The organism is Indolivaga macrotermitis, from assembly GCF_900128985.1.
GTDB classification, from domain to species: Bacteria; Bacteroidota; Bacteroidia; order Bacteroidales; family Dysgonomonadaceae; genus Dysgonomonas_A; species Dysgonomonas_A macrotermitis.
This window is the reverse complement of sequence record NZ_FQUC01000001.1, coordinates 57,672-115,342: the sequence shown is the minus strand read 5'-3', so window position 1 is coordinate 115,342 and position 57,671 is coordinate 57,672. Positions and strand designations below refer to the sequence as shown.

36 protein-coding genes (2 of these 36 cut by a window edge) are annotated in these 57,671 nt (G+C 41.2%); 20 read left to right on the top strand and 16 right to left on the bottom strand.

What is annotated here, in order from left to right:
* The 5 genes in view from BUC12_RS00470 to BUC12_RS00450 are tightly spaced (at most 37 nt apart) and all read left to right on the top strand, a layout consistent with a single transcriptional unit that may run on beyond the window.
* Positions 1 to 2,223 carry the 3' portion of a TonB-dependent receptor gene (locus BUC12_RS00470; protein ID WP_062175819.1) on the top strand. 123 nt of this gene lie to the left of the window's left edge, so the window shows 2,223 of its 2,346 coding nt (coding positions 124-2,346); its start codon lies off the left edge, out of view; it ends in the stop codon at positions 2,221 to 2,223.
* Between the two features lie 23 nt (positions 2,224 to 2,246).
* On the top strand, positions 2,247 to 3,056 hold the full coding sequence (locus BUC12_RS00465) for a DUF4249 domain-containing protein (RefSeq protein WP_062175221.1): 810 nt from the start codon (positions 2,247 to 2,249) through the stop codon (positions 3,054 to 3,056).
* A 37-nt stretch (positions 3,057 to 3,093) separates the two neighbouring features.
* Positions 3,094 to 4,137 (top strand): sensor histidine kinase, encoded by a 1,044-nt coding sequence (locus tag BUC12_RS00460; RefSeq protein WP_062175220.1) that lies wholly within the window; start codon positions 3,094 to 3,096, stop codon positions 4,135 to 4,137.
* Between the two features lies 1 nt (position 4,138).
* Positions 4,139 to 5,197 (top strand): sensor histidine kinase, encoded by a 1,059-nt coding sequence (locus BUC12_RS00455; protein WP_062175219.1) that lies wholly within the window; start codon positions 4,139 to 4,141, stop codon positions 5,195 to 5,197.
* Positions 5,194 to 5,907 (top strand): LytR/AlgR family response regulator transcription factor, encoded by a 714-nt coding sequence (locus tag BUC12_RS00450; protein ID WP_062175218.1) that lies wholly within the window; start codon positions 5,194 to 5,196, stop codon positions 5,905 to 5,907. Before BUC12_RS00455 ends, BUC12_RS00450 begins: the two co-directional genes overlap by 4 nt.
* 220 nt (positions 5,908 to 6,127) lie before the next feature.
* Here the strand turns inward: BUC12_RS00450 and BUC12_RS00445 are convergent, their stop codons facing one another.
* The 3 genes from BUC12_RS00445 to BUC12_RS00435 all read right to left on the bottom strand — a co-directional run bounded on the left by BUC12_RS00445 (position 6,128) and on the right by BUC12_RS00435 (position 12,903).
* Positions 6,128 to 6,925 (bottom strand): hypothetical protein, encoded by a 798-nt coding sequence (locus BUC12_RS00445; RefSeq protein WP_062175217.1) that lies wholly within the window; start codon positions 6,923 to 6,925, stop codon positions 6,128 to 6,130.
* A 65-nt stretch (positions 6,926 to 6,990) separates the two neighbouring features.
* On the bottom strand, positions 6,991 to 8,685 hold the full coding sequence (locus BUC12_RS00440) for a glycoside hydrolase family 43 protein (protein WP_062175216.1): 1,695 nt from the start codon (positions 8,683 to 8,685) through the stop codon (positions 6,991 to 6,993).
* A gap of 105 nt (positions 8,686 to 8,790) precedes the next feature.
* On the bottom strand, positions 8,791 to 12,903 hold the full coding sequence (locus BUC12_RS00435; protein WP_062175215.1) for a hybrid sensor histidine kinase/response regulator transcription factor: 4,113 nt from the start codon (positions 12,901 to 12,903) through the stop codon (positions 8,791 to 8,793).
* Between the two features lie 383 nt (positions 12,904 to 13,286).
* Between BUC12_RS00435 and BUC12_RS00430 the strand changes: the two genes are divergently transcribed.
* The 9 genes from BUC12_RS00430 to BUC12_RS00390 all read left to right on the top strand — a co-directional run bounded on the left by BUC12_RS00430 (position 13,287) and on the right by BUC12_RS00390 (position 30,976).
* Positions 13,287 to 16,379 (top strand): SusC/RagA family TonB-linked outer membrane protein, encoded by a 3,093-nt coding sequence (locus BUC12_RS00430; RefSeq protein WP_062175214.1) that lies wholly within the window; start codon positions 13,287 to 13,289, stop codon positions 16,377 to 16,379.
* A gap of 21 nt (positions 16,380 to 16,400) precedes the next feature.
* Positions 16,401 to 18,347 carry a RagB/SusD family nutrient uptake outer membrane protein gene (locus tag BUC12_RS00425; protein WP_062175213.1) on the top strand — a complete coding sequence of 649 codons (1,947 nt, stop codon included), beginning with the start codon at positions 16,401 to 16,403 and terminating at the stop codon, positions 18,345 to 18,347.
* Positions 18,348 to 18,498: 151 nt separating this feature from the next.
* Positions 18,499 to 20,127 carry a GH35 family beta-galactosidase gene (locus BUC12_RS00420; protein WP_062175817.1) on the top strand — a complete coding sequence of 543 codons (1,629 nt, stop codon included), beginning with the start codon at positions 18,499 to 18,501 and terminating at the stop codon, positions 20,125 to 20,127.
* Positions 20,128 to 20,153: 26 nt separating this feature from the next.
* The gene (locus tag BUC12_RS00415) at positions 20,154 to 22,655 is read left to right on the top strand and encodes a glycosyl hydrolase 115 family protein (protein WP_062175212.1); all 2,502 of its coding nucleotides are present in this window, start codon (positions 20,154 to 20,156) and stop codon (positions 22,653 to 22,655) included.
* 10 nt (positions 22,656 to 22,665) lie between these two features.
* A complete protein-coding gene (locus tag BUC12_RS00410) occupies positions 22,666 to 24,582 on the top strand; it encodes a sialate O-acetylesterase (RefSeq protein ID WP_062175211.1) in 1,917 nt (638 codons plus the stop codon).
* 24 nt (positions 24,583 to 24,606) lie between these two features.
* Positions 24,607 to 26,088, top strand: coding sequence for an MFS transporter (locus tag BUC12_RS00405; RefSeq protein WP_062175210.1), 1,482 nt, complete (start codon positions 24,607 to 24,609; stop codon positions 26,086 to 26,088).
* Between the two features lie 371 nt (positions 26,089 to 26,459).
* The gene (locus BUC12_RS00400) at positions 26,460 to 27,575 is read left to right on the top strand and encodes an endo-1,4-beta-xylanase (RefSeq protein WP_201780477.1); all 1,116 of its coding nucleotides are present in this window, start codon (positions 26,460 to 26,462) and stop codon (positions 27,573 to 27,575) included.
* A 57-nt stretch (positions 27,576 to 27,632) separates the two neighbouring features.
* Positions 27,633 to 28,598 carry a glycoside hydrolase family 43 protein gene (locus tag BUC12_RS00395; protein ID WP_062175208.1) on the top strand — a complete coding sequence of 322 codons (966 nt, stop codon included), beginning with the start codon at positions 27,633 to 27,635 and terminating at the stop codon, positions 28,596 to 28,598.
* A 278-nt stretch (positions 28,599 to 28,876) separates the two neighbouring features.
* The gene (locus tag BUC12_RS00390; protein ID WP_062175207.1) at positions 28,877 to 30,976 is read left to right on the top strand and encodes an alpha-glucuronidase family glycosyl hydrolase; all 2,100 of its coding nucleotides are present in this window, start codon (positions 28,877 to 28,879) and stop codon (positions 30,974 to 30,976) included.
* A 69-nt stretch (positions 30,977 to 31,045) separates the two neighbouring features.
* On the opposite strand, the gene BUC12_RS00385 is transcribed toward BUC12_RS00390, so the two are convergent.
* Genes BUC12_RS00385 through BUC12_RS00375 form a run of 3 tightly spaced genes read right to left on the bottom strand, consistent with a single transcriptional unit; the run spans position 31,046 to position 33,841 of the window.
* The gene (locus BUC12_RS00385; RefSeq protein ID WP_073357271.1) at positions 31,046 to 32,104 is read right to left on the bottom strand and encodes an NAD(P)-dependent alcohol dehydrogenase; all 1,059 of its coding nucleotides are present in this window, start codon (positions 32,102 to 32,104) and stop codon (positions 31,046 to 31,048) included.
* A 49-nt stretch (positions 32,105 to 32,153) separates the two neighbouring features.
* Positions 32,154 to 33,299: an MBL fold metallo-hydrolase gene (locus tag BUC12_RS00380; protein WP_062175206.1), complete on the bottom strand. Its 1,146-nt coding sequence runs from the start codon at positions 33,297 to 33,299 to the stop codon at positions 32,154 to 32,156.
* A complete protein-coding gene (locus tag BUC12_RS00375) occupies positions 33,299 to 33,841 on the bottom strand; it encodes a flavodoxin family protein (RefSeq protein WP_062175205.1) in 543 nt (180 codons plus the stop codon). Before BUC12_RS00375 ends, BUC12_RS00380 begins: the two co-directional genes overlap by 1 nt.
* A 190-nt stretch (positions 33,842 to 34,031) precedes the next feature.
* Between BUC12_RS00375 and BUC12_RS00370 the strand changes: the two genes are divergently transcribed.
* Both BUC12_RS00370 and BUC12_RS00365 read left to right on the top strand, forming a co-directional pair.
* Complete coding sequence (locus tag BUC12_RS00370) at positions 34,032 to 34,934, top strand: NAD(P)-dependent oxidoreductase (protein WP_062175204.1); 903 nt, start codon at positions 34,032 to 34,034, stop codon at positions 34,932 to 34,934.
* 174 nt (positions 34,935 to 35,108) lie between these two features.
* On the top strand, positions 35,109 to 37,931 hold the full coding sequence (locus BUC12_RS00365) for an FAD-binding and (Fe-S)-binding domain-containing protein (protein WP_062175203.1): 2,823 nt from the start codon (positions 35,109 to 35,111) through the stop codon (positions 37,929 to 37,931).
* Between the two features lie 94 nt (positions 37,932 to 38,025).
* Here BUC12_RS00365 and BUC12_RS00360 read toward each other — a convergent pair whose 3' ends face one another.
* The 10 genes from BUC12_RS00360 to BUC12_RS00315 all read right to left on the bottom strand — a co-directional run bounded on the left by BUC12_RS00360 (position 38,026) and on the right by BUC12_RS00315 (position 50,880).
* A complete protein-coding gene (locus tag BUC12_RS00360; RefSeq protein ID WP_062175202.1) occupies positions 38,026 to 38,742 on the bottom strand; it encodes a DUF169 domain-containing protein in 717 nt (238 codons plus the stop codon).
* 205 nt (positions 38,743 to 38,947) lie between these two features.
* Complete coding sequence (locus BUC12_RS00355; protein WP_062175201.1) at positions 38,948 to 39,763, bottom strand: SDR family oxidoreductase; 816 nt, start codon at positions 39,761 to 39,763, stop codon at positions 38,948 to 38,950.
* Positions 39,760 to 40,950, bottom strand: coding sequence for a mannonate dehydratase (gene uxuA / locus BUC12_RS00350; RefSeq protein WP_062175200.1), 1,191 nt, complete (start codon positions 40,948 to 40,950; stop codon positions 39,760 to 39,762). Before uxuA ends, BUC12_RS00355 begins: the two co-directional genes overlap by 4 nt.
* 216 nt (positions 40,951 to 41,166) lie before the next feature.
* Positions 41,167 to 42,540: a hypothetical protein gene (locus BUC12_RS00345; RefSeq protein WP_062175199.1), complete on the bottom strand. Its 1,374-nt coding sequence runs from the start codon at positions 42,538 to 42,540 to the stop codon at positions 41,167 to 41,169.
* Positions 42,541 to 42,582: 42 nt separating this feature from the next.
* Positions 42,583 to 43,521, bottom strand: a complete 939-nt coding sequence (locus tag BUC12_RS00340) for a hypothetical protein (RefSeq protein WP_062175198.1) — start codon at positions 43,519 to 43,521, stop codon at positions 42,583 to 42,585.
* A gap of 30 nt (positions 43,522 to 43,551) precedes the next feature.
* Positions 43,552 to 44,502 carry a DUF6175 family protein gene (locus BUC12_RS00335; protein ID WP_062175197.1) on the bottom strand — a complete coding sequence of 317 codons (951 nt, stop codon included), beginning with the start codon at positions 44,500 to 44,502 and terminating at the stop codon, positions 43,552 to 43,554.
* A 41-nt stretch (positions 44,503 to 44,543) separates the two neighbouring features.
* Complete coding sequence (locus BUC12_RS00330; RefSeq protein ID WP_062175196.1) at positions 44,544 to 45,032, bottom strand: hypothetical protein; 489 nt, start codon at positions 45,030 to 45,032, stop codon at positions 44,544 to 44,546.
* Positions 45,033 to 45,046: 14 nt separating this feature from the next.
* Positions 45,047 to 45,763: a hypothetical protein gene (locus tag BUC12_RS00325; RefSeq protein WP_062175195.1), complete on the bottom strand. Its 717-nt coding sequence runs from the start codon at positions 45,761 to 45,763 to the stop codon at positions 45,047 to 45,049.
* Positions 45,764 to 45,778: 15 nt separating this feature from the next.
* Positions 45,779 to 46,273 (bottom strand): hypothetical protein, encoded by a 495-nt coding sequence (locus tag BUC12_RS00320; protein ID WP_062175194.1) that lies wholly within the window; start codon positions 46,271 to 46,273, stop codon positions 45,779 to 45,781.
* Between the two features lie 347 nt (positions 46,274 to 46,620).
* Complete coding sequence (locus BUC12_RS00315) at positions 46,621 to 50,880, bottom strand: hybrid sensor histidine kinase/response regulator transcription factor (protein ID WP_062175193.1); 4,260 nt, start codon at positions 50,878 to 50,880, stop codon at positions 46,621 to 46,623.
* Positions 50,881 to 51,063: 183 nt separating this feature from the next.
* Between BUC12_RS00315 and BUC12_RS00310 the strand changes: the two genes are divergently transcribed.
* The 4 genes from BUC12_RS00310 to BUC12_RS00295 form a co-directional block, all read left to right on the top strand.
* Positions 51,064 to 52,044, top strand: coding sequence for a glycoside hydrolase family 43 protein (locus BUC12_RS00310; RefSeq protein WP_082141837.1), 981 nt, complete (start codon positions 51,064 to 51,066; stop codon positions 52,042 to 52,044).
* Between the two features lie 35 nt (positions 52,045 to 52,079).
* Positions 52,080 to 53,624, top strand: coding sequence for an alpha-N-arabinofuranosidase (locus BUC12_RS00305; protein ID WP_082141836.1), 1,545 nt, complete (start codon positions 52,080 to 52,082; stop codon positions 53,622 to 53,624).
* A gap of 112 nt (positions 53,625 to 53,736) precedes the next feature.
* Entirely contained in the window at positions 53,737 to 56,874 is a 3,138-nt protein-coding gene (locus BUC12_RS00300) for a SusC/RagA family TonB-linked outer membrane protein (RefSeq protein ID WP_073357270.1), read from the top strand.
* 15 nt (positions 56,875 to 56,889) lie between these two features.
* Positions 56,890 to 57,671: the beginning of a RagB/SusD family nutrient uptake outer membrane protein gene (locus tag BUC12_RS00295; RefSeq protein WP_062175191.1), read on the top strand. 1,057 nt of this gene lie beyond the right edge of the window; only the first 782 of its 1,839 coding nucleotides appear in the window; its start codon is at positions 56,890 to 56,892; its stop codon lies off the right edge, out of view.

The following is a 57,671-nucleotide window of genomic DNA, read 5'->3' as shown; positions in this document are numbered from 1 at the left end:
GAAACAAAAGAAACCTTAGTGGGAGTACCTGTTGTTGTAAACAACCTCGAGTCGAAAGGGGTCAGTACCGAACAAAACGGACAGTATAAATTAACTTTACCAAAAGGGAAGTATACTATATCAATCAAATATATCGGATTCGAAGAAGAGAATTTCGAAATTTCATTAACCAACAATATTACACGAAATATTGAGTTGAAACAATCTTCGATAGGATTAAAAGAAGTTGTGGTTGCCGCTCAACAACCCGATGCTAATGTAACCGCTCCTCAGACAGGAGTACAGAAGTTGGAAATCTCCGAAATAAATAAACTACCCGTATTACTTGGGGAGAGGGATATTATAAAAACAATACAGTTGATGCCCGGAGTTCAGGGAGCAGGCGAAGGAAGTTCCGGTTTCTATGTCCGCGGAGGTAGTGCCGATCAGAATCTGATTCTGCTCGATGATGTATCACTTTATAATGCATCTCACCTGATGGGATTCTTCTCGACCTTCAATTCAGAAGTTTTACGTGATGTCACATTATATAAAGGAGCCCTGCCGGCTCAGTATGGCGAGAGACTATCGTCTATACTTGATGTACAGCAGCGCATAGGAGACAACCAAAAGTATCATGTAAACGGGGGTATCGGACTTATATCTTCAAACATAAATGCCGAAGGTCCTATTCAGAAAGGCAAATCATCATTCCTGATCGGAGCCAGACGTACTTATGCAGACGCAATAGCCCGCTTGTCAGGAGTGGAGGATGCGCAAAACGCTTATCTTTACTTCTATGACCTGAATATGAAGCTGAATTTTGCCCTGTCTGATAAAGACATGGTAAGTGTATCCGGTTATTTGGGGCGTGACAAAATGGTATTGAAAGAAGCCGCCGAAATAAACTGGGGAAACTCATTCCTTACTGCAAACTGGAGCCATACATACAACCGTAAATGGATGTCTAAAACATCTCTGGCTTATAATCAATACGATTACTATTATGCAATGGATCTCGGTATGGATCTGAGTGGAGAGTCAAAAATCAAAGACTACAGCCTGAAACACGAATTTATTTACGAACATAATCCGAACAGTAAATGGCGTTTCGGACTAAGTTCTACTTATCACGACATGGCTCCCGGAGATTTCAAACTAAATGCTTCCGACCAGGACAACTCTGTTAACCTGCATCATCGTTATTCTTCCGAGAATAGTATATACGCATCTAACCAGATAAAGGTGAATGATAAACTTGAAATTGTTTACGGTTTAAGAATGTCTGCTTTTATGGCCTTGGGTAAAGGCGAATACTATACAATGGATGCTAATCATAATGTAACGGATAGTGTATGGTATAAATCGGGCGAAGTGGTAAAAACATATATCAACCTCGAACCACGTATTTCGGCTGCATACAAATTGAATTCTTTTTCTTCTATCAAAGCAGCTTATGCACGCACCGTACAAAATATGCACTTGCTTTCTTATGCTGCTCAGGGTACCCCTATCGACCGGTGGACTTCCAGTTCCAACAATATAAAACCCGAATTGGCCGATCAGGTTTCATTAGGATACTTCCGTAATTTCTCGAATAATATGTTCGAATTTAGTATTGAAGGGTATTATAAAGATATGCAAAACCAATTGGACTATAAAGATGGTGCCAACATTGAGGGTTACGATGTTGTGGAAACAGAATTATTATCGGGCAAAGGACGTTCATACGGTGTGGAACTTATGTTAAAAAAACGTACCGGTAGATTCACCGGATGGATAAGTTATACACTCTCTAAATCTGAAAAGAAAATTGACGGAATCAATGATGACCGGTGGTATAATGCTTTCCAAGACAGGACTCACGATATTTCCCTTGTCGGGATGTACGAACTCAGCCCCAAATGGTCTTTATCGGCTGCATGGGTATATTATACCGGAAATGCAATAAGTTACCCCAGTGGAAAATATCAGATCAACGGTAAAGATGTGATGTACTACGCTGAAAGAAACGGATACCGGATGCCGGCATATCACCGTCTTGATCTGGGTGCAACCTGCCTGTTGAAAAAAACTTCGAAATTCCATTCCGAACTGGTTTTCGGCTTATACAATGCATACGGACGTGAAAATGCATACATGATAGAATTCCGTACCAACACTAAAGATCCGGATAAAACATCGGCTTACCAATACGCATTATTCAAATTTGTCCCATCGATCTCATGGAATTTCAAATTTTAAACGGAAATATTACAATATAGATTATGAAAACTTATATAAAAAAATACAAACTCCTGTTTCTCTTTGTAACACTTATCGCTACCCTTTCTTCTTGTGAAAAAGAAATAGATGTAGACTTAAATTCAGTTCCACCACGTATGCAAATCGAGGGAATTGTTAAGCAGGGCGAACTGGCAACGGTAAGAGTAAGCCATACTATAGATTTCAATGATAATAGTGGTTACCCTAATCTCGAAGGTGCTATTGTAACTATATCCGATAACGCAGGAAACTCCGAGATCCTTAAACAGGATGAAACAGGATGGTATACCGCCGAGAAGCTGATAGGAGTCGAAGGACGTACTTATAAGATGTCTGTCGTCTATGAAGGAGAAGAATATACTGCCACATCCCAAATGCCACCGAAAGTATCATTAGATTCTTTGTATATGACCAAAGTACTGGTAATGGACTATGCTTTTCCGACATTCCGTTTTAAAGATCCTGCGGGGACAGTCAACCAGTATTACCTTGCATTGTTATATATAAACGGAAAGCAACATCCCGATGTTCTGGACTTGCCCATAAGTGCAGAGTTTATGGATGGAAGTACTTTTGACGAAACATATCAGGTATATAGTAACGACAGTGATAACGACCCGATAAAAAAAGGAGATGAGATAACCATCGAGTTCCGATGCATTGACAAGGGCGTATATACATTTTTTGATACTTTATTCCGGATGGATAACTTCCTGACTAATCCTGTATCGAATATAAGCAACGGTGCTCTGGGATATTTCAGTGCATGTACTACCGACCGGAAATCGATTATTGCAGACTGGAAAGATTAAGAGGCTCTTTAGAATTGTCCATATCAATTAATTCCTGATGAATCAACAACTGTTCATATATAAATTCCTGATAGATAGCAAATTTAGAATTTGGAGACATATTTTTGTGACCGTATTCTTTATTCTGATATCTTTCAACCAGTCTGTGGTTACATATCAGGATATTATGCCGGTGTTGGGAAATAAAGGATATGGACTAATAGTATTATTAACCGTTCTGGTTTTTTTAGCCACGTTTAATCTGACTCTGTATTTCTTTATACCCAAGTATTTACTGACAGGAAAGTATATTCGTTTTACGGCTGTAATTATTCTTTGTGCTATAATTTACACTTCAATTCCTAATATAGTTCTGGCTTCGGTCTATGGTAAACAGTATTTGTTTTCTATGGCTGCTTTTTTCGACTATATGTCAAACCTTTCAGTATATACACTAGCAATTCTGGGAACCATTATACCTGTGTTTATAAAAAACTGGTTGTTATCCCGGCAACGGGTTAATTTACTCGAAAAAAAGCAGCTGTCTTCTCAAATCGAACAATTGAAAGAACAAGTAAACCCAACTTCGTTTTTCACAATTCTAGACCGGATAGGTGCTTTGGTAAAGACTGATCCTACAAGAGCTTCATCTATACTTATGAAACTAAGCAAGTTACTTAGATATCAATTGTATGACTGTAACAGAAAAGAAGTACTGCTGGTAGCCGAAATAAATTTCCTGAATAATTATCTGGAGTTGGAGCGCCTGTCTTTACCTGCTTTCACTTATACGATAACCACAAAAGGTGATATCCAGAGTGTATTAATAGCACCTTCCATATTATTACCATTTATCCAATGTTGTACGAAAGATCTTGAAGATGTGGATAAAAAAGGGAATTTAGATATTGTTATAGATGTAAATAAAAACATAACCGTTTCGCTCACATTACCCGATAAGCATGACAATGATTGTCTGAAAGAAGAATTACGATGCGTAAGAGACCGTCTGAACCTTGTATATACCAACGACCAATATCATTTAGATATAAATAGAGAGGCTGACAATGCAGTGATAAAACTGACTTTAAATAAAGAATAATATGGTGGATACAAAAAATAATATTGCCATTCATTTCTTACTCAGTCCGAAATACCGGATGCTGAGGCACCTCATCTTGTTTATTCTCATTTCACTCATTACGATAGGAAATATCTGGCATATAAAGCAAGAATGGTCTGCATTAAGTTACGCTCAAGCACTTTTAATCTTTTTAGTTTACGATTTCCTTTTCCTTACAGGTATTTATATTAATACATATGTGCTTGTACCGAAGTTGCTTTTAAAAAACAGATGGCTGACTTATTTTGCTCTATTAGTCGTTGTAGTGGCTATCGTTGTGTTCTTTTGCATTCTTCTGCAACTAATTATACCCAGTAGCTCACATCAGCCTATGGAACATTGGATGATTATGCTATTTTTGATATCTAATCTTCTGGCTGTCACATCGCTGTTTGCAGGACCAGCTTCCCTTATGCTACTCAAACACTGGATCTTGAACGATAAACGTTCGGAAGAACTGGAGTCTGCCACTTTGCATTCGGAACTAAAATTACTGGAGAGCCAGATTAATCCCCATTTTCTTTTCAACATGCTCAACAATGCCAATATAATGATCGAAGAAGATCCCGATATGGCATTACATATAATAATGAAACTAAAAGATATGCTTCGTTATCAGATGAATGAAAATTCGAGTGAAACTGTACATCTTAGGGAAGACATCCTGTTTCTCACAGATTTTCTGGAACTCGAAAAGATTCGCAGGGATTGTTTTGAATATACCATTACAGAAAAAGGAGATATAGAAACTATACAGATACCTCCTCTCCTGTTCATTACTTTTGTTGAGAATGCAGTAAAACACAATCTGGATAGTCAGGCTGCTTCTTATGTGCACATTTTGTTTGAGGTGGCAGATAATAAACTAATATTTATATGCGAAAACTCTATACCCGAAAAACCTGCTGCACGTAAAACCGGAGGCTTAGGCCTGCTCAATATTAAGCGACGACTAGACTTGTTATACGATAACAACTATTCTCTGGATCAGACCCAGACAGACACTATATATACCGTAAAATTAGAATTGAAATTATGAAATGTATAATAGTTGACGACGAACCTATAGCCCGGAAGGGAATAAACCGGTTAATAGACGAAATCTCCCAGCTGCAATTACTGGGCAGTTTCAACAGTGCCGAATCGGCTTCGGATTTTATTAATAAAGAACCTGTCGATCTCGTATTTCTGGACATTAATATGCCGGGGATAAACGGCATCGAGTTTGCTCGGAATATACCCAAACATACCTTGATTATCTTTACCACTGCGTATTCTGAATATGCATTAGATAGTTATGAAGTGGATGCTATAGACTATCTGGTGAAACCGATTGATCCGGTTAAGTTCCGAAGAGCTGTAAACAAAGCCATTACTTATCACTCCCTTTTAATGGAAGAAGATAAGAAAAGCCTCGAAACGGTAGAAGACGATTATATCTTTGTAAAGTCAGACCGGAAATACTTTAAAGTTAATCTCGAAGAAGTCTTGTTTATCGAAGGGTTAAAAGACTACCTCATTATCCAGATGGAGAAACAAAGGATCATCACACGCATGACTCTGAAAACAATGTACGAAATGTTACCTGCAAATACATTTTTCCGCATCAATAAATCATACATAGTCAACAAGAAACACATCCAGTCTTTTGACAATAACGATGTGTTTATCAAGACTTACGAAATAGCAATAGGCAATTCATACAGAGACGAATTCTTTAATGATTTTATGAACAAACAGAAAGGTTGAAAACACTCTATTTTGTTAACTAAATATATCTAGGTATGGATTTAAGAAACTCTGCATCTGCACTATTCTCAAAGAACTTATACCCCTATTGAGTCTGTTAAACAAACGTCTTGGTATCAAATAAAAGAGGATAAGGAGTAGACCCTTCTAAATAATGTAAATGGAAAACTATAAGTAATTCAACTTATAGTTTTTCAACTTTTATAATGTATTGATCATCCTACTCTATATCTTCTGTATATGCAGTATCCGGTTCATTTTTCAGTCTCTTTCGTTCGTTCAACCTCCATAACCAATATAATCCTCCTATAGGTATACCTATTGTCCAAGCACAATTAAGGTAACCGGTAAGACTAAAGCCAAACCCGAAAAACAATTGAAATTGCAATAACCCGAATGAATAACCATTAACTGCAGAATACGTTATCGAAGGTATGTTAAGGCAAATAACTGCGATATATTTTAGCCATTTCCTCTTTAGATTACTGCGCCTGATTTGTATAATAACATAGATGTTAAATATAGGGATCAGTACAGCTATCAGTCCCCTTATCCAAAATGAAAACATAGAAGGAATAACCTTCTTTATATCAAGTGCATTTACAAATAATATTTTTCCCGATTTATCATCGAAAGAGAACTTGAATACACCGAAATAGTTGTCATTAGAGAATTGAATATATACATCAGTAGTACCAGCTGGTGTATTATTAGATTCTATGGTTGACCTCACTTTTTCTGTTTTCAAAAATGTATAGTCTAACTCTGTACCGAATTGTTTTGCTATATAATACCGAAAATCAGCTAATTCAAGCTTCAATGTATCCAGTTTGGCCGACCCAAGTATCTCCTTATCTACTGCCATTTCGTCAAGAGCCTTGTCGTATTCTTCTTCCATGAGGTTTTTGAGAAATGCCACGGAAACGGATCTATATGTAAACATATTAGAAACCATTTCGCAGCTAACTGTAGTAGTCACAATAAAGACTAAGAGTAAGATCCATTTTATTTTTTTCATAGTATTCGCATAATCTTAATCCAAAGATAAAAAAAGTAGTATCTTAAATCTATATCAGAACAATTTTATTTCGAACTATACACCGACGTCGCATATAAGCCGATCATAACCCCGGTGAAACCTCCGGCTACATGGGTACTCAATGTCTTAGCATCTATATCCGATGCGATTTTTGTCCAGTTATTTCCCTTATCGAAAGAAGCATAAAAAGAGTACCTGTCATTCTCCCCGGTTACTTTCATTAAAATAGCTTTTCCGGGTTCTTTCAGAATGTATTCCCCTACTCTGGTCCGGTTACCCTGATTGTGGTCTACAATAAGTTTGTCTACACCCTGCTCCCGTATTTTTCCAAATACAATATTATGTTTCTCATTCTGGAAGCATACTATTCCGGCTAATTCCTTCTCGGTGCGCGGAACAAATACAATTTCTGTTTGTGCTTCGAATATCAAATTTTGTTGCCGGTATCCTAAAAATGCGGGATTAGTTTTATCATATATACTTTTGTCAATAGCATGTAATTCCAGATTCCCATCATTCAAATTCCACCATTGATCATAAGGTGTCCGTATCATTGCCCACTTATAATCAAGCGAAGCTGTATCAAAATTGTCCCTCCACGTAAAATTACCTGTCAATGTATTTCCGGCAGGCTGTAAGCCCTCTTTTTCTACAATATAGGGAACACTCTTCCCGGCATCCAGAATTACAGGAAAATCATCTTTCCATGTAACAGGTAGCAAAAAGGTTTCGCGCCCCGTATTATAATAGTCTCCCTGATATGGGCGGCATCCTAAAAACACTGCATACCACTGTCCGTCAGGTGCATCTATCAAATCGGCATGCCCTACACTGGTCACCGGAAATTGACGGTCTGCTGGCAGATCCCTTTGCGTTAATATAGGATTACCTTCGTAAGGTACATAAGGCCCCTTTACACTATCGGACTTTAAAACCACCTCCGAATGGTAAGTTCCTGTTCCTCCTTCGGCTGCCATCAGGTAATACTTGCCGTTTATCTTATATATATGCGGACCTTCTATCCAAACAGGTTTTGTTGATCGGTCGACTCCTCCATCCAGAAGAACTTGTCTTTCGCCGAAAGTCTGATCTGTCTCCGGATCGAAGTTGTGTATCCATATTGCCCTGTGTCCATCCCATTCCGGTTTTCCTTCCGGGGCATCATTATGTACGATATAACCTTTTCCGTCATCATCGAAAAATAATGAAGGGTCTATACCCCATACTTTTGGTAATAGAATAGGATCTGACCAGACTCCACTCTGAGGGTTTTTCGTCTTCACCAGAAAATTACCGATACCATCTACACAAGTGGTGATCATATAAAAAGTATCATTGTGCTTATTGTACTCTATAGCCGGAGCATATATCCCGCCCGACAACCGTATTCCGTCAAGCTTCAACTGTGAAGGGCGATTCAGAACAAATCCCAGTTGAACCCAATTTACCAAATCTTTACTATGAAAAATAGGGACGCCCGGATAATACGAGAATGTCGAATTTACGAGATAGTAGTCATCTCCTTTCCTGCAAATGCTAGGATCGGGATAAAATCCGCTTAGTATTGGATTTCGATATTCTCTTGCAGGATCGATCGGTTCCGAAAAAACAATATCCTTCCCTGTATATTCAAAATAAGAAAATACCGCTTTATTTTGAGAAGAAACTATTTGCGCAGAAAATGCACAGATAATCAGTAGCCCTGTACTTAATAATGTATTCCTGATTTGTTTTTGCATGAAGTTAAGGTATAAGAGGTTGTAAAATCAAAGATATGATAACTCTCCCCCACCATCTAACAAGCGTGTTACAGGTGCTTGTTCTTATGTTACATCGGATTACATTTATTCTTCTTTCGGGAGGTTATCGGTCATATATTCTTTTGGAGAAAGACCATAAAACTCACGGAAAGAATTAGAAAAATGAGACAAGCTGGAAAATCCGGTGGCGTAGGCTACTTCCGAAATGGTCAGCTTTTTACCAGTTAGCAATGAGGCTGCCTGTTTCAACCGGATGCCTTTTATAAAATCCCGAGCCGGTAAACTGGTCAACTCTTTCAGTTTCCGATGGAGATGTACCCTGCTCATGCCTACTTCGGATGCCAGCATCTCGACACTCAGTTCGGAGTTCGATAGGTTTGCGTTTACAATACGGACAATTTTGTCCATCAATATCTCATCGGGAGATCTTAATTGTAAATCATCTAATTTCGATTCAGGAATCTGTAAACCTGAATATTTATTTTTAAGCCTTTCGCGGTTGCTTACCAGATTTCGTATTGTACTACGTAACAAACTTGTATTAAAGGGCTTTACTATATAAGCATCTGCTCCTATATCCAAACCTTCGACCTTATGTTCGGTATTTGATTTTGCTGTGAGTAATATTACCGGGATATGATTGATATTGATATTCTGCTTCACTTTTTTACACAATGTAATGCCATCCATCTCGGGCATCATCACATCACTGACAATGAGGTCGGGCATCTCGGATAAAATACGCTCCAATGCTTCCTTTCCATTTACACATTCGCTGATTTTATACTCGTCCGACAGTTCCTCCCTGATATATTGCCGTATCTCGTCCTCATCTTCCACAATCAGGATACGGTATCTGCTCCGGGGTTTTATTTTTTCTTTTTTATCGGTAATATCCTCATCTATTTGCTCGTATGTTGCAACCTCAAGCGATTTACCCGAAGAAACAGTTACCACTTCAGTATCGGCATAATCACTTTCCTCAAGATCAGAAGTTTTAAGATGGGCATTCCCCAAAGGTACCCGTATCACGAAACGGCTACCCTGAGTGTCAGGCCGGTTTTCTGCAAAAATATGTCCCCGATGTAATTCGACCAAAGACTTTGCCAGGTGCAAACCGATTCCGGTACCAAAGTTTGAAGATGTTACATCATTATTGATCTGGTAGAACCGTTCGAATATTTTATTTACTTTACTTTTATCAATACCTATGCCGCTATCTGTTACTGTTACTTCAAAATAGTGCCGCAAAGGTCCTTTCTGGTGTTCATCCCTACCGGTAGTCAACTCTACGGTTATATTACCGTTATCCGGAGTATATTTAAATGCATTGGATAGGATATTGAGCAATATTTTATCGAAATTATTAAGGTCTATCCAAACCTTTAATTCTTCGTCTTTATGCAAAAAATCGAATGTAATATTCTTCTGTTGAGCCGAATATTCAAATGTGAGCATCAGGTCTTTGATAAAACCAACCATATCTGTCTCCCTACATTTGAGGAACATCTGCCCTTTATCCAGCTTCCGGATATCCATCAGTTGATTTATCAGCCGCAGAATCCTCTGACTATTACGATACATCATCAGATAGATTTTCAGTTTACCGGAATCTTCGGTATTGGCTATTAACTTTTCGAGAGGGCTTATAATTAACGTCATCGGGGTACGTATCTCATGTGATATGTTGATAAAAAACTGAAGCTTAGCCTCGTTTATTTCTATCTGATGCTTTCTCCGGACTTCGCTTCGCCGATGGCTCACTTTGGAATGGATAAAATTCGCCGCAAAATAAATAAGTAACATACTCAATACGGCATACATACAGTACGCCCACAAAGTCTGGTACCACGGCGGAGTAATAATGATACGGATAATTTTTACGGCAGAATAATTATCGTGGTCTACCGCCCTCACTTTAAATGTATATGTACCGGGAGCAAGGTTGGTATATGTAACCCTGTTAATACCGGGAAAAGAATTTATCCATGCAGAACTCAATTCTTCTATCATATACTGATATACAATACGCTCGGGATTCGAAAAGTCTAACGTCGAAAATTCGATTACAAATGTATTATCATTGTATGCCAATGTAAATTCGTCGGCATCAGAGATAGCCGTCGATACGATTTTTCTCCCGCCCGAAAGGTCTCCCAACTTAACTGCATGGTTGAAGAGATAAAAATTGGTGATCAGTATCTTCAACTCTTTCTTCGTTTCAGTTATATCCTTAGGATAAAAGCTTGTTATACCATTGATTCCTCCGAAATAGATTTTACCTTCCGTATCTTCATATTTGGCTCCGCGTGTAAATTCATTTCCCTGCAAGCCATCCCCTGCATAATAGTTTATAAACCTGTTTTCGGATAGAACAAACTTACTCATACCCAAATATGTGCTAACCCACATATTGCCTTCATTATCTTCGCTTATTCCACAGATCACATCATTGGGTAAGCCATCGTTTTCTTTGAATACTTTAATCGAACTGTCTTTTTTATCAAAGACATATAATCCTTCGGTTGTGCCTATCCATATTTTTCCTTTACGGTCTTCGCTTAGGGTATATCCTACCGTACCGGGGAGTATATTATTTTGATCCAAATAATTAATAAAGGTATTCTTGTCTGGATTGTAACAACTTACCCCTTTATAATGGGCTATCCATATCAGCCCTTCACTGTCAACAAGTATGCTGTTGATCCAGTCATTACTTAACTCATCTTCCGACAGAATATCATTCTCGCGTTTTTGTGACTCGAAATGCCTTATTTCGCCGGATTGCAGATTCATCTGGAAGAAGCCCGATCCGTATGTGCCTATAAGCAGGTTTTTGCGGTTGTCTTCTGTTATTGAATATACTTTCTCATTTTGTAATTGCGATATGTAGATACATTGCCCGGTCTTTTTATTGATCTTGGCTAGCCCTTTGGTAAATGATCCTATCCAGAGATTTCCGTCCGAATCTTCGAATATACTTAAAATAGTTCCCGAGATAGACGAAGCAGAGTTACCCGGTTTGAAGTGGGCTACTCTATTTCCTTTACCATCTATACCGTACAAACCTTCGTTGTCGGCACCAACCCACAATATCCCATCGCGGTCTTTGTATATAGACATTACACAACCTGTACCAATAGGATTACAGGCGAGTGACTTGGGACCATAATAATCAAATTTTTTTTCTATTCCAGAAATAAAGACAATCCCTTTCTGAAAACAGCCCAGCCAGATATTATTGTCACTATCCTGTAAGACAGAATGGACTTTGCCCCGTGAAAGATCGATAGGAACATAATTGGTCTGAAAATCTTCTATTTTATGATTCTCTCTGTTGTATACTTTTAATCCTGCTCCGTCTGTTCCAATATACAATGTATTCTGATTATTGACTACAAGGGATTTTACAGCCAAAGAACTATTGTTGTTGTAAGATACCGGCTCAAACTGTTTCTTTTCTGGATTATACCGGTTCAGCCCTCCGATAAGAGTTCCCGCAAAAAGGACACCGTCCTTATCTTCCACTATCGATGATATATTATTGCCGGAGATACGTGTCGGGGATTTAAATGTCTCTATTTCGCCCGATTGAGGTAAGTAACAATTCAGTCCGCTATTTTCAGAGCCTATCCACAGATTCCCTTTATTATCTTCATAAACAACAGTCAGGAAGTTGCTGACAAGAGATGCATTCAGTTTTGTCTCGGCATGAGGGATCTCTTCATTTTTCCGGATGGTAAATATTCCCTGTCCTGAGGTTGCAATCCATATATCACCATTTTTAGCTTCGATAATAGAGGTTACATGCGGAGATATAATTTCGCCATCGCGATACATTTTTATTTCCTGAAAAGAATCTGTCGCCCTGTTGTATTTCATCAGCCCGTTAAGGCATCCAATCCATAACAGATTATTTCTGTCTTCAAAAATAGTTCTTACATAATTGCTTTTTATTGAAGTCGAATCTCCGGACAAGTGCTTGTATGCTGCAAACTTAATCCCGTCAAATTTATTCAGTCCGTTTTCCGTTGCCACCCAGATAAAGCCCTTACTATCCTGATAAACCTGATTGATCAGGCTACTCGACAAGTCATTGTCCGGAGAATAAAATCGTCCGGATTGAGCTAATGCTGTATTCGTACACAGAAATAATAGGATATAAAACAGAGATATCCGGAAGCCTTGTAGAATCATGATATTCGGCTTATTATAGGTTATATACAAAAATAGAAAAAATCTTATGGTTCTGCCTATATATAGCAGTGAATGTAACACCAGATAAAACTTATGTAACATTTTCGCCGACGATGTTACATTTCTGAAAGTATATGGAATATGCCACCAATGTGGAATACAATTATATTTATAAGTTTGCCATAAGCTTTAAAATCTATAAAACCATAAACAATTTAATTACCATGAAACATGACAAAATTTATAAACGCAACTAACGAGCCGGTTTCCATTACCGGTCATATATGGCATATTGTATATGAACTAAAAAAATTTGATGAAACCGGGAAAGTTGTAATTTCCGATTCCTATTATCCAATTAATAAAATCTATACCTTTTAATCATGAAAACTACTATTTTTTCTAAGCCAATCAGGATTTTATTACTTTTTCTTTTGACACCTTTATGGCTTTCTGCCCAATCCATTCTTATACAAGGGACTGTAAAGGACACTAAAGGAGAATCCCTCATCGGGGTAAGCGTGGTCGAAAAAGGTTCGACAAATGGTACGATTACCGATTTAGACGGTAATTATTCTTTAAAAGTAGCGGGTAATGCTACACTTGATTTTTCTTATGTAGGCTATGTAAATCAGTCAATTTCTGTACAAGGAAAAAACAGGATTGACATTATTTTGACCGAAAACAATAAGTTGCTCGACGAAATTGTAGTTGTCGGATACGGTACTCAGCGAAGAGAAGCTGTTACAGGATCGGTAGCTTCTATGCGGGGCGATGTACTGCGTGAAGTACAGACCGGAAACGTAACTTCGGCTCTTGCCGGACGTGTACCCGGTGTACAGATACAACAAACAAGCTCTAAGCCCGGTGCAGATATGCAGATACGCATCCGCGGTACCCGTTCGCTTACCGGAGACAATGCCCCTTTGGTGGTACTCGACGGAATACCCTTCGGTGGTAGTATCGGGGACATAAATCCTAACGATATAAAGAGTCTTGATATTCTGAAAGATGCTTCGGCAACCGCTATTTACGGTTCGCGTGGAGCAGGCGGTGTTATCATCGTTACTACTCATAAAGGAAATGCCGGTACGAAGCCTAAAGTAACTTATGATGCTTATTTAGGTGTAAAGACGCTTTTTCATCGTTATCCGATGATGACAGGCAGCGAATTATACCAATTGCGCAAAGATGCAGGAATGTACAAAGATACTGAAGGTAATCCGACCATGGGACTTGATGAAGCCCAAGGTGTAAATACCGACTGGCAGGATCTGATGTTTAAAAACAGTTTGACGATGAACCACAATGTGGGTATCTCGGGCGGCAGCGAAACCGGCAGTTTCAATGTGGGCGCAGGGTATTATGAAGACCAAGCTTTGCTTCCCGGACAGGATTACAGCCGTATCAACTTACGGGCAGCTCTCGACCAGAACATTGGCAAATACTTACGCTTCGGCTTGACCACTAATAGTAATTATAACGTTACTAACGGCCAAAGTATCGGATTGTATAACACGCTGGCACTATCGCCAATGATCAATCCATGGAATGAAGATGGAAGCTGGAAAACAATAGTACAGTCTGTTGCCGACAAATATTGGGCATATTCACGTGATGCTATTGAAAATCTAGATGATAGCTATGCTGACAACCAACGCGGCTTTGGTTCTTATAATTCACTATATGGAGAACTGAAAGTTCCGGGAGTAGATGGTCTGAGTTACCGCCTTACGTTAGGTTTGGATTACCGGAGTATGCAAAGAGGCCGCTATCAGGGAATGGGTGTTTTCAGCGACACGCCGACTGCTTCGTCCACAGCTTCATTAGATAAAAACCAGTATTATAAATGGGCTATTGAACATCTGGTTACTTACGAAAAGACATTTGGGAAGCATCACCTGACTCTGAATGGCTTATATGCTGCCGAACAAAGTCATTACGACCGCTCGTATGCGAATGCGACCAATGTACCGGAACAATTCCAATACTGGAATATAGGACGTGCGGAAAATGTCGTTTACAATCCGGATGAACAGGATTATTGGGAGCGTGGATTAACCTCTTATATGGCACGTGTAATGTACGACTACGATTCCCGTTATATGTTGTTAGCCTCTATCCGTTGGGACGGCTCATCCGTACTGGCAGACGGACACAAATGGATTACTTATCCGGGCTTCTCGGCGGGATGGAATATTGCACGGGAAAGCTTTATGGAGAGCACAAGCGATTGGCTCGACAACCTGAAACTGCGTGTAGGCTGGGGTTTGACCTCTAATCAGGCAATAAACCCATACACAACATTTGGAAGTCTGGGAACTCGTCCCTACAATTTTGGAGACTCCAAACAGACAGGCCTTTACGTTGCAACTACCCCTAATGCCGAATTAGGATGGGAATTTACACGAGTTTGGAACTTCGGTCTGGATTTCAGCTTCTGGCGGAATCGTCTTTCCGGTACTATCGAATATTATAATGCAAATACTTACGATATCCTTCAGAGCGTAACGTTACCTTCTACGGCAGGTGTAGGCAGTTATCTGGCTAATATCGGGGAAATGAATAACCGCGGGATAGAACTAAGCCTGAATGGTGTTATTCTGGAAAACCAGAATGGTTGGACATGGGAAGCCGGAATCAACTTCTACACCAACCGCAACAAGATAACGAAGCTTGCTTCAGGACAGGAAAAAGATGAAATAAACAAATGGTTTGTCGGCCATTCCATCAACTCGATATACGATTATGAGAAAATCGGGCTTTGGCAGGAAGGTGACAAATACTTAGATATATTGGAACCGGGCGGTAACGTAGGTATGATAAAGGTAAAATACACCGGAGAATACAATGCAGACGGTACACCTGTAAGAGCTGTCGGTTCAGCCGATCGCCAGATCATCAATACCGATCCCGACTGGCAGGGAGGGTTTAGTACCCGAGTGGCCTACAAAAACTGGGATCTGAATGTAATAGGTACTTTCCAGCATGGCGGTATTTTGGTCAGTTCACTTCATACTTCGAACGGTTATCTCAATATGTTGAGCGGTAGACGCGGCAATGTAAAAGTAGATTACTGGACACCCGAAAATACAGGTGCGAAATATCCTAAACCCGGTGGAATTACAAGCAGCGACAATCCGAAATACGGCAGTACACTGGGCTATTTCGACGGCTCATATTTCAAAGTAGGATCTATCACATTGGGTTACAACTTCGACAAGAATGCTGATTGGTTTAAAAATCTGGGACTTAGCAGTGCTCGTGTGTATTTCACCTTGCAGAACGCTTTTGTACTCTTCTCGGATTTCAACAAAGAAACCGGTCTGGATCCGGTGACCAACTCTTACGGGAACGAAAACGCAGCTGTAACCGATAACAGCAGTTTGCCTTACAGAGCCAACAGCACACTTACCGTAGGTACAAACAGTCCGCAAACCCGTAACTTCCTGCTTGGTTTGAACGTATCTTTTTAACAGTTTAACAAATGTCGAGACATGAAAAATATAAATTTTAAAACTATTTTGGGAACGGCTGTATTTGCCCTGCTGGCATTTTCCTGTTCCAATGATATTTTAGACGAAACACCGCGCACCGACTACACTCCTGATTATTTCAAAACCGAAGAGGGTATTCAAGGAGGGTTGACTTCGCTCTATGCACATACCCGTTACATTTTCGGGCAGTATTATTATGCCGCTCAGCAAAACGGAACTGACGAATATACCTACGCACAGAGCGCCGACAATAACTTTAAAGACAGCGATATGTCGGGAGCCGGATCGCTTACTCCTTCGAGCAGCCGTTCGGATGCACTCTGGAATGCAGCATACTCCAATATCAATACTGCAAGCGGTATAATTGAAAATGCTTCCGACGCGGGCAAAACCGAAGCTCTTATTTCAGAAGCACGATTTTTCCGTGCATGGGATTATTTCCAACTGGTACAAACTTTTGGCGGAGTGCCTCTGGATCTGGGTTCCGGCGAATTGAAATTCAATGTTACTCCTTCGCGTACTTCAGTACGTAACACAGTGCCGGAAGTTTACACAAAAGCCATTTTCCCGGATTTAAAAACAGCTATTGAAAACCTGCCTGATGCCGGTCGTGTAACAGGCGGAGTAACAAAAACCGCTGCCCGCCTGTATCTGGCAAAAGCTTATCTGGCATACGGCTGGTGGTTGCAAAATCCCGGTAATATACCGACTTATCCCGAAACTACCCGTACTGATCCCGATGGACACGATGCTGCGTGGTATTTCCAACAAGCATATAATACATCATTGGAAGGAATCAACAATGCAGGTAGTAACTTCGGACTACAACAGTATTTTTATGACGTGAATTTGGGTAGCAATGACCGGAATAAGGAAATTGTTCTTTACAGCGACCACTGTGAAGACGAATATTACAATCAGGCAAGCTTATCGTGGAGTAATGGTACTGTTCCCGAAAGTTTCGCCGTATGGTTTGCAACCTGTAATTATGGAGATATCCGAAGTTCGGATGGTTCTTCTTACGGTGTAGTGGCTGTTGACCGTGATGCTACTCAATGGGGTGGCCGTCCGTGGACTCGTATGGCTCCTCCTATCGAAGTGTTTACTAAAACTTTTGCAGATAAGACCAACGACAGTCGTTACGACGGAACTTTCGCCGCTGTGTTCCCCGGCAACTGGGGAAAGAAAGGTGATACCCGCACATTATATAATGCTAACGGCCTACCTGTTAAAAGCGGTGAAGCTGTTCTCACTTTCCTGAATGAAGATAATCCGGCTGTGGCTTATCCGAGTGGTGGTGGAGACAGCAACGTAGGCGGAGGCACATTGCCGGGCAGAGCCGACTGGGTAATCAATCCGAGTGGTATCAGCCGTTTATATTATCCCGGATTGTGGAAACTGGGAACTTACCGTACCGACAATGGATCGGGTCTGGGACAACCCAACGGAGCCATTACACGTCCGTGGAACATTGCTAAATTTTCAGAATTTTACCTGATCGCAGCCGAAGCCGCCGTTAAAGGAGCAACAGGGACAATGTCTGCCCGTGAGCTTGTAAACGTACTTCGCGCTCGTGCCGGAAAATGGCGTTACAGCAACAACGGACAATGGAGTATGGGTGGCGATGGCACAAAAGTAGAAGACCATAGTGCAGCAATGATTGCCGCTACTCCTGCTACAATCGACATCAATTATATTCTGGCAGAACGTAGCCGTGAATTTTTCGGCGAAGGCTATCGCTGGCTTGATCTGGTACGCACACAAAAATGGGCGGAGATTGCAGGCTCATATACAATCTGTGGTAGTGCCAAAGGTGATCATACACCGGTTGTATATAACCGTTCCATCCAACCGTTCCACTATCTGCGCCCTATTCCTCAGGGACAGATCGATGGTATGACCATGACAGATGCTGAGAAAAAAGCATATCAGAATCCTGGATATTGACACTATTATAATAATAATCTAGGGGGCGGAGCCTCTGCGCTCTGCCCACCAAAAGGAATAGTTACACTAGCTTCAGAAAGGTTGAGGGTGCTTGTACACCTTTAACAAGCATTCTCTCCCTTTCATTTAGCTTAACGATCGGATGATGACCATGAAGAATAAACTCTATCTGCTACTATTCAGTATTCTCATATCAGCGGGCATATATGCTCAGCAATCTGTACAAGATGCACCCCGTCTTATAAAAAAGGGTATAGCTACCCAGTTGACCGTACAAAATCAGCCTTTTCTGATTCTGGGAGGTGAGCTAGGTAACTCTATCGCTTCGTCATTAGAAGATATGAAAGACGTGTGTGCGAAGTTTGAACAGATGCAGTTGAACACCATGCTTGTTCCGGTATATTGGGAACTGACCGAATCCGAAAAGGGTAAATTCGATTATACATTAGTAGACGGGATAATAGACTTAGCCCGACAACATAACCTTAAAATTGTTTTCCTGTGGTTCGGAGTATGGAAGAACAGTATGTCATGCTACAGTCCACTCTGGATAAAAGAGGATAGCAAAAAGTACCCTCGTGCCGAAACAAAAAAGGGACGTAAACTCGAAATACTTTCCGCTTTTTCAGAAAATAATACCAAAGCCGATATGGATGCCTTTTCGAACCTTATGGGACATATCCGCACCATAGACCAGCAACAGCAAACAGTCATAATGGTACAGGTCGAAAACGAGATAGGGATGCTCGAAGATGCCCGCGACCATAGCAAAGAAGCAAATAAAGCTTTCAACTCGGCTGTTCCGCAACAACTGATTAATTATATGCAGGCGCATAAAAACACATTGCGTCCTCAACTCGCTGATCGCTGGCAGTCCAAAGGATATAAAACCAAAGGTAACTGGAACGAAATATTCGGCGAAGGACTCGAAACCGACGAGATATTCATGGCATGGCATTATGCTGTTTTTGTGGAACAGGTAGCCAAAGCCGGAAAAGAGAGATACCCTGTACCCATGTATCTCAATGCTGCACTAAACAGCCGGGGACGTAAAGCCGGAGAATATCCCAGTGCAGGCCCTTTAGCCCATCTATTGGATATATGGAGAGCAGCTGCCCCGTCTATCGACTTTCTGGCTCCCGATATTTATGATCCCGGATTCACCGGATGGTGCCAGCAATACCATATCGACGGAAATCTCCTGTTTATACCCGAAATAAAACTCGAAACAGGCAATGCCGCACGGGTTTTCTATGCTTTTGGTGAACACGATGCAATGGGATTCAGTCCGTTTTCGATTGAAAATACTCCTGACATCAAAAATTATCCGTTGATGAAAAGTTACGGTATTTTACATCAGATATTGCCCTTATTAAAAGAAAAACAAGGATCGGGCAAAACCAATGGCATATGGTTCGATGGCGAAAACAAAGAACGGATTATCGAACGGAATGGATACACATTCACATTCCGCCACGATTATACTCTGGGATGGGACGCCGCCGCTAAAGACGGTAGTACATGGACTGAAAGTGGTGCGCTGATTATCGAGCTGTCACCCCGCGAATATCTGGTTGCCGGAACAGGTGTTGTACTCACATTCGAAAGTAAAAAAGAGGGTGTTACCGCAGGTATCGGACTGATAGACGAGGTTGTATTTACCGATGGTAAAATGAAGCCTATCCGCCGCTTGAATGGTGACGAGAACCATCAGGGACGCCACCTCCGTATTCCTGCCGGACAATGGCAGATACAATATGTAAAACTGTACGAATATTAAGATCTTAACTTATAAAATATAACACGATGCCTACATCCGGAATCATACGAAAATGTTTGTTGCTGCTGATCCTACTTAGCGGCGTATATAGTTATGCCTCAGACAGGGGAAACTTCGTTACATTCAGTAAAACAGCGAATGGCTTTCCGTTGGCTGCTGGGTCAGAAATAGCATCAATATTGACAGATTCGGAGGATAAAGGTATTCTCCGTGCGGTTAACGATCTACGGAACGATATACAAATGGTTACAGGTAAAAAGCCTGTTTTGGGACAATCAACTTCTTCTATAATCATTGGAACGGCAGGCAATTCACCATTGATAGATAGACTTATTAGCGAGAAAAAGATCGATGGTGAAAGCCTTTCCGGCAAATACGAGAAGTATATCATAACAACCATAGAATCTCCTCAGGATGGGATTGAAACAGCCCTTGTTATAGCTGGAAGCGATAAGCGCGGAACTATATACGGAATATATGAACTATCGGCACAGATAGGCGTTTCGCCGTGGTATTACTGGGCGGATGTACCTGTCAAGAAGAATAACGAAGTCTACATACAATCCGGAACATATACAGCGGGAGAACCTGCCGTAAGATACCGGGGAATATTCCTGAATGATGAAGCTCCTGCCCTTACAGGATGGGTGAACGAAAATTTCGGGGGATACAACCACCGGTTTTACGAAAAAGTATTCGAATTGCTTCTCCGGTTGAAAGGCAATTATATGTGGCCTGCCATGTGGGACGCTGCATTTTATGATGACGATCCTCAAAACTCGGTTTTAGCGAACGAGATGGGTATTGTTATGGGCACATCGCACCACGAACCAATGGCACGGGCTCACAAAGAATGGAAAAGATACGGACAAGGTGCATGGAATTACCAAACCAACAAGAATACGCTCGATTCATTCTGGCAAAAAGGTATCGAACGGATGAAACATACCGAAGATATTGTCACGATAGGTATGCGTGGAGATGGAGATGAACCTATGAGCGAAAAATATAATATCGCCTTGCTTGAGCAGATTGTGAAAAATCAACGGAATATTATCGCTAAAACCATAGGAAAGAAAGCAGATCAAACACCTCAGCTCTGGGCTTTGTACAAAGAGGTACAGGACTATTACGATCACGGAATGCGTGTACCCGACGACGTTACCCTGCTGCTTTGCGACGATAACTGGGGCAATGTACGTAAACTGCCCGACCTCAATTCACCGAAAAGAGCGGGAGGATACGGAATGTATTATCATTTCGATTATGTAGGCGGCCCACGCAATTATAAATGGCTGAATGTATCGCCCGTACAGCGGATATGGGAGCAGATGAACCTCACATACGAATACGGAGTAGACCGCCTGTGGATTGTTAACGTAGGTGATCTGAAACCGATGGAATACCCTATCAGCTTCTTTCTGGATATGGCTTGGAACCCAAACCGTTTCAATGCTGATAACCTGTTAGATCATATCGAACAATGGTGTGCTGTGCAGTTCGGTAACCAATATGCAAAAGACATTGCCCGCCTGATAAATCTGTATACTAAATACAACCGTAGGGTTACACCCGAACTTCTGAATGAAAAGATATACAGTCTGCATAATTACAACGAGTTCCGCAATGTTACGGATGAGTATAACAACTTACTGGCCGAAGCTTTCAAAATAAACTATATGCTTCCTGTGGAATACAGGAATGCATACGATCAGCTTGTGCTGTTTCCGATACAGGCCTGTGCCAATCTGTACGAAATGTATTATGCGGTTGCAATGAATCACGATCTGTTCGAAAAGAATGACATAGAAGCTAATCAATGGGCAAACAAGGCAGAAGCATTATTCGAAAGGGATTCTTTATTGACCTATCATTACAACAAAGAAATATCGGGAGGAAAATGGAATCATATGATGGATCAGACACATATAGGCTATACATCGTGGCAGCAACCCGATAGGAATATTATGCCACAGGTATTCAGAGTGAAAGAAACCGATCAAGAAAACAGACCCATATTCAAAGAAACAGATGGTTATATTGCCATCGAAGCCGAAAATTACACACGTGCTATTAATGGAAATGGGGTGGCGTGGCAAGTGATTCCACACATGGGGAAAACCTTATCTGCGGTAACAACTATGCCTGTAACCGTAACTCCTACCGATAATATGGTTCTGGAATATGAAATAGAGGTCGAGACTGCGGGAGAAGTAACCTTATCGGTACTACTCTCTCCTACCCTCAACTTCAATGCCAATAAGGGTTTGCGTTATGCTATTTCGATAGACGGACAAGACGAACAAATCGTAAACTTCAACGGAATATATACCGAAAGAGAGCACGAAGCCCGTTTGGCAGCCAGCATCAACGAAAGTAAAACAAAGCATGTAATAGATAAGCCGGGCAAGCATACAATCCGTTTCAGGGCATTAGATCCGGGTATCGTCCTGCAAAAACTAATCCTCGATATGGGAGGTCTGAAACCTTCGTTTCTGGGTGCTCCCGAAAGTCCAAGAATAATGTAATACACTCATTATGAATGCAAAATATATAAACCGAATTTTCTTAGTTACCCTATTGCTTTTCGCCGGAGTAAGTTCTCAGGCAGAAGTAAAGCTACCCAAGTTGGTAAGTGACGGAATGGTACTTCAACGGGAAAAACCTCTTAATATATGGGGTTGGGCTGATCCGTCAGAAGCGGTGAAGGTCAGCTTCAAGGGGAAAACATATAAAACAAAAGCCAATGCGGAGGGGCAATGGAGCGTTACTCTCCCTTCTCAACAAGCGGGAGGGCCGTACAGCATGACTATCAATCATATACAATTGAATGATATTCTGATAGGTGATGTGTGGTTATGTTCGGGTCAATCGAACATGGAGTTACCCGTAAGGCGTGTAATGGAGAAGTATCGGGAAGAAATAGAGAAGGACGATAATCCTAATATCCGCCAGTTCAAAGTACCGATGACGTATAACTTCGAACAACCACAAACCGATTATAAATACGGAAGCTGGACAAAAGCACAGAAAGAATCTATTCTGGATTTCTCAGCCGTCGCTTATTTTTTTGCCAAAGACCTGTATGCCAAATACGGAGTACCTGTAGGGCTTATCAACTCTGCGGTAGGTGGTTCACCTGCCGAAGCATGGGTCAGTAAAGAGGGGTTAGCCCAATTTCCCTACTTTATTAATGAAGCTGAGAAATGCGCCAACGACGAATACCGGAACAAGACTACCCAATCGGAAAACGAGGCGAGGAATAATTGGGTAACGACTCTCAATGCAAATGATGCAGGAACTGCGCTCTGGAACAAAGAAAATACCGACGATTCGGCATGGGGAACGATCACCCTTCCCGGATTTTGGGAAGACAAGGGTGTGGCTCCCTTGAACGGGTCTATCTGGTTTCGCAAACATTTCGAGATTACCGATAATACCAATCTCGAAGACGCTGTACTTCGTTTAGGATGTATCGTCGATTGCGACTCGGTATTTGTCAACGGAACATTTGTGGGTACTACTTCGTACATGTACCCTCCACGAATCTATAATGTGCCTAAAGAAATACTGCGGAAAGGATCGAATAATGTTACTATCCGTCTGATAAGCTATTCAGGAAAAGGCGGACTGGTAGAAGACAAGCCTTATAGCCTGACTATCGGCAGGCAGCGAATACCTCTGGCCGGAGAATGGAAATACAAAATAGGAGCCGAAATGCCGGCTTTGGGTTCAACTACCTTTTTTCAGTATAAGCCTATCGGATTGTATAACGGAATGATAGCACCTATGCGAAACTATGCGGTAAAAGGAGTTATCTGGTATCAGGGCGAATCGAATGTAGGACGCAATAAAGAATACGAAAAGTTATTCCCTGCACTGATCTCAGATTGGCGTAATAAGCTAAACGACCCACAATTACCCTTCCTGTATGTACAATTGCCCAGTTTTCTGAAAGCGACTTATTCGCCTGCCGAAAGCGGATGGGCGGAACTCCGTAATGTACAAACAGCTGCATTGAAGCTACCCGGTACCGCAATGGCAGTGGTTACTGACGTGGGAGAATGGAACGACATACATCCGCTAAATAAGAAAACCGTAGGACACAGGCTATCTCTAGCCGCACAGAATATAGCTTATGGTGATACACAGGTATGCTATTCGGGGCCGGCTATTAAAAGTATCTCCATAAATGGAAGTAAAGCCATACTCACTTTCAACACCTTTGGTGACTCGCTGAAAGCGGAAGATAAATTACGGGGATTTGCCATTTGCGGAGCAGACGGAAAATACGTTTGGGCACAAGCCAGAATAATAAGTCCCGATACAGTAGAAGTATGGGCTGATAATGTAGCCTCACCTGCATCAGTGCGGTACGCATGGAGCGACAATGCCCTGTCGGCTAATCTATTCAACTCGCAAGGATTACCGGCTATACCATTCGAAATTAAGTAAGATAAAAAGATAAAAACTAAGATTATGAGCACTTCAACAGACAAAGTTTCATTCCGGGAGAAGGTTGGATACAGCCTCGGGGACGGATCAGCCAATCTGGTTTTCCAGATGATGATGATGTTCCAGCTATTCTTCTATACGGATGTATTCGGGATAAAAGCCACCGCCGCAGGGATGATCCTGCTCGTGGCAAGGGTATTCGACGCATTTGTCGACCCGATGGTAGGGATTCTTTCCGACCGGACCAATACAAAATGGGGTAAATACCGCCCGTGGCTGTTGTGGACAGCTATTCCTTTCGCTGTATTCTTCGTACTGGCATTTACGACTCCCGATATTAGCGAACGCGGAAAAATCATTTATGCAGGTATCACCTATACCCTGCTGATGTCGATATACTCGTTCAACAACACACCTTATTCATCTTTAGGTGGTGTAATGACAGGCGATATACGCGAGCGTACCAGCATTTCGTCTATCCGTTTTGTTACGGCTACCATCGCTACATTTGTCGTACAGGGGTTAACGCTTCCATTAGTAAATAAGTTCGGGAACGGTGATCCGTCAAAAGGTTGGTTTATCACCATTACTATTTTTGCAGTGGTAGCGGCTATACTGATGTTCATTACCTTCTTTTCGGCTAAAGAACGTATCAGCCCACCTAAAGACCAAAAGACATCCGTAAAACAGGATTTTAAGGATATCCTGAACAGCCGCCCGTGGAAAGCGATGTTCATCCTTACATTATTCCTTTTCACTACGCTTGCTATGTGGGGCAGCGGCATGTCATATTATTTCAACTATTATGTGGATAAAGATGCTTTATATGGCTTCTTGAAAGGAATTGGGCTGGTAACATCAGACGGCACAAGTCAGGGTGTAGGATATAGCATATTAAATGCTTTCGGGTTGATCGCTCATTCTAATGATGATGTATTTGCCGTAGGATTCAGTTTGTTTAATATGGTAGGACAGTTCATTACCCTGATAGGTGTTATTCTGCTGTCGCAAACCTTATCCAATATATTCGGCAAGCGCAATGTGTTTATTATCTGTCTGGCGCTTACAGCCTTATTTACCGCCTTATTCTTTGTCGTTCCTGCGAAAAGTGTCGGGCTGATATTCGGGTTGAATATCCTGAAAAGCCTTGCCTATGCTCCTACTATTCCGCTACTTTGGGCAATGATGGGCGATGTGGCAGATCATTCGGAATGGACGTACCACAGACGTGCGACTGGATTCGTTTTTGCGGGAATCGTTTTCGCTCTGAAAGCCGGACTCGGTATCGGAGGGGCTATTTGCGGAGGAATTATCGACTCTTTCGGATTTGTTCCGAATGTCGTACAAAACGCCGATTCTCTTTTTGGTATCAAACTGACATCAAGCATCATACCGGCTATAACTTTCTTTATCGGTGTAATCGCTTTGTTCTTCTATCCGATTTCCAAAACTCTGAACGAATCGATACAGACCGATCTGGAAAAGAGACGGCAGGAGAGTAATTAAGTATGCAGCTATTTTATCTATAAAGTAAATGGATGACAAAATAAGGAATGATGAATATTTTGTAACGCAAAGACACGGAGACACAAAGGATTATCTTGTATAGTCGATATAATATATACATTAAGAAAACAGATAAATAAAAAAATGAATAAAACCGTGTCACTTTTGTCACCTTTGTCACTTTTTAGGACATTAAATACTGAAAACGAATCAGATACAAAAGTGACAAAGTAAACAAAAAGGTGACAAAAAGGTAACGATATTTGTATAAGTATGTATAGTTTTTGTAACCTTATATAACCCGAAATGTAAAATCTAAATATACTCTAGTTATGACAAAGAACTATTCCGTAATCTTTAAGACGGCACTCATGGCTGTGGCGGTTCTGGCTATCAGCTGTACCACTGCTAAACAAACGGAAACACCCGATGAGCCTACATTGAAAGAAGCTTTCAAAGACAAGTTTCTGATAGGTGTAGCCACTAATACCAATCACGATTCGGGCAAGGATACCGCCGGAGTGAGAGTAATCAAACAGCAGTTCAACTCCATCGTTGCCGAAAACTGCATGAAAAGCGAAGTGATACAACCTAAAGAGGGACAATTCGACTTTACCAAGTCCGACCAGTTTGTGAAGTTCGGCGAAGAGAACAATATGTTCATTATAGGACATACACTGATCTGGCATTCGCAAGCTCCCGACTGGTTCTTTGTAGACGATAAAGGCAAAGACGTATCAAAAGAGGTTTTGATAGAGCGTATGAAAAATCATATATCGACTCTGGTAAGCCGTTACAAAGGACGTGTTAAAGGATGGGATGTTGTTAACGAAGCTTTTAACGATGACGGTACATGGCGAGAGAGTAAATTCTACACCATCATAGGTGAAGAATATATAAGTCTCGCTTTCCAGTTTGCCCATGAGGCCGATCCTGATGCCGAGTTGTATTACAACGATTATTCGATGTCGCACGAAGCTAAATGTCAGGGAGTGGTGAAGATGGTTAAAGACTTGCAGGCAAAAGGAATCAAAATAGATGCCATAGGTATGCAGGGGCATTCTATGATGGACTTCCCTACTATAGACGCTTTCGAGAAAAGCCTTCTGGCATTTGCCGCACTCAATGTGAAAGTGATGATTACCGAGTTCGACATAACCGTACTTCCCTTCCCTACTAAAGAAGGTGGAGCAGAAGTTTCGATGAACGTCGAATATCAACAGTCGTTGAATCCTTATGCGAACGGTTTACCAGAAGACATGGCTCAAAAGTTGGAAGCGAGGTATCTCGATTTCTTCAAACTGTTCCTGAAACATCAGGATAAGATCAGCCGGGTAACCCTTTGGGGTGTCAGCGATGGCGATTCGTGGCGTAACGACTGGCCTGTAAAAGGTCGTACCGATTATCCGTTGTTGTTCGACCGCAATCATGAACCCAAACCTGTTGTAGCAAAAATCATAGAATTGGCTAAAGACGAAAAGAAGTAAGAATACAGTTTTATAAACGTAAAGGCACTAAGTCTTAGAATTAAAAACAATAACAAAATGAAAAAATCAAGATACTTATTCCCCGATGCCTATATGGCAGACCCTTCGGCTCATGTTTTCGAAGGTAAGTTATACATATACCCTTCGCACGACTGGGAAAGCGGTGTTGCCGAAAACGACAATGGAGACCACTTCAATATGGAAGATTATCATGTATTCTCAATGGACGATGTAAACGGAGCTATTACCGATCATGGATTAGTTCTGGATGTGAAAAGCGTTCCGTGGTCGGGTCGTCAGTTGTGGGACTGCGATGTGGCTTGTAAAGATGGGAAGTATTACCTGTACTTCTCGATGAAAGACCAGAACGATATATTCCGGCTTGGGGTAGCTGTAAGCGACAAACCTTATGGCCCCTTCACAGCCGAACCCCACCCCATAAAAGGCAGTTACAGCATAGACCCCTGTGTATTCGAAGACAAGGGCGAATATTATATCTATTTCGGTGGAATATGGGGCGGACAGCTTCAACGTTACCGGAACAACAAGGCTTTGGAATCTGCTATTTTACCTGATGCGAATGAACCTGCCCTTTCGCCCAAAGTAGCCAGACTACGGGATGATATGCTCGAATTTGCCGAAGAACCCCGCGACCTGCTTATTGTTGATGATAAGGGTAATCCGCTGACACACGGCAATCCGCATCGCTTCTTCGAAGCGTCATGGATGCACAAGTATAACGGCAAGTACTATTTTTCGTATTCAACAGGCGATACTCACTACATTTGTTATGCTATCGGTGATAATCCATACGGACCTTTCACTTATCAGGGGGTGATACTCACTCCTGTTGTGGGCTGGACTACCCACCACAGTATTGTCGAATATAAAGGAAAGTGGTATTTGTTCCATCACGATTGTGTTCCTTCGGAAGGCAAAACATGGCTGCGCAGCATGAAGGTCGTTGAACTGGAGTATAATGCGGACGGTACTATTAAAATGATAGAAGGATTAGACTCATAATGTTAAAACTTAGTTATGTCGATTCAGGTAATCAGGCGTTAGCCAAGCGGCATTAACTGGAGGTGCGAGGTTCCGTTCTGTGAAGTGGGCGTTAAGAATTAAATTCAAATAGGCCGATAGGCCGACTTATTTAATTCCGACCGCAAACAGATAACGGATCGCACCGCAGGTGAGCCGCAAAGACCTTTTGGTTCCTTTTGGGGCTTTGGCTAAAAGGTACACAAGCAATCTGTGATTGCGCGTAGTAAAACAAAACATATAAATACTTTCTTTTACTTATGAAGAAATTCACAATACTTATTTGTTTACTAGCTTTGTTTACTGTTGCGTATGGTGAAGACGGTAGCCGCTTATGGTTACAGCCTTTACCATACGGACAGACAAACTCCACTTCGATTATATCCGGAGAAAAGTCCCCGACTATCGGTCTGGCTATATCAGAATTGAACAATCCGGCTTATCAATTAGGCAGCCGAACAATTCTGATCGGAACTACCACCGATAAGAATATACGAAAGGTTTTTTCGAAGTCAGAACTGTCTACTTTGTCACCCGAAAGTTATCTGATACGGACTGTACAGTGGAACGGCAAAGAAGCCATCGCCATTGCCGGAGGAGACGATAAAGGGGCATTGTACGGCTCATACCATTTATTGAGGCTGGCGGTAACTAACGGACTCGGTTCTCCGGTATCGGTCAGAGAAGTTCCGGCTTATAAGGTTCGTGTACTGAACCACTGGGACAATCTGGATGGATCGGTTGAACGGGGTTATGCCGGCTATTCGTTATGGAAGTGGGAGGATTTACCTAATACCCTTTCGCCACGCTATAAAGAGTACGCCCGTGCCAATGCTTCGATAGGTATTAACGGTACGGTTCTGAATAATGTGAATGCAGACCCGCTGATTCTTACTCATGAATATCTTATAAAGGTAAAGGCTTTAGCGGATGTATTCCGTCCATACGGATTGAAGGTCTATTTGTCGGTTAACTTTTCGTCGCCTACCGCTATCAGCGGACTGCCTACATCTGATCCTTTGGACGAAGGGGTTCAACGTTGGTGGAAGGACAAAGCGAAAGAAATATACGCACTTATTCCCGATTTCGGTGGTTTCCTTGTAAAGGCTAATTCGGAAGGATTGCCGGGTCCTCAGGATTTTGGACGCACCCATGCCGACGGAGCCAATATGCTGGCCGATGCTCTGCAACCTTACAACGGAATAGTGATGTGGCGTGCTTTCGTCTACAACCCCGGAAACGAGGAACGCGCCAAACAAGCCTACCTTGAGTTTACCCCTTTCGACGGGAAGTTCAGATCGAATGTTATCATACAAATCAAGAATGGACCGATCGACTTTCAGCCGCGCGAACCTTTCAGCCCTCTGTTCGGAGCGATGAAACAAACACCTATCATGCCCGAGTTCCAGATCACGCAAGAGTATCTGGGTTTCTCCAATCACTTGGCATATCTGGCTCCTATGTTTAAGGAATGTTTAGATAGCGATACCTATGCGCAAGGCGAAGGTTCTACCGTTGCGAAAGTTACAGACGGTTCGTTATACGGCAACAAGATCAGCGCTATTGCAGGAGTAGCTAACATAGGGGAAGATACCAACTGGTGTGGACACGACTTCGCCCAAGCCAATTGGTATGCTTTTGGCCGCTTGGCCTGGAATCATCAATTAACTTCGGAAGTAATAGCGGACGAATGGCTGAAAATGACATTCACAAACGATCCGGAATTCTTATCTCCGATTACTAAAATGATGCTCGACTCGCGTGAAGCGGTTGTCAATTATATGATGCCTTTGGGGTTGAACCATATCTTTGCTTTCGACCATCACTATGGGCCCGAACCGTGGTGTGATGTTCCCGGAGCACGTCCCGACTGGATGCCTACTTACTACCATCGTGCGGATAGTACCGGTCTGGGCTTCGACCGCACTACATCAGGGAGTAATGGGGTGAGTCAATATAATCAACCGTTAGCTGATCTATATAATAACATTGATACATGTCCCGAAGAATACCTTCTGTGGTTTCATCATACCGCATGGAATCATCAAATGAAGAGTGGAAATATCATGTGGGACGAATTATGCCGCCATTACGATAAAGGAGTATTACAAGTCCGTGAGTTCCAAAAAATATGGGATAGATCTGAACACTTTGTCGATACAGACCGATTCCATCGGGTACAATCAAAATTGCGTATTCAGGCACGGGATGCCGTATGGTGGAGAGACGCCTGCCTGCTGTATTTCCAGACATTTTCGAAACAACCTATTCCTTACGATCTCGAACGTCCGGTACATGATCTGGATGACCTGAAAAAGATTAAGCTGAATATGGGACACAATAATAAGGCAAAGAAATAATAGATACAGAAAATCCACAGAAGGCTTATAATTCCCTTCTGTGGATTTCTTTTCTTATTTATTGAGACCTTATTTCTTCAATGAAGCCATATCAATAACAAACCGGTAACGGACATCACTTTTAAGCATTCTTTCGTAAGCCGTATTAATATCCTGCATATTAATCATTTCAATTTCGGATACAATGTTATGCTTTCCACAGAAATCAAGCAACTCCTGAGTCTCTGCAATTCCTCCGATTACAGAGCCTGCCACAGACTTACGTCCCATAATCATAGGCACAGTATTCAGCATCGGGTTCAGGTCACCTAAATATCCAACCAGAACATGAGTTCCGTTTATATTCAGGGTAGCGACATAAGGATTAACATCATGTACATAAGGAACTGTATCGATAATCAAATCAAAAGTTCCTTTCACTGCTTCCATTTGCTTTGGGTCTGTTGAGATTACTACATGATCTGCTCCCAGATCGAGTGCATCCTGAGTCTTTCCGGGAGTTCTTGAGAACAAACTAACCTCTGCACCCAGCCCTTTTGCCAATTTGATAGCCATATGTCCAAGACCGCCCAAACCAACAACAGCCACTTTGCTGCCTTTTCCTGCGTTCCAATGTCTAAGTGGAGACCATGTGGTGATTCCTGCACACAATAACGGAGCTACCGCAGCCAGATTCAGGTTAGTAGGTACTTTCAGGACAAAGTGTTCATCTACAACTACCCTTTCGGAATATCCACCGTAAGTTTGTCCGCCAAGATGCTTATCAGGAGCATTGTATGTACCGGTCATTCCATGAGAGCAATATTGTTCCAAATCATGTTCACAACTTTCACATTCACGGCACGAATCGACCATACATCCAACAGCTGCCAGATCTCCGACCTTAAACTTAGTTACATTACTACCTACCCGGGTTATCTTACCCACTATTTCGTGACCGGGAACTACCGGATAGATACTTCCACCCCAATCATTACGTGCGGTATGTAAATCGGAGTGACAAACTCCACAATATAGGATATCGATCTCTACATCCGTAGGCGTAGGAACTCTGCGTTGAATGTTCATTTCATTCAATGGCGCATCGGCTGCAACTGTACCAAATGCCTTTGTATTCTTTGTTTCCATACTTAATTAATTTAGAATGTTTATAAAGTTCTTTTTCAGTAAACTATTTCTATTTTTGGGATTCTTCAGACTTTACATCTTTCCACCACTTTTTAAATACCTGAGTATTGTCTTTCAGATTGATAATTTCCCCTATCATTGGTGTGGCCAGATTTAATGAATCCCGGTCTGCAGCTTCTGCTATCTTTTCTAAAGGTTCATACCATGCATGTTTAGCCAATGCATATTTAGAATTATGAACAGTCAATAGCTTTTTAGGTTTCAAGTCTTTTGCCGCTTTTACCAAATCGTCGGGCAGTAGATGGATATACTTCCAGTCATTATCATACTGTCCGTTTTCCAATATTGCCCAATCTATATCGGGGAACTGCTCTCCGATAGATGCGAAATGAGTATCGTATCCACTATCCCCGCCGATATATATTTTCTGGCTGGGAGTTTGCAAAAGGAAAGATACCCACAACGATTGGTTTGGAGACAAACCCCGTCCGGAGAAATGCCGGGCAGGCAGGCAATAAACAGAAAAACCTTCAGCGAGAGGAGAACTCTCATTCCAATCCAGTTCTATAATTTGGTCTTTAGCAAATCCCCAGTACTCGAAATGTTCGCCGACGCCAAGTCCACAGATAACTTTCCCGATACGGGGTTTCAATTCCTTTATCGTTTTATAGTCCAGATGATCCCAGTGGTCATGCGATATAACCAGATAGTCTATATTATCGGGCATATCCTTCGCTTTATACACATCAGTTCCTTTAAACGGAGGATTAGCAAAAGACACAGGCGACGCCATGTCAAAAACAGGATCAACAAGGAAACGTTTTCCATCTATCTGAAGCAGGTAAGACGAATGACCGAACCAGATCAGAAGATCTTCATTTTTATCCAACTTTGATAAGTCTGTTTTTATAACAGGCATATCCACAGCAGGGCGTAATGATTTGGTATCACGGAACAAGAAGTCGAGCATACTTCTTACAAATCCTTTATCAGATGTTATCTGAGGGGTTTCGCTCAGGTTCTGAAACTTTCCATCTCTGTAGTTGGGTGAATTTTGAACTCTTTCCAGCCGTTCTCCTTTAGGTGTACGCCCAAAACTTGGTTGATTTATAAATATGACTGTAACAATAGCTAACAGTAGTATAACCGCAAATATTATCCACATGACAAGGTATCTTTTCTTGAGCTTTCTCATTATTCAATTGTTTTTCCCATTAGATATGCTTCCTGCATTACCGGCATATCCTTGATATCGCCTATATTCCAAGCTCCTGTGCCATAAATAATACCTTTCTCCCGAGGCTCAGTTAGACAATCGGTAAATCCGCGAAATTCCTCTATGGTTCTTTGCATAGCTTTCTTACTTGTATCTGCAGCAGCTACTATAAAATAGAATTCTTTATCATTGATTTCCTGATAACGGGCACAAGTCCGGTCTATCAATGTTTTCATTTGTCCGTTCATCGCATAAAAATATACCGGTGTAGACATAACTATTACATCAGCCGAAACCATCTTATCCAGAATATCAGCCATATCGTCTTTTTGTGGACATGGTTTATTCCCACTAAAACACGTGCCGCAACCTGTACAATAATTTATCTTTTTATTTTTTATAAACACCTTTTCTACTAAGTGACCACTTTCACTTGCCCCCTGCATAAACCGGTCGCATAATAAATCGGAGTTTCCACCTTTTCTCGGACTAGCCGATAGTACTAATACACTTTTACTCATTTATCCAAATTTTGATACAAAGATATGTTTAATACATACGGTAAAGTTTTCTGTCGAGCTCAAATCTCTTTGCTGTCCGGCTCAAGATATTCATATAAAAGTGAGTTCTGTCATTATAACTGTTTTCGGATAAGATTGGTTCTACCATTTATATATTTTATCTTTGTTATGTAACAACATTATCCTAAATATGAAATTCAACAAGATTGTAGCGATAGATCCATGCGGACTTACAGGAGAGACGGTAGCAGAAATTAAACAACTGGCAAAAACGGATTATATAGAGTATACGGATTGTCCTGAAAATAACGAAGAGATAATCAGGCGTATATCCGATGCCGACTGTGTCCTCGTTAGTTGGCGAACTCCAATTGATGCGGCAGTTATACGGTCATGCCCTTCAGTCAAATATATCGGGATGTGTTGCAGCCTGTACGACGAACAATCTGCCAATGTAGATATAGCCGAAGCCCGGAAAAACGGAATCGTAGTAAAAGGCGTTCGTGACTATGGAGACGAAGGCACTGTTGAATTTATTTTTGCGCAGTTGATCTGCCTGATGAAAGGGATGGGTGAACATCAGTGGAAAGAAGAGCCAACCGAGCTCACCGGAAAAACCATCGGAATAATAGGTATGGGTGTTCTTGGCAAAATGATAACCCATACAGCACTTTGCTTCGGTATGAGAGTTATCTATAACAGCCGCACCCGGAAACCGGAAGTAGAGAATGAGAATGTTACTTACCTACCGCTAAGCAATCTTCTTTCTGAAGCCGATATTGTAACAGTGCATGTACCGCGTAATGCTATCACGCTTACGGACGAACATTTCAGTTTAATGAAGAAAGACGGAATTTTCATCAACACATCTTTGGGACAACCTTTCGAAAAGGAAGCTCTTCTTAAATGGATAGAAAAAGGAAGCAACAACTACGCAATCTTCGATGCCTCAGGATATAGCAACCTCAAAGACGAGTTCGAAAAATATAACCGTATCCTGCTTACACACAAATCGTCCGGCTTTACACACGAAGCTAAGATCAGATTAACTAACAAAGTGTATCAGAATATGCTGAGCTTCTTAGAAAGCTAAAGGTTATTCTCTCAATATCTGATCTGAAAAGGGTAATTTTCAGATCAGAATGTTTTTAAACATCTAAAGATATATTCCTGTTTCTTTCTTTTTTATAAAATATGTTTTCTAACTTGCAAAAACGTATTGTATAAGGGTGTTTTTTCAGGATATCAACTAAAACTCCATATAATTATGTTACCCGCAAACTATCAACAACTAAGAGACGAGTTGGCTAAAACAATCGACCCCAAACGTCTTATCACAAACCCATTACAGTTATTAGCATACGGTACCGATGCCAGTTTTTACCGTCTTATACCCAAACTGGTAGTACAGGTTCATTCAGAGAAAGAAGCGGTAGAAGTAATTCGCCAAACCGGTAAACTCAATATTCCGGTAACATACCGTGCAGCCGGAACAAGCCTTTCAGGGCAAGCTGTAACCGACTCGGTACTTATGGTTGCCACCCACCAATGGAAAAACTACTGGATATTGGATGACGGAATGAAGATCAAGCTGCAACCCGGTATTACCGGAGCGCGTGCTAATATCTTCCTGCAACCTTTCGGGCGAAAAATAGGACCCGATCCTGCATCTATCAATGCGGCCATGATCGGGGGGATAGCCTCGAATAATGCCAGTGGTATGTGTTGCGGTACATCACAAAACTCATACAAAACTATTGCCGATATACGTATAGTTCTGTATGATGGAACAATATTGGATACGGCAGACGAACAGAGCAAAAAAGAATTCAAGGAAAAACATCCCGAATTGATAAAAGAGATAGAACAGCTCAGGGATGACATTAAAGCCGACAGTGTATTACTTGAACGTATTAAACGTAAATTCAAAATCAAGAATACAACCGGATACAGCATCAATGCGCTGGTTGATTATGATGATCCGTTCGAAATAATCAAGCACTTGATGATAGGTGCCGAAGGTACACTTGCCTTCATCTCGAACCTGACATACCATACGGTTATAGATGAAAAATTCAAGGCTTGCGCCCTGATGATTTTTGAGACCATTGAAAAGGCCTGCGAAGCCGTTCCTGCATTAAAGCAAAGTCCGGTATCGGCTGTAGAACTATTGGACAGGGATTCAATCCGTTCGGTAGAAGACGATCCCGATGCTCCGGACTATTTCCGGACAATGCCTGAAACGGCCTGTGTACTTCTTGTAGAAATACAGGCAAATACACAGGAAGAGATGGATCAGAAAGAGGCTGCGATCCGCAAAGGAGTCGAAAGCTATCCAACTATCCAACCCTACTCTTTCACTTCCGATCCGAAAGAATACAATTTTAACTGGAAAGCCCGTAAAGGACTGCTTTCGTCAGTAGGAGGACTGCGCCGCACCGGAACAACCTGTCTGATCGAAGATGTGGCATTCCCTGTTGAAAGTTTGGCTGCTGCCTGTATCGATCTGAAAGAGTTGTTTAAACGGCTCGAATATAAAGATGCGGTTCTTTTCGGTCATGCTTTGGATGGTAACCTGCACCTGACTTTCTCTCAGGACTTTTCGACTGCTAGAGAAGTACAACGCTATTCTGACCTTATGGATTCGCTTGCCGACATCGTCGTAAACAAATACAACGGTTCGCTCAAAGCCGAACACGGAACAGGACGAAATGTAGCGCCTTTTGTTGAACAGGAATGGGGAGAAGCCGCCTACAAAATCATGTTACGCATAAAAAATATATTCGATCCTCATAAATTGATTAATCCGGGAGTGATAATCAATGAAAATCCGAAAATCCACCTCGAGAATCTGAAACCGCTTCCGGCTGTCAACGAGATTGTCGACAAATGTATGGAGTGCGGATTCTGTGAGCCGAATTGCGTTTCGGAAGGACTGACCTTATCTCCACGTCAGCGTATTGTAATCGCACGGGAAATTTCGCGGTTAAAAACAACCGGAGAAGACAATGCCCGTCTGACCCAGATGCTAAAAGACTCTCAGTACTTTACAGACGAAACCTGTGCTACTGACGGCTTATGCGGACTGCTTTGTCCTGTGAAGATAGATACAGGCAAGTTTGTAAAAGACCTGAGACACGGCAACGCCAGTGACAGTGCCAAGAAGAATGCTGCATATATAGGTAGCCATATGGCACGCGTTACATCGGCCGGACGCATGGGATTAAACTTTGTCAATTTCTGGCATACAGTATTAGGTGATTCCCTGATGGGAGGAATAGCCGGAGGTATGCGCAAGATATCGGGTAACAATATTCCGAAATGGAACAAAGATATGCCAAAAGGTGCGCGTAAGATCAAACACTCTGTGGCTAATGCGGGTCAGGTTGATAAAGTCGTCTATTTCCCTTCATGTATCAACCGTACCATGGGTAAATCGAAAGGATATAAGAAAGACGAAGTGGAACTTACCCGTAAAACCGAAGAATTGTTAGTTCGTGCCGGATTCACAATTGTATATCCAGAAGCGTTAAATGATCTGTGCTGTGGTATGGCTTTCAGCAGTAAAGGGTTAAAAGAAGAAGGTGCGCGCAAATCTAAAGAATTGGAAGATGCTTTGTATAAAGCATCCGAAAATGGCAAATACCCTATCCTATTCGATATGAGCCCTTGTTTCTATACATTCCATGAGGCATATACAAATAAAGACCTGAAAATATACGATCCTATCGAATTCATGCTCGAATATGTAATGCCTAAGCTCGAAGTGAAATCACCTCGTGATGTGGTAACCGTTTTCCCTGTTTGTTCCGTTAAGAAAATAGGTATGGAACAAAACCTGCTGAAACTGGCAAAAATGTGTTCGAAAGAAGTAACCTTCGTACAAAGTAATTGTTGTGGATTCGCAGGAGACAGAGGGTTCACTTACCCCGAATTAAACGAACACGGGCAAAGGCATCTGGCAGAACAAATTCCGAGTAACTGCAAAGACGGATATTCTACCAGCCGTACTTGCGAAATAGGAATGAGCGAATACAGCGATATCAATTTTAAATCGATCTTTTATCTGATCGATGAAGTCACACGATAAAAATTTAGAACCCGGAAGAGGGGGTAAGATTTCAGAAGTCTTATCTCCTCTTTCTATTTTTCTATAGGAAAAGACAAACAGTGTTGAAAATAAATTACATTTCGAGATTGATCCGCTCCCTTATTTTTCTCCATGCATGCGTATCAAAAAGACAGCATTGTTCCATTGTGCTATACATTTCCCTGAAACGGGAGAGAGGAATTACAAAACTTAACAAGTCGGGCTCGAACCAAGGGCGCACCGAAGGATCGAATAGTCCCAGAAAAGTGCGTTTTCCTCCTTTTCTGTTTTCGAGAGTGGCTTGAGTAACAATGGCAGAACAACCCGAACCGAACTCTGTAGTTACAGCATCTTTTTCGTTGGTATCGAACCATGTCCATGTAAGCAACCCTGACAAAATATCCGGTGTCGCAAAGAAAATAATACCTTCCAGCCTTTCAAAATCCTCTACCTTATCTATACGGGCAAAATGTAACCATGTCGAAGCAGCTAAAGGAACCTGAAGTTCGTCTATAAAATCCAGCACCATCTGAGGAGTTTCTTTATATTTTTCTTTCAGAGAAACGAAGTTTGGAACATGTTCGGGCATCGGAGTAAAACCTGTATAAAATTTTCCACCGCCACAACTGATATTTTCCGCATTCAGACTGATTGTATTTCCGGATCTTACCTCTTTCATCCCTTTAAAAAAACAACCGTTGATCTTCTCCGTCAAACCTTCGACCCTATCGGAATACCAAAAAACAATCGGTAATTCTACTGCATCACCAAATGCCTCCTTGTATTTATTTACAAAATGATTTACTTTCATAGTGCAAAATGTTTATTGTTTTAATTACAAGCATAGTTGACTTCTCACAAATATAGAAAGATTATTTTTTCATTTACTTTCCAATTTAGCCAAATACTCTTCTTTTTTATAAAACCAGAGCTTAGTAGAAAAACCGGAGCTTAATAACCAAAAAAGGAGATAAGAATCAACATCTTATCTCCTTCCATTATCATATTAAAGAATATTATACTCCGCTGAATGCTATAAAACCTCCATCGACAGGTATAACTGTACCTGTAATAAAGCTAGCCGATGAAGAACACAAAAACTGGATAATACCATTTAACTCGGTTATATCACCAAAGCGTTTCATTGGGGTTTTTGCCAATATTTTACCACTTCTTTCAGTCAAAGAACCGTCAGGATTGATCAGGACTGCACGGTTCTGGTCTCCGATAAAGAAACCGGGAGCAATAGCATTGACACGTACTCCATCTCCATATTTAAGTGCCATCTCGCAAGCCAGCCATTGGGTAAAGTTGGTTATAGCCGATTTAGCTGCCGAATATCCGGGTACACGGGTAATAGCCGACAATGCCGCCATGGATGAGATATTAATAATACTGCCCGATTTTTTCTCAGCCATCACACTGCCGAATATCTGGCAAGGATACACTGTTCCGTTCATGTTTAAGTCGATCACTTTATCCCAGTCTTCGAGCTTCATGTCAAAGAAAGGCTGATCGGGAGCTAACGTTGCTCCGGGAACATTACCGCCCGCCACATTCACCAATATGTCTATAGTACGATACCAAGCTAATATATCTTTTTTGCTTTGTTCGAGACTGGCAATACTCATTACATCTGCTTTGAAGAAGGTAGCATCTCCTCCTTCCTCCCGAATCTCAGCAACCAGTTTTTCTCCTTTTTCGGCTGACCGTCCAAGTATTGCTACTTTAGCCCCTTGCCTTGCCAAGTGTCTGGCTATGCTCGACCCTAAGACTCCATAGCCACCTGTGACTATCGCCACCTGACCTTCTATATCAAACTGTTCTTTCATTCCTTCAGATCTGCGTTTATCATCAATTCATCATCTACTGTTGCAATAACTCCATCTAATTGAGCCAAAGCATACATACGCCCTAAAAATGAGTAACCGGGGTTATATCCTTTATTTTCATCACCCAGCATCAAACGCCCATGATCTACGCGCATTGGTAATGAAGGATTAGCCTTCTCGAATGTGCGTATCAAATCGATCAGATGTCCACGCCCTTTAAGATGTGGTGCTTCTATAAAGTTTCCGTTCGATAATACACTAGTACTTCTTAGATGTATAAAGTGAGTTCTGGATGCATATTTCTCAGCCAAAGCCGGAACATCATTGTGTAAACCGGCGCTCAATGATCCTGCACAGAATGTCAACCCGTTACGAGGATTATCTACAGCCTTCAAAATCCATTCGATATCTTCATCATTGGTAACAATGCGAGGTAACCCCAACAAAGAGAAGGGAGGATCGTCAGGATGTACACAAATATTTACATTGTATTTCTCACATACAGGGATCACCTGTTCTAAGAAATACTTCATATTTTGACGTAATTGATTTCTATCAACTCCATCGTATAAAGCTAGTAATTGTTTAAATTTTTCTACAGGATTTAAGTCCCCTTCTTTTATATTTCCGTTAATAAACCCTTGGGTCTTAACTATTATAGTATCAATTAAAGCATCTTTTTCTGTTTCTGAAATCATAGCAGCCAAACTGGCTACCTTTTCCAATTCTTCTTCCGAATATGTTTTATCTGCATCTTTACGTTTCAGAATGTGGATATCGAAATACGCAAACTTGATCTTATCAAAATACAAAGAGGTTGTGCCATCGGGTGATGGATAAGACAGATCGGTGCGCACCCAATCTATTACAGGCATAAAGTTGTAACAGACTGTTCTGATACCTGCTTGTCCCAGGTTAGCAAGACTTGTTTTATAATTTTCTATTAGCTTATCCCGTTCCGGACCTCCGCACTTAATAGCTTCGCAGACAGGTAAGCTTTCTACTACCGACCAATAAAGCCCCGATTCTTCGATATACCATTTCAGGTCGTTTATTGCTTCGAGAGTCCATACCTCGCCATTCGGGACATCGTGCAAGGCTGTGACTATACCTTCTACTCCAATTTGCCTTAGCATAGCAAGTGTTATCTGGTCTTTCTTGCCAAACCATCGCCAGGTTTTTTCCATATTGACTTATGATTTTATATTAGATTTACTTTATAATTGTTCATATTTGCTAATAGCAAAAATAGGAATATATGTCTATTATCGGATGCTGTAGAACCTTTATTTTATGTTAAAGAGCCGAAAACTTCAATAAAGAGAATACAATTCATAAAAAAACGACTACCATAGCGACTTACTATGATAATCGTTCTTAAAAAAAGTAGAGTTTATTCTTTATCAGTCGATCTGACGAATCAGCATACCCGGATAGATTTTTTTGTTACCTCCGGTAAATGTAGTTGCTTTGATTGTCTGAACTGCTCCCTGACCGCTTGCTGCATTTTCGGCCTGCTCCTCATCAGCAGCATACCGGTTATCCCATATATTATTTTTATCTACTTTGAGTGTTGCTACACGTTTGTAAGTAGTAATCATTGTTTCAGGATCTACATTCTTTTCCAGAACTTCAAATTTATCACCGCCTTCAAGTCCTTCTTTCAGACCGATAGCCGCAGTAACCTCCGGATCTGTAGTAAGCAATGGAGTTTTGGTACGGAATTCTTCGTATCTCTTTTGAAGCTTCGCTACTACCTCATCTATTGCACGCACTGTTGCCCTTTCCACTAAATCACTTTCGGGTTTACTCGAAAACATTGATGATTGAATATCAGCCCACTCGGTAACTGTTCCAACATATTTCAGTTTAAAGTCATCCGAATTAGCGAAATCCGTCAAATCTGCAGCATTGTAATATTGAGTATAGAACTTAGTGTTCACTTCTTCACTCCAATCCAGTTGATACAAGAAGGCTGTAGCTTTGATTACATATCCTTTACCTGCAACAGCCGATCCAGCCTGTACAGCACTGTTAGTCAGCGCAGCAGCAGTCCCACCCAACAAGCTTGATACAGTAGAAGACGCCTGAGACAATTGCTTTGCCATCTCCTCCTTGCTCACATAGTTGAAGCGGATACCTATCACAAATGTATTGTTAATAAGCTCTTCTCCGGCATCAGCCAGCATAGCGATACCTCTGGTAGATTTATCGGCTACCATTTTGTCAAACTCAGACGCATTATACAAACCTCTTTGTTTGATAAGATCCATATCAAAATACGAATTTGTAGAACTGTCGTAAGTGCCCTTCATATTATACCACTTGGCAACGAGCTGGTTTCCGATCTTCTTATCTTCGAAGAACTTAATAAAGATAGCCGGTAATTTTTTTGTGTCGGTTGTATCAACCAATCCGGCTGTAGCAGATCCGGCTACACCTTTAGCAAATCCGCCGATAGCTTTACCGAAACCTCCTTTTTTCTTCTTTTCTTCTCCTCCGGTTACAGCTGCAACTTCAGCATCGGTAACTTTATAGTTTCTCGGATTAAAAGTCCTTATTGAAAGGTTGTGGTCATTAAATTTTTCAGGCAATGGAGTATTGGCAAATGTTTCCTTTATAATTGCTGCCTTAGTATTATCCATCAAGCCGTGATCGTCCAATATAATAGTGTATAATGAACTTCTTTTATAGTCTGTTACTGTATTATCAGTTTGTGCAGTAGCACCTAATGCCACAAAAGCCAGACCGACAAATAGAGAATTGATTCTTTTCATTTTATCAAAAGTGTTGTTCTTATATTTTTAATTATAGAATTCTTAACGAATCCAGTATACGTTAGTTGTTCTGTTTTTCTGTCCGCGTCCGTAAGCAACTCCCACATCACGCCATGCGTTGATCCGTTGTTTTTCTAAAGAAACAGCGTCGTCATATATTTTCATCACAAATTTCCAATCGTCAAGGACTTTGCCTTTTATCTCTTTATAGAGAGACATTGCTTCACCGTAACATTTGGCATCCGGATAGATATATTGCAAATATTCGCCCGCTTCTTGTGCTCCATAAGCATTTTGCTGAGCAGCCCAAACCATTTTAGCTTTAGCCAGATTTTCGAGACACAATTGATCTACATATTGCTGGTATACGCTGAAAGCTACATTCAGAGCACTGTCATATCCTTTCGAACATTCGGGGATAGAACCCAGATAGAATAAAGCTTCGTCATACTTTTTCATGGCAGCAAGGCTTTGAGCCTTTTTGATGATGGTAGGATACTGTGTATTGTAATATTCAATAATTTTGTCCTTTCCATCATTTACAAACTGCTGAAGGTCTGTCGAACGGGGATTGATACCCTTTATTCCGGCAATATATGCTTTGGTTTCGTTATTACCTACTCCCTTCATGTTTATGTTGGTAGAAGTAAATACCTTCTCGCCCCAAGCATCGGCAATATAGAGTGTCATCTCCATATTATAGACAAATTTGCTGGGAGGACCGGGTAGTATCTCTTTGTTTAGCATAGAGATTTTCGGAACGATACAGAATTGAGTAAACTCGGGACCTGCTGCCAGACCTGCTGTTGTTGCAACCTGTCGCAACTTGTTATTCAGGAAGTCCAAAGCTCCATCGGGAATCGGTTCCGCCTGATTCGTTTGCATAATCATGAGAGGTATCTCACAATTCTGCTGTGCCTGCGCATTGAATGCCCCGAAGGTGCACAAGGCTATTATTAATATTGATATTTTTCTCTTCATAATTGTAATATTAGTAAAGATGAGAAGGTTTTATTTCTCCCCGATTATAACCAGAGCACGCCCTAAACCTCTGTTCACAACTTTACATGTAAGGTTATAAGGTGGTTTACGTAAGAATCTCATCAATTCGCGGGCAAAGTAGTCTGTATCCATCGCCATACCATTCGGACGGTATAATGGAATACGTACCTGTTCGAACAGAATAAAGTTTTCAGTACCATCTGTTTTACTGAAACGATGGTTTACTGTGTTTTGAGCCATCCAGTCATCGATAATTTCAGTCAATTCAGTTCCATCGTATTCTGTTTCCAAATCGACACCCGATCCGTTGTCGAATACCTGAACATCCAATGTAACTTCACGTCCGTTTTCAAACAAATCATCGAAATGCGATTGAAGCTGGCTCGTAAAATTGTCCATATTATCTTGTACGGCTTCAGCTAATAATACCGGAGTTTCGGCAGAAAACGAAGGTGCACCTGTTCCCTGTGCTCCGGCTACTTGTTTGCTTGTATAAGCGTCGATTCCGCGGAGGTTATAAGTAATAGATTTTTTAGGTCCCGTGCTGTTTACTGTCCAGTTTACTTCAAGTATAATATCAGCCTTTGCTGTACGGCGTAACTGGTCAAGCGGACTTTCTGCTAATTCGGCTCCCGATGTCTTACTGGTGATCACACTGTTTTCGGCAGACATGCGCTCTATTGATTTTACACTGGCAGAAAGGTCTTTCAACGGAAAGCCTCTTTCCTGCATCAATGATCCTATTTTAGAGATCACCAGTTCCAGTTCGGCATTAGTTTGCAATGCGATTTTATAGTTCGGTATCAGAGTAAGGGTACCCTGATTGTCATACCCTTCCATATATCCGTTGTCGGTACACCATACATCACTGGGTACTACCATCAAGGTGGGTTTTTTGGCTTGCCCAAACACAGCTAGGGCAGAGACACATAGCGCTATCGCCAGGAAATACTTTTTCATTCGGTTTTATTTAGGTGGTTGTTCTTAAGTCTTTTGTTTTATTATGGTTTTAGTATCTGATCATTAATCAGGCGCTCTTTTAACTCGGAACGCAATACACGTACGACTACACCATATTTAACTTGTGTATCGGTCGAACTTGACACACTTGATCCGCTACGGGTATCCTCGTTACTTACGTATTGCTTATAAGCTCCTCCATCCTGAAAGAATATATTAAAATAATACTCGTATTTCTCCTGAGCATTTACTTCCAGTAATAAAGGTTTCATATTACACTCGCCGGTTCCTTTGGTTATTCCTTTAAACAGGATATCGCGAACTGCGTTTTTACGGGCTTGTTCTACTGCATCGGTCTTATTACGACCTGTTCCCCATGCTCTTACTGTTTGCGATCCGTCACCTTCAACTCCCAGACATTCTGTCTCGGAAGTATAGTGTGCCCCTACTGTTTTTTGAGAGCTTCCACAAGAAGTTATTAGTGTTAATACCAGCATTAACACGCCTATATTGTATATTAACTTTTTCATATTATTATGCTTTTTCAGAATTCATATCCGATTTTGAGAGACAATAAACTAACCATTTTGTCCGACTCCCATTTTGTATCCATTGTCTGCCCGGTGTAACTGATACCGACAAGCATATTCGAACGTTTTCCTCCAAACTTTACTCCTAAAGTAGGGCTAAAGAAAAATCCATCGCGAATACTTGCTCCTGCATCTACAGACCAATACGGAACAACACGTCTGACATCCTGAGACATGAAATTACCCCGGAGATTGGCATAAATAGGGAATGACCAAGCATTGGATTTTGCCCGGACTTTGTCGTTTTCTATATAATAACGAACTCCAAGACCGACACCGACACGAAGGAAATCATTGAAGCGGTATCCGTTAACTACTGCAAGTTGTGTATATCCCAAATTAGACTTTTTGCTAAACATAGACATACCTCCCGATAGTTCGGCTGTCCACCAATATCCCTTATCATTATCCTCGAAGTCTGTATACTTACCTCTCGAAGATGCTTCGGGACGGATTACGTCTCCGTTCTTTATTTGCCTGATCTCGGTCATTTTGTATTCGTAAACAGCACCATTGTCAGCCTTTATCTTAACTGAAACATTGGGAACAGAATGAATAATTTGCCCCTGCACTACATTTCCGTTATTCAGGTAGATAACATCCGACCCGTTATTCTGGGCAAATACGCCTACCGACAATAAAAAGAATATCCCTAATAGTATTTTTTTCATTCTTAAATTATTTAATTAGAATCCTGATGACAAGCTTTTAACAACTCCGGCTCCTTCTAAATCTTTGCGTAAAACGTCTTTTGATACTGATACAATCACTCCGACTTTATATTCTTTTCCGACTTTAATAATTTCCGGAGTACCTACTATATCTGCATATTTAAGACACGTGCCTCCGTCAGCGAAAAAGGCTTTGAAAAAATCGGCTTTTTCTTCCATTACAGCAGGACTTGCAGCCATAGGCTTTTGCGAAGTACATCCCCTATCTCCGCTGAAACCTTTAAAAATGACTCCGTGCACGGCATTACGCTTCATATCATCAGATGGTATATTTGGTTTTTTCCCATACGACCATACTCTCACCAAATATGATCCTTGCGAACCCGATCCTGCACATTCTATATCGTACCTCCAGTCTTCAGTATTGTCTTTCTTCAATTCCGAAGCCTGAGTATACACATACGAAAGGCATAGTGTTAATAAACATAGCACAAACTTCATTTTTTTCATCTTTTTCTTTTTTGGGTAATTTATTACTACAGAAAAGACAGGCTAACGCTCTTCTGCAAGTGTTGTTCTTTATTTAATTTCTCTACAATTATATCTGGAACCGGCTATATTATTCAGGAAAAGACCTTTGATGGTAAAACGTGTTGTTTTTGTTTTAGTAAGAGCCTTTATGTACTCTATGTTCTTATCCTCTTCAAATTCAAACTATAATCAGTCCCCATTTAGTTAACAAATGTATAAGATTTATTAATAAATCCTATGCAAAATAAAAAAAAATATCAGAAAAACCTCCTTTTATTCCATAAATAGCCCCTCTTTGATTTTCAATTAGTTCAGAAACAAAAATTTTAACTTTTCAATAAACTACTGGGAGAGATACCAAATTGCCGGGTAAAACACCGGGTAAAATATTTCGGGTCGTTAAAGCCCACATCATATGCAATTTCGGCTATACTGAGATCTTGCTCCTGCCTGTTCTTCATTATTATTTCCCGGGCCAGATTCAGCCGGTAATTCCTGATAAACTGACTCGCAGGCTGCCCTGTTAATGTCTGCATTTTCTGGCTCAACAGGCTACGCCCTACATTCATATCCCGGATAAAATCTCCTACTTCGTAATCGGGGTTTTTATAATTTTTTTTGACTACTTCCAGTGCTTTATCCAAAAACACCTGATCTTTAGACTGTTTCTCAAGATTCAGATCTTCTGTATTCATATATAAACTGAACCGGCGTTGATAAAGCTTTCGGGTATCGAGGATATTATGGATACGGGTTAGTAGTATTTCTTCATCAAAAGGCTTCTGTAAATATTCGTCCACTCCTGTTTTATAACTGGCAATACGGGCTTCTTTAGATGTTTTAGCAGTCAGCATCAGAAAAGGAATATGTGAGATGGAAAAATCTTCTTTTACCCTACGGGACAACTCCAGACCATCCATCACAGGCATCATAAGATCACTGATTATAAAATCGACAGGCTCTGTTCTCAAAACCGATAAAGCCTGTTCTCCATTTTCGGCTTCCAGTATATTATAGTAGTCCGAAAGAATAGATATTATATAGCTTCTCATATCGGTGTTGTCTTCGACAACCAGAATAGCTAACTTATCGGATAAGGCAGTACCGCTATCTGTATTGGTTTTATTATAATCGATGTATTCCTCTTTACTGGCTAATGTAAGATCTTCAACTATTTTGTCTTCGGCATATTCGGTATCGAGAGGTAACAATATTCTGAAAGAAGCTCCTCTCAAATGATTGTTTTTCGCATAAATAATCCCATCCTGTAATTCTATGATATTTTTACACAGATAAAGCCCTATTCCCGTTCCACTCTGCCCCGATACGGTATAGCCTGGCTGATCTTTCGATTGGTAAAAACGGTCGAATATCCGCCCCAGATCTCTTTCTTTTATCCCTGTTCCGTTATCATTAACCGAGATATACAATCGTTTACCTTTTGTTTTGCTATTCAGACAGGTAACATACAATCGGATAGAACCATCAAGAGGCATGAATTTCAATGCATTGGATAATAAATTCGTTATTACTTTATGCATGGCTTCTTCATCGAATAATATTTGCGGAGGGTTTAACCTGAAATATTTTTCAATCACTATCCCTCTCTCGTAAGCAAAAGCATCGAAAGGGATAATCAGTTCTTCGAGGAATTTAAGGAAATTACTTTGTGTCAATACAATTCCCATTTGTTCCGATTCTACTTTTCTGAAATCCATTAACTGATTGACGAGTGATAACAGATGTTTAGAGTTACGAGATACAAAGTGCAATTGCTCTATAACCTTCGGGTTTGTACTCAACTTCAGAGCCTTTTCTATCGGACCTATTATCAGTGTTATGGGTGTCCTGAATTCGTGAGTGATGTTAGTGAAGAAATTAACTTTATCGTTCAGTGCATCTTGTATCTTGTCCGACATCTTTATCAATTGCTTACGCTGATTGGAGATTTTATCGTTCTGCTCGATAAGCACTTCATTCTGGCGTGTAAGTTCTTTCGCCTGCTCTTCGAGTTGCTGTTTGCGGTTAGCCAATTCACGGGTTCGCTCCTCTACTTTAAGATGGAGTACTTCTTTCTGTTTTTTCAGCATACTGATTCTCCATCTGTACAACCTGAATATACAAAACACAACTACTGCCATAACCAGAGTTATAAACCATACCGTTTTATAAAAATAGGGATGTACTTCTATGGTTAATACCGATACTTCGGATGTATTGTCACCCGACATACAGCGGACTTCCAGAGAATAAGTACCGGGTTGGAGATTTGTAAAACTGGCAAAACGCCGGTTAGCGGGTACATTTATCCACTCTTCGTCAAAACCGACCAAACGGTATGAATACGTTATTGTAGTAGGATTTTCGTAATCAAGTGCCGAGAAATCAACGGAAAACGATTTATCACTTTCGTGTAACCGGATATGATTCGAATAAGAAATATCGCTTTGCAAATACTTCCCCTCGCCTACCCATACAGGTTGATTGAGTATCTGTAATTTCGTGAAAACAACCTTCAATGGATGTCTGATTCCCGATCGTTTCATATTGGTATTAATCTCCGATAAACCATTCATGTTTCCAAAATACAGGTTATTTGTAGTTGGCGATTTGTAGCTTGCGTTCCAATAGAACTGATGTTCGTTCAGCCCGTCGTTTTTTGTGTAATTTATAATCCTGTTATTTTTCGGGTTATAAGACGATAAGCCATATCCTGTACTCATCCAGATCAAGCCTTGCTGATCTTCAAGAATACCCAAAATCATATTGTTCGGAAGACCCTGTTTCGTTGTATACAGTTCAAACTCCCATTTGCTATTTATAAGCTCTAGTATACAGAAACCATACCCTTTACTCCCCAGCCATATCCTGCCATCGCGGCTCTGGTAAATCGTAGTTACATTTTTCAAGAAAAGGTTATCCATGTTATTATTTCCGAAACGGAGATAGGCGGCTGTACATCTTCCTGACTTTTTATCAAAGTTTTTCAGATTCACTTGCAACAACCCGTCTTCTGTACCCATCCATAGGATATTAGATTTATCAATAAATGCTCCAGGCAAATCCTTCCTGTTCCGGATATTGGGAGGTAGTGGTGATATTACCTTACCAGAAACCAGATCATAAAAAAAGATTCCTTGTCTGGCTCCTATCCAGATCCCGTCATTTAGGTGGTCATCGCTTAGGCTCGATATATATGCTAGTCCCGGTTCGTCCGATACTGAAAACAAATGCCGGAATGCCGGATTTCTTAAATCGGAAAGATCCAAAACATTCAATCCGTTTCCCCAAGTGCCAATCCATAGTTTATTCCGGTTATCTTCAACCAGTGCACTCACGGTATTATGGCTCAACAGTCCTTCTTCATACGTATAATGAATGAAAGACGACTCTCCTTTCTTTTTCAGGTTCAAACCTCCCTCGACAGTTCCAACCCATAAATTCCCCATATGATCTTCGGTTATGGCATTTACCGGATTGGCGGAAATACTGCTACGGTCTTTCTCATTATGCACATAATTATGAATAGACAATCGCCGGAGCGTCATTTTATTCATACCTCCGGCTTCAGTTCCGATCCATAAAACATTACCATCCGACAACAAACAATTCACAAAGTCGCTGTTGATTGTTCCCGATGGTGTATTGTGGGATATACGTTCGAAACTATCGGTACGGGAATCATAAAAATTAACTCCCCGCAATGTACTGACAACCAAAGTTCCTTCTCTGGTAGTTACCAGATCGGTTATCATGTTCTGGCTAATTGTAGACGGATCGCTTTCGGAATTGATATACCATTTAGATTCTTTTTTACCTGTATCATATCTGAACAAGCCTCGATCGGTACCTATCCAAATAAAGTTACCTGTTTTCAGTATAGCAGATACTTTGCAGTTAGTGTCCAGATCGGGTATCTCCTTCAGCGGATGTAAATACAAAATATCATCCTCAGACACAATTACATTATATATAATACCTTGCCTTGCTACCAAAATAGAATTATCTATCTGACACAAGCCTGAGAAAGTAGTATTATTTCCGGCATCGAGTCGTTGATTGGTTGTCGACACCCGTTTTACCAACCCTTTTTCAGTAAAAGTGATCCGGTAAATTTTATTTTCTCCTGTAATCCAGATATTACCATTACTATCTTTGTATACCGAAAAGAGTCCATTACCATCCATAACTCTTATTGCCTGATTATTATCAACAATAGAACTTTTGCTCATGGTTTTCAGGTCTATTATATCCAATCCCAAATCTGAGATAACCCATAAACGATTGAAATCATCTTCGCAGGTTTCCCTGATAAAATTACTTTTGAGTACAACAGGGGAGCTATTGACATTAAAGTTGAGAAAATCATACCCGTCATATCTGGATAATCCTCCGCCTTGTGTCGATACCCACAGAAAACCTTTGCTGTCTCTGTACATATCATCTATGAAATTAACAGGCAGACCTTCATCTATGGTGATTGTCGTGAACAGATATCGAGACAGAACCTTATTCTGGCCTGAAGAGCCTATCGGGATAAAAGCACAAAGAATTAGTAATATGATGCTTTGATGGATATGCTTCATGGTACATGGGATTAACACGGGTAAAGATATAGATTCTTCTCCAATCTTGTAAAAATAATGTGCTTTTTACACTTATAAACAAATAATCCACCCAATATGGATATTTGTCCACCTGTTTTTTGACATGCTCCGTTACTTTTGCCACTGCGTCAACCTAAAATTCCTTAACCAATTATATATACCATGATACATACCAGACTTTCGTTATTATTTGTTCTTTTATATCTTACTTTTTGCAATACCTATGCCGCAGAGAAAGATACGACCTTCGTTATTGACGGCAACCCGATTATCAAATATAAATATACAGCCGATCCGGCAGCTCTGGTATATGGAGATAAAGTATATCTGTATGCAGGTCATGACGAATGTCCTGCTCCCGAAAACAGATACGTAATAAATGAATGGCTGGTATTCTCTTCGGACGATATGACTACATGGACTGAACATGCCGTTCCGCTGACTCCTGCTGCATTCAAATGGGCGAAAGGCGAAGCATGGGCATCGCAGGTCATTGAGCGCAATGGTAAGTTCTATTGGTATGTAACTGTCGAGCACGGCACTATCAGAGGTAAGTCTATTGGTGTAGCTGTTGCCGATAACCCTCTGGGGCCATTTGTCGATGCACGGGGTTCGGCTATAATAACGAATGACATGACCACCGAGTATACCTCTATCGGCTGGGATGATATCGACCCTACGGTATGGATCGACGATGACGGGCAAGCATACCTTATATGGGGTAATACGCAGTGCTATTATGCCAAATTGAAAGATAATATGACAGAACTTGATGGCCCTATTATGCCCATCATGCTCGATAATTTTACCGAAGCGCCATGGATACATAAGCGCGATGGCTGGTACTATTTGTCTTATGCACAGTTCTTCCCCGAAAAGATCGGTTACTCGATGAGTCGCAGTATTCACGGTCCATGGGAATACAAAGGAATTTTGAATGAGATTGCCGGAAATTCGAACACAAACCATCAGGCAATTATCGAATTCAAAGGCGAATGGTATTTTATTTATCACAACGGGGCTATCCCCACAGCCGGTGGCAGTTTCCGGCGATCGGTATGTATCGACCGCTTATATTACAATCCCGACGGTACTATGAAGCGCATACAAATGACTTCGGAAGGCTTAACTGCCAATCAATAAAAAAACAGACCTCATCTAAATAAAAACTACATATCATGAAGAAACCCCTATCTATATGCCTGTCTTTGTTTATAGGAGCATCCCTTACGGCTCAGCAGAAGACAACGGTAGTAGTAAATGCCGATCTTGGGCAATACCAGATCGACCGGAATATTTACGGTCATTTTTCCGAACACCTCGGACGCTCTATTTACGACGGGCTTTGGGTTGGCGAAAACTCCCATATCCCGAATGTGAAAGGTGTACGTAAAGATATTATCGATGCACTTAAACACATCAAAATACCCAACCTGCGTTGGCCGGGAGGATGTTTTGCCGACGAATATCATTGGATGGATGGAATAGGCCCCAAAGAGCAAAGAGCAAAAATGGTGAATACCAACTGGGGAGGAGTAGTCGAAGACAACAGTTTCGGTACACACGAATTCCTCAACCTATGCGAAGAGCTAGGCACCGAACCTTATATCTGCGGAAATGTAGGGAGTGGTTCAGTTGAAGAAATGTCGAAATGGGTAGAATACATCACATTCGACGGACAAAGCCCGATGTCAGAATTACGGAAGAAGAACGGCAGGGAAAAGCCCTGGAGTGTAAAATTCTGGGGAGTAGGTAACGAAAACTGGGGTTGCGGAGGCAATATGTCTGCCGAAGCCTATGCCGAACATTACCGCCGGTATGCTACTTATTGCAAAAACTACGGAGAAAACCAGCTATACAAAATCGTAGGAGGACCTAATGTAGATGATTACCACTGGATGACTGCCATGATGAAGAATATCCCTCAGCATATGATATCAGGAGTATCTCTGCACAATTATTCCTTCACTCATCGCTGGGAAGATAAAGGAAATGCGACAGGTTTTACCGAAGACGAGTACTTCTCATTACTCGAAAACGGGCTGCGCATGGACGAACTTATCAAACGCCATTCATCCATTATGGATATATACGATCCCGCAAAACGGGTCGGTCTTATCGTTGATGAGTGGGGTGCATGGTACAATGTAGAGAAAGGTACAAATCCCGGATTCCTGTATCAGCAAAATACTCTACGCGATGCTATCCTTGCAAGCCTCATCCTGAACATATTTCACGATCATGCCGACCGCGTAAAGATGGCCAACATCGCACAGTTGGTTAATGTATTGCAGGCTCTTTTCCTTACTGAAGGAGATAAGATGCTGCTGACTCCTACATACCACGTGTTCGATATGTACAAAGTGCATCAGGATGCTACTATGTTGCCAACAACTATCAGTACAGGTATTTATGAACGGATGAACCGTAACATAAATACGATATCGGTGTCTTCGTCGAAAGACAAGAACGGTAAAGTACATATTTCTTTCGTCAACGTAGACCCTAATAATGATACCGAGATCGAATGTGATATCAGAGGAATTGACAACCCAAAACTGCTAAGTGCAAATATTATTACGGCTCCTAAAACCGATAGCTTCAACACTTTCGAGAACAAAGATGCAGTAGCCTTGAAAAACTTCAGTGGAGCAACTGTAAAAGGAGGAAAAATATCATTCAAAATCCCTTCCAAATCATTGGTAACCATAGAGCTTAATTAATTATTACACAAGCTTATCTATTATATATTGTCAGCGGAGTATAAATGCTGTCGTATTTATAACCGGTGATTATGTTATCCTGAATTTATCTAAATTTTAATGAAATGATTTTATGAAAAACTTAACATCCATGAAAACCCATTTCTCGCTGCTTCTTATAGCACTTTTGCTTTCTGTATGCGGCGGGCAGGCTTACGCCCAGAACAGAATAGTATCTGGTACCGTAAGAGATGTAAAAGGCGACCCGCTCATCGGTGTCAGCATCAAAGTGAAAGGCAATACCGGTGCCGGAACGATCTCCGACTTAGACGGAAAATTCTCTATCCCGGCTGCCGGAAACAACACTCTCGAATTCACTTATGTAGGATATGCTACCGCTAATATCAGTATCGACGGCAAATCGATTATCGAAGTTGTTATGACCGAAGACAATGCACTGGACGAAGTAGTAGTAGTTGGTTACGGTACCCAAAAGAAAAGTTCGCTGACCGGAGCTATCAGTAACATTAAATCGGACGAAATAACCCGTACTGCGGCAGTAACCACATCAGGAACATTGGTCGGAAAAGTACCGGGAATATCAGCCCGTCAGTCAGACGGACGCCCCGGAGCATCCACAACAATACAGATCCGTAACATGGGTACACCTTTATATGTAATCGACGGCATGCCTGCCGACGAAGGCCAGTTCAATAACCTGAGTGCAACTGATATTGAAAATATATCGGTATTGAAAGATGCTTCGGCCGCTATTTACGGGGTGAGAGCTGCCAACGGGGTAATTCTTGTAACTACAAAAAGCGGTCGCAGAAATGAGAAAAATACGATCAGTGCATCGGGATATGCCGGATTCCAAAACATGTCTCGTTTCGCAAAACCGGCTAATGCCGAACAATATGTAAGAGGTTTGATGGAAAGCGACCTGAACACAACAGGTAGTACATCATATACCATGCAAGACCTCGAAAATTGGGCGAACGGAACGAATCCTTCGCAGGATTATTACAAAGCCCTTATCAGAGAGAATTCACCTATCTATTACGGAAATATCAATGCAACAGGAGGTTCCGACAAGAGCAGTTATTACCTGTCTCTGTCCCATATAGACCAGTCAGCCGTTTTTAAAGGATATAATTTCAAACGTACCAACCTGCAAGCGAATTTCGATATAGACATTACTAAGAACTTCAAAGTAGGTACTAAAATAAACGGACGTATAGAAGAACGCCACAATGTAAGTGTACCGGGATTGGGTCAGGATAATTACTGGGGACCTTACTATGGTTTATACCTGAATAAACCCACTGAGTTGATGTACGCTAATAACAATCCTGATTATATTGCAGCCACTTCGGGCGGGGTTTATAATCCGGCATCATTTAACAAGGGTACTTCGGGTTATACCGATGATATCTGGAAAGTAATGCAAACTACATTATTCGCCGAATATCAAACTCCGATAAAAGGTTTAACAGCAAGAGGTACACTATCGTACTGGTACGCCAACCGTAACGAAGACAGACACGAATATTCGTGGGATGCATACACATACGACTCTGCAACCGATACATATATTTCAAATAATGGATCGAGCAATTCCGGCTGGAAACGCCGTATACAGAATACTCTGGAGGATCTGACTTATCAACTTCAAATCAATTACAACAATAAGTTTGGACTACATAACATTGGCGGGGTATTAGCTGCTGAAGCATATAAGAATAAAAACAAGTATTATTCGATACAAGGCTCACCTTCCAATAATATACTGTATCCTTTAGACCTGGATGAGATGAACGGGATGACAGATACCTTTTCTACATTTACCCGTGCAGGTTTCATCTTCAAAGCAAATTATGACTATGCCGACAGATATTATCTCGAATTAAGTGGACGTTACGACGGTTCTTCTCTATTCAGGGACGGCGACCGTTGGGGATTGTTCCCTGCCATATCAGCAGGATGGAGATTATCTGAAGAATCTTTTATGAAGGGACTAAGAGACGCGTGGCTTAATAACCTGAAATTCAGAATTTCATACGGTGTTACCGGAGACGATAAAAATTCGGACGGAACATACATCGTATCTCAGTATGCGTATATGGAAGGTTACAACTGGAATGAGGGAATGTCCGTATTAAATGGGAATACACTCGCCGGTATTCAATCACGCGGAATGCCAACTACAACTGTTTCGTGGATGAAATCAAAAATGTTTAACGTTGGGATGGACTTCGACCTGTTAGGCAATCGCCTGAGTGGTACTTTAGAGTATTTCCACAGAAAACGTACGGGTATCCCGGCCACCAGTTCACAGGTTCTTATTCCTTCTGAAATGGGATTTACTTTACCCTCTGAGAACCTTAACTCCGATAGCCATATGGGCGTTGAAGCATCTCTTTTGTGGAGAGACAAGATAGATAAAGTAAAATACAATGTCGGAGGAAATGTTACTTTAGCCCGTAAGAAAAACAATTATGTAGAGGCTGACAGTAATGCCCGGGGCAGCAGTTGGGATTATTACCGCAACAATACAAGTAACCGCTGGTCGAACATCCTGTGGGGATATGAATGTATCGGACAATTTCAGTCACAGGAAGAGATACAGAATTACACTGTAGATATAGACGGTAGCGGAAACTCAACATTACTTCCGGGAGACTTGATCTATAAAGATGTGAATGGCGACGGTATTATCAATGAACTGGACGAGCGTCCGATAGGATATGCAACAGGCGAACTTCCTTACCTCAACTTTGCTTTAAACCTTCAGGTTGAGTGGAACAACTTCGACCTTAAAATGGACTTTACAGGGGCAAGTATGCAATCTTACATGAGACAATGGGAATTGCGTGTTCCTTTTCAGGCAAACAACTCCCCTGCTTATCTTTTAACAAACGCATGGAGACATGCAGATCCTACAGATGCCAGCAGCGAATGGATTGCCGGAAAATATCCTGCGATACGTGCCAATAGTGGAAGCCATTCAAGCTACTCGCGTAACAGCACCTTCTGGCTTACCAATGTCAATTATATAAAACTTAGAACCCTGGAGGTCGGTTATACTATACCTCGTATGTTACTATCAAAATACAAGGTCGACAATCTAAGGCTTTATGTAAACTGTTACAACCTGTTCTCTATAGACAATACTCACGATTTTGGTGTCGACCCCGAAATTTCGACAGAATCGGGCTTGGCTACACCGACAATCCGTACAATTAATTTTGGTTTTAATCTAACATTTTAACTAGCCTATAACATCATGAAAAAGATTATATTATACATACTTGCCTGTGGGTTGAGTTTTCCGTTCTCCTCTTGTAGCGACTGGCTGGAAACATCACCTAACACCATACTCACTGAAGATGAAGTATGGAGCAGCGAAAATCTGATACTCCGCAACCTGAGCAATATATACTCGCGTATGCCACACGAAGCGGCTCTCGAAACATTGCCCGGGCACGTTATACTGGATGACGCTATGTTCTCGGGATTCAGTAACGACGGAGAGAGTAACAATACCTTCGGTACATATCCCTACGGATGGTTTTATTCCTATGATTACACTCTGATGCGCGAAATCAATCTGGCTCTGAAGAACAGCGAAACCTCCACTTTAAAGGACGAGGATAAACTGGCTACATTCAAAGCCGAATTCAGATTCTTGAGAGCAGAGTTATATTTCGAAATGGTAAAACGCTTAGGCGGAGTTCCCCTTATCACGGACGTATATGCATATGAAGGCTCTACCAATGTAACAGACCTACAGTTTCCACGGGCTACCGAGCAGGAAGTATATGACTTTATTGCCAGCGAGATGGACGATATCCATACTGCATTGGCAGCAAATAATTCTTCTCAAAGCCGTGCCAATCAATATGCTGCTTTAACATTAAAATCACGCGCCATGTTGTATGCTGCATCTATTGCAAAATACAGTGCACAGAAAACTCCCGAGATACAAAGCGCATTATCTTCGGGCGAAGTTGCTATGGCAGGGGCATCGGCAACAGCATACTACGAAGCCAGCTTAGCAGCTTCTGA

What these genes read in the sequence shown, in the direction of transcription:
- BUC12_RS00395 (WP_062175208.1), top strand. Translation starts at nt 27,633, where the DNA reads ATGAAAAAATCAAGATACTTATTCCCCGATGCCTATATGGCAGACCCT.
- BUC12_RS00385 (WP_073357271.1), bottom strand. Translation starts at nt 32,104, where the DNA reads ATGGAAACAAAGAATACAAAGGCATTTGGTACAGTTGCAGCCGATGCG.
- BUC12_RS00360 (WP_062175202.1), bottom strand. Translation starts at nt 38,742, where the DNA reads ATGAAAGTAAATCATTTTGTAAATAAATACAAGGAGGCATTTGGTGAT.
- uxuA (WP_062175200.1), bottom strand. Translation starts at nt 40,950, where the DNA reads ATGGAAAAAACCTGGCGATGGTTTGGCAAGAAAGACCAGATAACACTT.
- BUC12_RS00410 (WP_062175211.1), top strand. Translation starts at nt 22,666, where the DNA reads ATGAATGCAAAATATATAAACCGAATTTTCTTAGTTACCCTATTGCTT.
- BUC12_RS00460 (WP_062175220.1), top strand. Translation starts at nt 3,094, where the DNA reads ATGAATCAACAACTGTTCATATATAAATTCCTGATAGATAGCAAATTT.
- BUC12_RS00400 (WP_201780477.1), top strand. Translation starts at nt 26,460, where the DNA reads ATGGCTGTGGCGGTTCTGGCTATCAGCTGTACCACTGCTAAACAAACG.
- BUC12_RS00370 (WP_062175204.1), top strand. Translation starts at nt 34,032, where the DNA reads ATGAAATTCAACAAGATTGTAGCGATAGATCCATGCGGACTTACAGGA.
- BUC12_RS00330 (WP_062175196.1), bottom strand. Translation starts at nt 45,032, where the DNA reads ATGAAAAAGTTAATATACAATATAGGCGTGTTAATGCTGGTATTAACA.
- BUC12_RS00415 (WP_062175212.1), top strand. Translation starts at nt 20,154, where the DNA reads ATGCCTACATCCGGAATCATACGAAAATGTTTGTTGCTGCTGATCCTA.
- BUC12_RS00325 (WP_062175195.1), bottom strand. Translation starts at nt 45,763, where the DNA reads ATGAAAAAAATACTATTAGGGATATTCTTTTTATTGTCGGTAGGCGTA.
- BUC12_RS00355 (WP_062175201.1), bottom strand. Translation starts at nt 39,763, where the DNA reads ATGAAAGAACAGTTTGATATAGAAGGTCAGGTGGCGATAGTCACAGGT.
- BUC12_RS00375 (WP_062175205.1), bottom strand. Translation starts at nt 33,841, where the DNA reads ATGAGTAAAAGTGTATTAGTACTATCGGCTAGTCCGAGAAAAGGTGGA.
- BUC12_RS00440 (WP_062175216.1), bottom strand. Translation starts at nt 8,685, where the DNA reads ATGCAAAAACAAATCAGGAATACATTATTAAGTACAGGGCTACTGATT.
- BUC12_RS00465 (WP_062175221.1), top strand. Translation starts at nt 2,247, where the DNA reads ATGAAAACTTATATAAAAAAATACAAACTCCTGTTTCTCTTTGTAACA.
- BUC12_RS00420 (WP_062175817.1), top strand. Translation starts at nt 18,499, where the DNA reads ATGAAGAATAAACTCTATCTGCTACTATTCAGTATTCTCATATCAGCG.
- BUC12_RS00380 (WP_062175206.1), bottom strand. Translation starts at nt 33,299, where the DNA reads ATGAGAAAGCTCAAGAAAAGATACCTTGTCATGTGGATAATATTTGCG.
- BUC12_RS00455 (WP_062175219.1), top strand. Translation starts at nt 4,139, where the DNA reads ATGGTGGATACAAAAAATAATATTGCCATTCATTTCTTACTCAGTCCG.
- BUC12_RS00390 (WP_062175207.1), top strand. Translation starts at nt 28,877, where the DNA reads ATGAAGAAATTCACAATACTTATTTGTTTACTAGCTTTGTTTACTGTT.
- BUC12_RS00445 (WP_062175217.1), bottom strand. Translation starts at nt 6,925, where the DNA reads ATGAAAAAAATAAAATGGATCTTACTCTTAGTCTTTATTGTGACTACT.
- BUC12_RS00335 (WP_062175197.1), bottom strand. Translation starts at nt 44,502, where the DNA reads ATGAAAAAGTATTTCCTGGCGATAGCGCTATGTGTCTCTGCCCTAGCT.
- BUC12_RS00315 (WP_062175193.1), bottom strand. Translation starts at nt 50,880, where the DNA reads ATGAAGCATATCCATCAAAGCATCATATTACTAATTCTTTGTGCTTTT.
- BUC12_RS00300 (WP_073357270.1), top strand. Translation starts at nt 53,737, where the DNA reads ATGAAAAACTTAACATCCATGAAAACCCATTTCTCGCTGCTTCTTATA.
- BUC12_RS00310 (WP_082141837.1), top strand. Translation starts at nt 51,064, where the DNA reads ATGATACATACCAGACTTTCGTTATTATTTGTTCTTTTATATCTTACT.
- BUC12_RS00405 (WP_062175210.1), top strand. Translation starts at nt 24,607, where the DNA reads ATGAGCACTTCAACAGACAAAGTTTCATTCCGGGAGAAGGTTGGATAC.
- BUC12_RS00435 (WP_062175215.1), bottom strand. Translation starts at nt 12,903, where the DNA reads ATGATTCTACAAGGCTTCCGGATATCTCTGTTTTATATCCTATTATTT.
- BUC12_RS00365 (WP_062175203.1), top strand. Translation starts at nt 35,109, where the DNA reads ATGTTACCCGCAAACTATCAACAACTAAGAGACGAGTTGGCTAAAACA.
- BUC12_RS00345 (WP_062175199.1), bottom strand. Translation starts at nt 42,540, where the DNA reads ATGAAAAGAATCAATTCTCTATTTGTCGGTCTGGCTTTTGTGGCATTA.
- BUC12_RS00430 (WP_062175214.1), top strand. Translation starts at nt 13,287, where the DNA reads ATGAAAACTACTATTTTTTCTAAGCCAATCAGGATTTTATTACTTTTT.
- BUC12_RS00305 (WP_082141836.1), top strand. Translation starts at nt 52,080, where the DNA reads ATGAAGAAACCCCTATCTATATGCCTGTCTTTGTTTATAGGAGCATCC.
- BUC12_RS00450 (WP_062175218.1), top strand. Translation starts at nt 5,194, where the DNA reads ATGAAATGTATAATAGTTGACGACGAACCTATAGCCCGGAAGGGAATA.
- BUC12_RS00320 (WP_062175194.1), bottom strand. Translation starts at nt 46,273, where the DNA reads ATGAAAAAAATGAAGTTTGTGCTATGTTTATTAACACTATGCCTTTCG.
- BUC12_RS00425 (WP_062175213.1), top strand. Translation starts at nt 16,401, where the DNA reads ATGAAAAATATAAATTTTAAAACTATTTTGGGAACGGCTGTATTTGCC.
- BUC12_RS00340 (WP_062175198.1), bottom strand. Translation starts at nt 43,521, where the DNA reads ATGAAGAGAAAAATATCAATATTAATAATAGCCTTGTGCACCTTCGGG.